The sequence below is a fragment of the Paraburkholderia sp. SIMBA_053 genome (genome assembly GCF_046534895.1).
GTDB lineage: Bacteria > Pseudomonadota > Gammaproteobacteria > Burkholderiales > Burkholderiaceae > Paraburkholderia > Paraburkholderia caledonica.
Genome location: NZ_JAWRXU010000004.1, coordinates 345,364 through 400,676, shown reverse-complemented (window position 1 = coordinate 400,676; position 55,313 = coordinate 345,364). Strand labels below are relative to the sequence as shown.

General features: G+C 61.4%; 56 protein-coding genes (2 of these 56 only partly in view). 34 read left to right on the top strand and 22 right to left on the bottom strand.

Annotated features, from left to right (window positions below; genetic code table 11):
* Both SB753_RS16885 and SB753_RS16880 read right to left on the bottom strand, forming a co-directional pair.
* A protein-coding gene (locus tag SB753_RS16885) for a succinylglutamate desuccinylase/aspartoacylase family protein (RefSeq protein ID WP_410800868.1) crosses the window boundary here: on the bottom strand, window positions 1-997 show its 5' portion. 20 nt of this gene lie to the left of the window's left edge; 997 of the gene's 1,017 nt are visible here — the first part of the coding sequence; the start codon lies at window positions 995-997; its stop codon lies beyond the left edge, outside the window.
* A 111-nt stretch (window positions 998-1,108) separates the two neighbouring features.
* The gene (locus SB753_RS16880; protein WP_410800866.1) at window positions 1,109-1,996 is read right to left on the bottom strand and encodes a LysR family transcriptional regulator; all 888 of its coding nucleotides are present in this window, start codon (window positions 1,994-1,996) and stop codon (window positions 1,109-1,111) included.
* A gap of 214 nt (window positions 1,997-2,210) precedes the next feature.
* On the opposite strand from SB753_RS16880, the gene SB753_RS16875 reads away from it, so the two are divergent.
* Complete coding sequence (locus SB753_RS16875; protein ID WP_020068383.1) at window positions 2,211-3,509, top strand: MFS transporter; 1,299 nt, start codon at window positions 2,211-2,213, stop codon at window positions 3,507-3,509.
* A gap of 54 nt (window positions 3,510-3,563) precedes the next feature.
* Entirely contained in the window at window positions 3,564-4,346 is a 783-nt protein-coding gene (locus SB753_RS16870; RefSeq protein WP_087753769.1) for a substrate-binding domain-containing protein, read from the top strand.
* 40 nt (window positions 4,347-4,386) lie between these two features.
* Here the strand turns inward: SB753_RS16870 and dctA are convergent, their stop codons facing one another.
* Window positions 4,387-5,703 (bottom strand): C4-dicarboxylate transporter DctA, encoded by a 1,317-nt coding sequence (gene dctA / locus SB753_RS16865; protein WP_410800864.1) that lies wholly within the window; start codon window positions 5,701-5,703, stop codon window positions 4,387-4,389.
* A complete protein-coding gene (locus SB753_RS16860) occupies window positions 5,700-6,668 on the bottom strand; it encodes a LysR family transcriptional regulator (RefSeq protein WP_392394497.1) in 969 nt (322 codons plus the stop codon). Before SB753_RS16860 ends, dctA begins: the two co-directional genes overlap by 4 nt.
* Before the next feature lie 204 nt (window positions 6,669-6,872).
* On the opposite strand from SB753_RS16860, the gene SB753_RS16855 reads away from it, so the two are divergent.
* Both SB753_RS16855 and SB753_RS16850 read left to right on the top strand, forming a co-directional pair.
* Window positions 6,873-7,190, top strand: coding sequence for an ArsR/SmtB family transcription factor (locus SB753_RS16855; protein ID WP_027777718.1), 318 nt, complete (start codon window positions 6,873-6,875; stop codon window positions 7,188-7,190).
* A 93-nt stretch (window positions 7,191-7,283) separates the two neighbouring features.
* A complete protein-coding gene (locus SB753_RS16850; protein ID WP_410800862.1) occupies window positions 7,284-8,345 on the top strand; it encodes an alkene reductase in 1,062 nt (353 codons plus the stop codon).
* A gap of 173 nt (window positions 8,346-8,518) precedes the next feature.
* Here the strand turns inward: SB753_RS16850 and SB753_RS16845 are convergent, their stop codons facing one another.
* Entirely contained in the window at window positions 8,519-9,046 is a 528-nt protein-coding gene (locus SB753_RS16845; protein ID WP_020068377.1) for a GNAT family N-acetyltransferase, read from the bottom strand.
* Window positions 9,047-9,180: 134 nt separating this feature from the next.
* Between SB753_RS16845 and SB753_RS16840 the strand changes: the two genes are divergently transcribed.
* Complete coding sequence (locus SB753_RS16840; protein WP_410800860.1) at window positions 9,181-9,828, top strand: VTT domain-containing protein; 648 nt, start codon at window positions 9,181-9,183, stop codon at window positions 9,826-9,828.
* Window positions 9,829-9,914: 86 nt separating this feature from the next.
* On the opposite strand, the gene SB753_RS16835 is transcribed toward SB753_RS16840, so the two are convergent.
* Both SB753_RS16835 and SB753_RS16830 read right to left on the bottom strand, forming a co-directional pair.
* The gene (locus SB753_RS16835; protein WP_410800858.1) at window positions 9,915-10,376 is read right to left on the bottom strand and encodes a VOC family protein; all 462 of its coding nucleotides are present in this window, start codon (window positions 10,374-10,376) and stop codon (window positions 9,915-9,917) included.
* A gap of 78 nt (window positions 10,377-10,454) precedes the next feature.
* Window positions 10,455-10,712, bottom strand: coding sequence for a hypothetical protein (locus SB753_RS16830; RefSeq protein ID WP_310069396.1), 258 nt, complete (start codon window positions 10,710-10,712; stop codon window positions 10,455-10,457).
* A 198-nt stretch (window positions 10,713-10,910) separates the two neighbouring features.
* On the opposite strand from SB753_RS16830, the gene SB753_RS16825 reads away from it, so the two are divergent.
* On the top strand, window positions 10,911-11,330 hold the full coding sequence (locus SB753_RS16825) for a hypothetical protein (protein WP_020068373.1): 420 nt from the start codon (window positions 10,911-10,913) through the stop codon (window positions 11,328-11,330).
* 153 nt (window positions 11,331-11,483) lie between these two features.
* Here SB753_RS16825 and SB753_RS16820 read toward each other — a convergent pair whose 3' ends face one another.
* Entirely contained in the window at window positions 11,484-11,705 is a 222-nt protein-coding gene (locus tag SB753_RS16820) for a DUF2795 domain-containing protein (RefSeq protein WP_088173431.1), read from the bottom strand.
* Window positions 11,706-11,920: 215 nt separating this feature from the next.
* Between SB753_RS16820 and SB753_RS16815 the strand changes: the two genes are divergently transcribed.
* From SB753_RS16815 to SB753_RS16805, 3 genes are all read left to right on the top strand, one after another.
* A complete protein-coding gene (locus SB753_RS16815) occupies window positions 11,921-14,089 on the top strand; it encodes a response regulator (protein ID WP_410800855.1) in 2,169 nt (722 codons plus the stop codon).
* A gap of 63 nt (window positions 14,090-14,152) precedes the next feature.
* Window positions 14,153-14,368: an FmdB family zinc ribbon protein gene (locus SB753_RS16810; protein WP_410800853.1), complete on the top strand. Its 216-nt coding sequence runs from the start codon at window positions 14,153-14,155 to the stop codon at window positions 14,366-14,368.
* A 57-nt stretch (window positions 14,369-14,425) separates the two neighbouring features.
* Entirely contained in the window at window positions 14,426-14,953 is a 528-nt protein-coding gene (locus tag SB753_RS16805; protein WP_087753777.1) for a low affinity iron permease family protein, read from the top strand.
* Here SB753_RS16805 and SB753_RS16800 read toward each other — a convergent pair.
* The 5 genes from SB753_RS16800 to SB753_RS16780 all read right to left on the bottom strand — a co-directional run bounded on the left by SB753_RS16800 (window position 14,950) and on the right by SB753_RS16780 (window position 17,433).
* Window positions 14,950-15,585, bottom strand: coding sequence for a ParB-like protein (locus tag SB753_RS16800; RefSeq protein ID WP_410800851.1), 636 nt, complete (start codon window positions 15,583-15,585; stop codon window positions 14,950-14,952). The genes SB753_RS16805 and SB753_RS16800 overlap by 4 nt on opposite strands.
* A 54-nt stretch (window positions 15,586-15,639) precedes the next feature.
* A complete protein-coding gene (locus tag SB753_RS16795; RefSeq protein WP_020068367.1) occupies window positions 15,640-15,933 on the bottom strand; it encodes a DUF6723 family protein in 294 nt (97 codons plus the stop codon).
* 164 nt (window positions 15,934-16,097) lie between these two features.
* Window positions 16,098-16,223, bottom strand: a complete 126-nt coding sequence (locus SB753_RS16790; protein WP_006049380.1) for a hypothetical protein — start codon at window positions 16,221-16,223, stop codon at window positions 16,098-16,100.
* A gap of 58 nt (window positions 16,224-16,281) precedes the next feature.
* Window positions 16,282-16,710 (bottom strand): GFA family protein, encoded by a 429-nt coding sequence (locus SB753_RS16785; RefSeq protein WP_410800848.1) that lies wholly within the window; start codon window positions 16,708-16,710, stop codon window positions 16,282-16,284.
* A gap of 180 nt (window positions 16,711-16,890) precedes the next feature.
* A complete protein-coding gene (locus SB753_RS16780; protein WP_020068364.1) occupies window positions 16,891-17,433 on the bottom strand; it encodes a DUF4142 domain-containing protein in 543 nt (180 codons plus the stop codon).
* A gap of 128 nt (window positions 17,434-17,561) precedes the next feature.
* Here SB753_RS16780 and SB753_RS16775 point away from each other — a divergent pair, with 128 nt between their 5' ends.
* Window positions 17,562-17,903, top strand: a complete 342-nt coding sequence (locus tag SB753_RS16775) for a hypothetical protein (RefSeq protein ID WP_410801067.1) — start codon at window positions 17,562-17,564, stop codon at window positions 17,901-17,903.
* Between the two features lie 73 nt (window positions 17,904-17,976).
* Complete coding sequence (locus SB753_RS16770; protein WP_410800846.1) at window positions 17,977-19,068, top strand: glycosyltransferase family 4 protein; 1,092 nt, start codon at window positions 17,977-17,979, stop codon at window positions 19,066-19,068.
* Between the two features lie 57 nt (window positions 19,069-19,125).
* Here SB753_RS16770 and SB753_RS16765 read toward each other — a convergent pair whose 3' ends face one another.
* Both SB753_RS16765 and SB753_RS16760 read right to left on the bottom strand, forming a co-directional pair.
* Window positions 19,126-19,533, bottom strand: coding sequence for an Hsp20/alpha crystallin family protein (locus tag SB753_RS16765; protein ID WP_020068360.1), 408 nt, complete (start codon window positions 19,531-19,533; stop codon window positions 19,126-19,128).
* A gap of 22 nt (window positions 19,534-19,555) precedes the next feature.
* Window positions 19,556-19,996, bottom strand: coding sequence for an Hsp20/alpha crystallin family protein (locus SB753_RS16760; RefSeq protein ID WP_020068359.1), 441 nt, complete (start codon window positions 19,994-19,996; stop codon window positions 19,556-19,558).
* A 251-nt stretch (window positions 19,997-20,247) separates the two neighbouring features.
* Here SB753_RS16760 and SB753_RS16755 point away from each other — a divergent pair, with 251 nt between their 5' ends.
* Together SB753_RS16755 and SB753_RS16750 are read left to right on the top strand one after the other, a co-directional pair.
* Window positions 20,248-20,736: a hypothetical protein gene (locus SB753_RS16755; RefSeq protein WP_408199161.1), complete on the top strand. Its 489-nt coding sequence runs from the start codon at window positions 20,248-20,250 to the stop codon at window positions 20,734-20,736.
* A 133-nt stretch (window positions 20,737-20,869) separates the two neighbouring features.
* Window positions 20,870-21,148 carry a hypothetical protein gene (locus SB753_RS16750; protein ID WP_410800844.1) on the top strand — a complete coding sequence of 93 codons (279 nt, stop codon included), beginning with the start codon at window positions 20,870-20,872 and terminating at the stop codon, window positions 21,146-21,148.
* A 21-nt stretch (window positions 21,149-21,169) separates the two neighbouring features.
* Here the strand turns inward: SB753_RS16750 and SB753_RS16745 are convergent, their stop codons facing one another.
* Window positions 21,170-23,518 (bottom strand): PAS domain S-box protein, encoded by a 2,349-nt coding sequence (locus SB753_RS16745; RefSeq protein WP_410800842.1) that lies wholly within the window; start codon window positions 23,516-23,518, stop codon window positions 21,170-21,172.
* A 324-nt stretch (window positions 23,519-23,842) separates the two neighbouring features.
* On the opposite strand from SB753_RS16745, the gene coxB reads away from it, so the two are divergent.
* Genes coxB through SB753_RS16715 form a run of 6 tightly spaced genes read left to right on the top strand, consistent with a single transcriptional unit; the run spans window position 23,843 to window position 30,132 of the window.
* Window positions 23,843-24,952 carry a cytochrome c oxidase subunit II gene (gene coxB, locus SB753_RS16740; RefSeq protein ID WP_410800840.1) on the top strand — a complete coding sequence of 370 codons (1,110 nt, stop codon included), beginning with the start codon at window positions 23,843-23,845 and terminating at the stop codon, window positions 24,950-24,952.
* Window positions 24,949-26,898, top strand: coding sequence for a cytochrome c oxidase subunit I (ctaD, locus tag SB753_RS16735; RefSeq protein WP_410800838.1), 1,950 nt, complete (start codon window positions 24,949-24,951; stop codon window positions 26,896-26,898). Before coxB ends, ctaD begins: the two co-directional genes overlap by 4 nt.
* Window positions 26,895-27,545 carry a cytochrome c oxidase subunit 3 gene (locus tag SB753_RS16730; protein WP_410800836.1) on the top strand — a complete coding sequence of 217 codons (651 nt, stop codon included), beginning with the start codon at window positions 26,895-26,897 and terminating at the stop codon, window positions 27,543-27,545. Before ctaD ends, SB753_RS16730 begins: the two co-directional genes overlap by 4 nt.
* Before the next feature lie 12 nt (window positions 27,546-27,557).
* On the top strand, window positions 27,558-27,890 hold the full coding sequence (locus SB753_RS16725; protein ID WP_020068352.1) for a hypothetical protein: 333 nt from the start codon (window positions 27,558-27,560) through the stop codon (window positions 27,888-27,890).
* Window positions 27,863-28,831 carry a cytochrome c oxidase assembly protein gene (locus SB753_RS16720; protein ID WP_410800834.1) on the top strand — a complete coding sequence of 323 codons (969 nt, stop codon included), beginning with the start codon at window positions 27,863-27,865 and terminating at the stop codon, window positions 28,829-28,831. Before SB753_RS16725 ends, SB753_RS16720 begins: the two co-directional genes overlap by 28 nt.
* Window positions 28,828-30,132: a c-type cytochrome gene (locus SB753_RS16715; RefSeq protein ID WP_410800832.1), complete on the top strand. Its 1,305-nt coding sequence runs from the start codon at window positions 28,828-28,830 to the stop codon at window positions 30,130-30,132. Before SB753_RS16720 ends, SB753_RS16715 begins: the two co-directional genes overlap by 4 nt.
* Before the next feature lie 31 nt (window positions 30,133-30,163).
* On the opposite strand, the gene SB753_RS16710 is transcribed toward SB753_RS16715, so the two are convergent.
* A complete protein-coding gene (locus SB753_RS16710) occupies window positions 30,164-30,673 on the bottom strand; it encodes a GNAT family N-acetyltransferase (RefSeq protein WP_410800830.1) in 510 nt (169 codons plus the stop codon).
* Window positions 30,674-30,955: 282 nt separating this feature from the next.
* Here SB753_RS16710 and SB753_RS16705 point away from each other — a divergent pair, with 282 nt between their 5' ends.
* From SB753_RS16705 to SB753_RS16695, 3 genes are all read left to right on the top strand, one after another.
* Entirely contained in the window at window positions 30,956-31,489 is a 534-nt protein-coding gene (locus tag SB753_RS16705) for a CinA family protein (protein WP_410800828.1), read from the top strand.
* A 93-nt stretch (window positions 31,490-31,582) separates the two neighbouring features.
* Window positions 31,583-33,631, top strand: coding sequence for an NAD(+) synthase (locus SB753_RS16700; RefSeq protein WP_410800826.1), 2,049 nt, complete (start codon window positions 31,583-31,585; stop codon window positions 33,629-33,631).
* A 148-nt stretch (window positions 33,632-33,779) separates the two neighbouring features.
* The gene (locus tag SB753_RS16695; protein WP_410800824.1) at window positions 33,780-34,367 is read left to right on the top strand and encodes a hemerythrin domain-containing protein; all 588 of its coding nucleotides are present in this window, start codon (window positions 33,780-33,782) and stop codon (window positions 34,365-34,367) included.
* Window positions 34,368-34,421: 54 nt separating this feature from the next.
* On the opposite strand, the gene SB753_RS16690 is transcribed toward SB753_RS16695, so the two are convergent.
* Window positions 34,422-36,728 carry an FdhF/YdeP family oxidoreductase gene (locus SB753_RS16690; RefSeq protein WP_410800822.1) on the bottom strand — a complete coding sequence of 769 codons (2,307 nt, stop codon included), beginning with the start codon at window positions 36,726-36,728 and terminating at the stop codon, window positions 34,422-34,424.
* Window positions 36,729-36,978: 250 nt separating this feature from the next.
* Between SB753_RS16690 and SB753_RS16685 the strand changes: the two genes are divergently transcribed.
* Together SB753_RS16685 and cydB are read left to right on the top strand one after the other, a co-directional pair.
* The gene (locus tag SB753_RS16685) at window positions 36,979-38,427 is read left to right on the top strand and encodes a cytochrome ubiquinol oxidase subunit I (RefSeq protein WP_410800820.1); all 1,449 of its coding nucleotides are present in this window, start codon (window positions 36,979-36,981) and stop codon (window positions 38,425-38,427) included.
* On the top strand, window positions 38,411-39,424 hold the full coding sequence (gene cydB / locus SB753_RS16680) for a cytochrome d ubiquinol oxidase subunit II (RefSeq protein WP_410800818.1): 1,014 nt from the start codon (window positions 38,411-38,413) through the stop codon (window positions 39,422-39,424). The genes SB753_RS16685 and cydB overlap by 17 nt, the downstream gene beginning before the upstream one ends.
* 306 nt (window positions 39,425-39,730) lie before the next feature.
* On the opposite strand, the gene SB753_RS16675 is transcribed toward cydB, so the two are convergent.
* Window positions 39,731-42,370: a glucose/quinate/shikimate family membrane-bound PQQ-dependent dehydrogenase gene (locus SB753_RS16675; RefSeq protein WP_410800816.1), complete on the bottom strand. Its 2,640-nt coding sequence runs from the start codon at window positions 42,368-42,370 to the stop codon at window positions 39,731-39,733.
* 169 nt (window positions 42,371-42,539) lie between these two features.
* Between SB753_RS16675 and SB753_RS16670 the strand changes: the two genes are divergently transcribed.
* The 4 genes from SB753_RS16670 to SB753_RS16655 all read left to right on the top strand — a co-directional run bounded on the left by SB753_RS16670 (window position 42,540) and on the right by SB753_RS16655 (window position 44,438).
* Window positions 42,540-42,947 carry an NUDIX hydrolase gene (locus SB753_RS16670; protein WP_020068339.1) on the top strand — a complete coding sequence of 136 codons (408 nt, stop codon included), beginning with the start codon at window positions 42,540-42,542 and terminating at the stop codon, window positions 42,945-42,947.
* 81 nt (window positions 42,948-43,028) lie between these two features.
* Window positions 43,029-43,256 carry a hypothetical protein gene (locus SB753_RS16665; protein ID WP_020068338.1) on the top strand — a complete coding sequence of 76 codons (228 nt, stop codon included), beginning with the start codon at window positions 43,029-43,031 and terminating at the stop codon, window positions 43,254-43,256.
* Between the two features lie 48 nt (window positions 43,257-43,304).
* Complete coding sequence (locus tag SB753_RS16660) at window positions 43,305-43,847, top strand: hypothetical protein (protein ID WP_088173412.1); 543 nt, start codon at window positions 43,305-43,307, stop codon at window positions 43,845-43,847.
* 78 nt (window positions 43,848-43,925) lie between these two features.
* Window positions 43,926-44,438 carry a hemerythrin domain-containing protein gene (locus SB753_RS16655; RefSeq protein ID WP_020068336.1) on the top strand — a complete coding sequence of 171 codons (513 nt, stop codon included), beginning with the start codon at window positions 43,926-43,928 and terminating at the stop codon, window positions 44,436-44,438.
* A gap of 131 nt (window positions 44,439-44,569) precedes the next feature.
* Here SB753_RS16655 and SB753_RS16650 read toward each other — a convergent pair whose 3' ends face one another.
* Window positions 44,570-45,070 (bottom strand): ferritin-like domain-containing protein, encoded by a 501-nt coding sequence (locus tag SB753_RS16650; protein ID WP_020068335.1) that lies wholly within the window; start codon window positions 45,068-45,070, stop codon window positions 44,570-44,572.
* Between the two features lie 158 nt (window positions 45,071-45,228).
* On the opposite strand from SB753_RS16650, the gene SB753_RS16645 reads away from it, so the two are divergent.
* Entirely contained in the window at window positions 45,229-46,104 is an 876-nt protein-coding gene (locus SB753_RS16645) for a manganese catalase family protein (RefSeq protein ID WP_020068334.1), read from the top strand.
* A 124-nt stretch (window positions 46,105-46,228) separates the two neighbouring features.
* On the opposite strand, the gene SB753_RS16640 is transcribed toward SB753_RS16645, so the two are convergent.
* Window positions 46,229-47,473 carry a phosphatidylserine decarboxylase family protein gene (locus SB753_RS16640; protein WP_410800813.1) on the bottom strand — a complete coding sequence of 415 codons (1,245 nt, stop codon included), beginning with the start codon at window positions 47,471-47,473 and terminating at the stop codon, window positions 46,229-46,231.
* 142 nt (window positions 47,474-47,615) lie between these two features.
* Here SB753_RS16640 and SB753_RS16635 point away from each other — a divergent pair, with 142 nt between their 5' ends.
* Window positions 47,616-48,311, top strand: a complete 696-nt coding sequence (locus SB753_RS16635; protein WP_410800811.1) for a PIG-L deacetylase family protein — start codon at window positions 47,616-47,618, stop codon at window positions 48,309-48,311.
* 64 nt (window positions 48,312-48,375) lie between these two features.
* Window positions 48,376-49,323: a glycosyltransferase family 2 protein gene (locus SB753_RS16630; RefSeq protein WP_410800809.1), complete on the top strand. Its 948-nt coding sequence runs from the start codon at window positions 48,376-48,378 to the stop codon at window positions 49,321-49,323.
* Between the two features lie 56 nt (window positions 49,324-49,379).
* Here SB753_RS16630 and SB753_RS16625 read toward each other — a convergent pair whose 3' ends face one another.
* Window positions 49,380-52,067, bottom strand: coding sequence for an ATP-binding cassette domain-containing protein (locus SB753_RS16625; protein ID WP_410800807.1), 2,688 nt, complete (start codon window positions 52,065-52,067; stop codon window positions 49,380-49,382).
* A gap of 507 nt (window positions 52,068-52,574) precedes the next feature.
* Here SB753_RS16625 and SB753_RS16620 point away from each other — a divergent pair.
* From SB753_RS16620 to SB753_RS16610, 3 genes are all read left to right on the top strand, one after another.
* The gene (locus tag SB753_RS16620) at window positions 52,575-53,870 is read left to right on the top strand and encodes a glycosyltransferase family 4 protein (protein ID WP_410800805.1); all 1,296 of its coding nucleotides are present in this window, start codon (window positions 52,575-52,577) and stop codon (window positions 53,868-53,870) included.
* Between the two features lie 111 nt (window positions 53,871-53,981).
* Window positions 53,982-54,587: a D-glycero-alpha-D-manno-heptose-1,7-bisphosphate 7-phosphatase gene (locus SB753_RS16615; protein WP_410800803.1), complete on the top strand. Its 606-nt coding sequence runs from the start codon at window positions 53,982-53,984 to the stop codon at window positions 54,585-54,587.
* Window positions 54,584-55,313, top strand: the 5' portion of a protein-coding gene (locus SB753_RS16610) for a glycosyltransferase family 9 protein (protein ID WP_410800801.1). Its footprint extends 545 nt past the window's final position; 730 of the gene's 1,275 nt are visible here — the first part of the coding sequence; it begins with the start codon at window positions 54,584-54,586; its stop codon lies off the right edge, out of view. The genes SB753_RS16615 and SB753_RS16610 overlap by 4 nt, the downstream gene beginning before the upstream one ends.

Genomic DNA, 55,313 nt, shown 5'->3' with positions numbered 1-55,313 from the left:
CAGCGAGTAGCGCGATGCAGTCGCCGGGTTCCACCCGTGCAAAGGTCCGCATGCAAATGACCATGCCGTCGCTGCGGAACGCGATATCGGCCGGCGCCTGCCACGGGCGGTGCGGATCGTACAGGCGTCCTGCCAGCTGACCCTCGCGCACCTGATCGCCGAGTCTGAACGCGGGTTCGAATACACCCGCAAGCGGCGCATACACGTAAGCACGCGCGCCTTCTACGCGCAGAAAGCGCGTTTTGCCGGCCGGTGTCGGCTGCGTGTCGGACACCACGCCGAGCCGAACCAACACGCGCTGCAAGCCGCTTTCGACAATCGCCAGATTCACGGCGTCGCAGCCTGCATGTCCGCCGAACTCGCCGCACAGAAAAAGCTTGCCGTGCCGTTCGGCTGCGGCCGCGAACGTGCGGTCTTCGCCGAGCAGGTCCATGATCATCGTGTTCGGCGCGCCGAACTCGCGCACGAGGTCCATATACAACGCGTGCCGCTCGCCGTCGGCAGGCGGCGACGCGAGCAGCGTGGGTGCATGCTCGAACGACGCGCCGCCGGCATGCAGGTCGATCACGACATCGGCGCGTGGCAGGAGTTCGCTTTCGACGTAGTGCGCGATCATTTCCGTCGGCTGGCCATTTCGGGCGCCGGGAAAGAGGCGGTTCAGGTTGCCGCGGTCGATCGGCGACGTGCGCGTGCCGTTGACGAAGGCCGGAAAGTTCAGACCCGGTATCACGATCAGGCGACCGCGTATGGTCATCGACGGCATGCGCTGCATCAGCTTCATCAGCGCGACGGGTCCTTCGTATTCGTCGCCGTGATTGCCACCCGTCAGGAGAACGGTCGGGCCCGTACCAGCACCAGCGTTGAGCACGGCAAGCGGGATCGGCACGTGGCCGTATGCGGAGCGGTCGTGCGAATACGGCAGACGCAGTGTGCCGGTCTGGAAGCCGGAGCGTTCGAAGTCGATATCGGTAGCGATGAGCGAAGCAGAAGTGGACATGGCGCGAACAGTAAAGAGCTTGGGGTGCCTTTACTATCGGCGACGAAAAAACGTCCGGCCAATGCCGTTTTCTGCTCCTGGCGATGCCTTGCAGGCATCGCTTGCCGGTCGCTATGTCAGCAGGTCCAGAAAACGCTTCAGCGTGGGATTCGCTGCGTGCGCCGCCTCATGTGCGACGAAGCAGAATTCAAGCGGCAAGGAAATCTCCAGGTCCAGCAAATCGACGAAACGCACTCGTGCGGGCGGCCTGTCGCGATTCGCGGCATTGACGATGGCCGCGCCCATCCCTGCCGAAACCAGTGAAAGTATCGCGGTTTCCGTCGACGCCTCCTGTCTGATATCGAGCGTGAGCCCTCGTTCGGCGCAGGCGGACAGCAGACGATCGTAGTAAGCGGGATAGACGCGGCGCGGGAACGCGATGAACGGCCTGCCGGAGAGTTCATGTGCGCTGATCGCGCCTGCGCTGCCGTGCGGCCACGCTTGCGGCACGGCAAGCACCACGCCTTGATCGAGCACATGCAGGCTCGCGATGCCTTCCGGCAACGCGCCGAAGCGATAGCAGAAGCCGCCGTCGAGCCGTCCCGCGGCGAGCGCGTCGAGTTGCTCGGGCGTGTTCATCGGCGTGAGTTCGAGGGCGACGTTCGGTGCCGCCTGTTCGAAAGCGCTCAACGCGCTCGATACGGGGCCGCTCCACACGGCGTTTTCAACGAAACCGATGCGCAGGTGACCTTGCACGCCGGCTGCGATGCGCCGCGCCAGCCGGTTGGCGGCATCGACACGCGCAAGGATCTCGCGTGCTTCCGAGAGATACGCATCGCCGGCGGGCGTCAGCTTCAGCCCGCGCGGCGTGCGCTCGAACAGCGCGGCGCCGATGGCGTCTTCGAGATCCTGTATCTGGCGGGAAATTGCAGGTTGCGTGACGTGCAGCTGCTCGGACGCCGCCCGTACGCTGCGCAATTCCGCAACAGCAATGAAATAGCGAAGATGCCGAAGTTCCATGCTCATTCCAGCAGTTCAGATTGTCAGCAATGATCGCAGAATTGCGCCGCGACCACGCAGCTCGGCCAGGCAGAGTCGACACAGCGCCGATTGATAACCAATGAACATCAATCATTAAAAAGATTGCACTTATCCTTTTGCCGGGCAAGGGCCAATATTCGCGAATCCACAAAGAGCGGAACCACAGCATCTTTCGGGATTTCAGGAGACAACGATGCACCCCTCGCCCTCTACCCTTTCGTCGGGCCGTTCAAAGGCCGCGGCGGTTTTCCGCGTAACGGCCGGAAACTTTCTCGAGCAGTTCGACTTCTTCCTGTTTGGCTTCTATGCCACCCAGATCGCCAAGGTCTTCTTCCCGGCTGACAGCGAATTCGCCTCATTAATGATGACGTTCGCGGTCTTCGGCGCCGGTTTCCTGATGCGACCGCTGGGCGCAATCGTGCTGGGCGCGTACATCGACGACGTCGGTCGCCGCAAAGGTCTTATCGTCACGCTCTCCATCATGGCGAGCGGCACCATCCTGATCGCGTTCGTGCCGGGCTACGCAACGCTTGGCCTGCTGGCGCCGGCGCTCGTCTTGATCGGGAGGCTGCTGCAAGGTTTCTCGGCGGGCGCGGAACTGGGCGGCGTCTCGGTGTATCTCGCCGAAATGGCCACGCCGGGCCGCAAGGGCTTCTTCACGAGCTGGCAGTCCGCGAGCCAGCAGGTCGCGATTGTCGTGGCCGCAGCCCTCGGCTTCGCGCTCAACCAGTCGATGAGCGCCGCTACCATTGCGTCCTGGGGATGGCGCGTTCCGTTCTTCGTCGGCTGCATGATCGTGCCGTTCATCTTCATGCTGCGTCGTAACCTGCAGGAAACCGAGGAGTTCAAGGCACGCCAGCATCGTCCGAGCATGAAGGAAGTGTTCCGCACGCTGGTCCAGAACTGGACCGTAGTGATTGCAGGCATGATGCTGGTGGCGATGACCACCGCGAGCTTCTATCTGATCACCGTCTACGCACCGACTTTCGGCAAGACCGTTCTGCACCTGAGCACCGCCGACAGTCTGCTCGTCACGCTGTGTGTCGCCGTGTCGAATTTCGTGTGGCTGCCGATCGGCGGCGCTCTGTCCGACAAGCTCGGCCGCCGGCCGCTCCTCGTCGCAATGACGGTGCTCGCCATCGCGACTGCCTACCCGGCGCTGTCGCTCCTCGCCCACGCGCCGAGCTTCCTCAACATGCTGCTCGCGCTTCTTTGGCTCTCGTTCATGTACGGCATCTATAACGGCGCGATGGTCGTCGCACTGACCGAAGTGATGCCGGCACAAGTACGCGTCGCAGGCTTCTCGCTCGCCTATAGCCTCGCGACGGCGGTGTTCGGCGGTTTCACGCCGGCGATCTCCACGGCGCTCATCCACATGACGGGCGACAAGGCCGCACCAGGCTACTGGATGAGCTTTGCCGCTGCATGCGCGCTGATGGCAACGTTCGCACTGTATCGCCGCCGCGCAACGACGCTGACTCCGGCTCACTGATCCGCTTCCGCGCTCCGCATCCAGAAACACCCATATTCCGACAACACTACGATCATGAGAAACCTGATTCGAAAACTGTGCGCCGCAGCACTGGTTGCAACCTCGGCCGCCGCGGCGAACGTGCACGCCGCCGATCTGCACGTCATGAGTTCTGGCGGCTTCACTGCGGCGTACAAAGTGCTCGGCCCGAAATTCTCGGCGGAGACGGGCAACGCGCTCGACACCGCGCTCGGTCCGTCGATGGGCAAATCGCCCGAAGCGATTCCCAACCGGCTGGAGCGTGGCGAGCCGGCGGACGCCGTCATCATGGTCGGATACGCGCTCGACGATCTGATCCAGAAAGGCAAGGTCGTCCCCGGATCGCGGGTCGAACTGGCCGATTCGCGTATCGGCATGGTCGTTCGCGAAGGTGCGGCGAAGCCCGATATCAGTTCCGTAGACGGGCTCCGGCAGACGCTGCTGCATGCGAAGTCGATCGCCTATTCGGACAGCGCCAGCGGTGTTTATATCGAGCGGGAATTGTTCAAGAAGCTTGGCATCGAGGATCAGGTCAAAGCGAAGGCGAAGATGATTCCGCGCATTCCAGTGGCCTCGGTCGTGGCGAACGGCGACTACGAAATCGGCTTCCAGCAGGTGAGCGAGTTGCTGCCTGTCAAGGGCGCGACCTTCGTCGGCAAGATTCCCGAATCGCTGCAGTCAGTCACGCGTTTCGCGGCCGGCATTCCGGTCAGTGCACAGCATCCGAAAGAAGCAAAAGCTCTGCTCGACTATCTCGCTTCGCCCGGCGTCCAGCCAGAAGTGAAGTCGACCGGACTCGATACCGTTTCCGCTCATTGACGCAAACCCGAAGGAAGGCTTGCCTGCTGCGGCCTTCCTGTCACATTCCCGGGGTACGTCTCGCCGAGTCCTCCGCACCGTCCGCGTCGCCTGCAGATGCCGCTGCCGCCCCCAGCATCTGAGCGAGACGCGCACGGTCGCACGCCCCTTCCCACATGGAAACGAAGATCACAGCGCAAGCGTTGCTGATCACGCTCGTCAGCGCGCGCGCCTCGGACATGAAGCGGTCGATGCCCACCAGCAGCGCCACACCCGCTACCGGCAGATCCGGGATCACCGTCAGCGTCGCGACGAGCGCGACGAGTCCGCTACCCGACACGCCGGCAGCCCCCTTTGACGTGAGCAGCATGACCGCGAGCATCATCGCGACTTGAGATGCGGAAAGCGGCACGTCGCACGCCTGCGCGATGAACATCGAAGCGAGCGTCAGATAGATCGCGGTGCCGTCGAGATTGAACGAATATCCGGCGGGCAGCACGAGCCCCACGACCCCTTTGTCGCAACCGAGCGCCTCGAGCTTGACGATCAGGCGCGGCAGTACCGGCTCCGTGGAAGATGTCGCGAGAACAATGAGCAACTCCTCCCGCATGTAGCGCAAGAGCCGCCAAAGCGCGAAACCATGCAGCCGCGCGAGCGGAGCTAGCACCAGCGCAATGAACAGCACGCATGCCACGTAGAAGCACACCATCAACATGCCGAGGGAGCCGACCGAGCGGATGCCGAAGCGGCCCACCGTGAACGCCATCGCACCGAATGCGCCGAGCGGGGCAAGCCGCATGATCATCGCGAGGATCCGGAACAGGACGTGCGCGACGCCGTCGATTAGTGCGAGCACCGGCCGGCCCGCCTTCGGGCAGGAGTTCAGCGAGAAGCCGAAGAGTAGCGAGAGCAGCAGTACGGGCAGTACGTCACCCTTCTCGAAGGCGCCGAGCATCGTCTCGGGGATGACACTCAGCGTGAACGCGACCAGGCCGCCCGGCTGTGCGTGCTTCACATATTGCGCGAGGATGCTCGTGTCCAGACCGTGCGCGTCGATGTGCATACCCGCGCCGGGTCGCAGAACGATCGCGGTGACGAGCCCGAAAGCTAGCGCCACGACGGTGAGCAAGTAGAAGAGCGCCAGCGCCTTGAAGATCGTGCGCCCGATCGCCTTGCCGCTCGCAAGCGACGTGATCCCTGAGACGATCGTACAGAAGACGATTGGCGCAATCATCATCCTTACGAGGCCGACGAATGCATCGCTGAAAGGCTTGAGCAGCGCGCCCGCTTGCGGCAGGAAATGACCGACTGCGACGCCGAGCACCATGCCCAGCAGGACCTGCACATAAAGCGAACGAAGCGGTCTTGCCGACCTCACGATGCGGTCTTCCGGACTGGCCGTTCTTTCGCAGACGTGTTGACGTCAGAACCATCGCTGCCTTCGGCGCCGCCCTGCCTCATCTCGACAATCGTTCTGTGAAACTCCTGCGCGGCCGGAGTAAGCGGACGCCCCCGGCGCCTCACGATTCCCACGCGCCGCTTCACTACCGGTTCAACGAGCGGCACACTCGTGAGGATCGGATGATCGCGGCCGGGCATGGCCATCGACGGCACGGCGGCGACACCGAGCCCCGCTTCGACGAGGCCGAGCATGGTTGTGACGTGACGGGTCTCGCAGACGCTCGGCGCGCGCGGCGCCACTGCCGAGAGTGCCTGATCGAGCAGCAGACGGTTTCCGGAAGTCTTGTCCACTGACACGTACTCATGCTCGTAAAGCTCGTTCCAGGTGACGCGCTTCTTGCGTGCGAGCGGATGATCGCGACGGCAAGCGGCAACGAAGCGCTCCTGCAGCAGCACCTTGAACTCGACCTCGGACTCCTGGCTACCCATGAAACTCACGCCAAAATCAGCCTCACCGCTGATCACAGCGCCAAGCACCTCATTCGCGCTCGAATCCAGCAGTTTCACCCTGATGCGCGGAAAGCGGCGATGGTAGCTTGCGACGACGTTGGGCAGAAAGTAATACGCCACCGACGGCACGCAGGCAATGGTCACATGACCCAGCCGGCTTGAAGAGACATCGCGGATGCCGAGCAACGCGACGTCGAGATCGTCGAGCAGTTGTTCGGCGCTCGGGGCGAACACGCGCCCGACGGTCGTGAGCGTGACGCTGCGCGTGGTGCGCTCGAAGAGACGCACGCCGAGCGCTTCCTCGAGTTTCTCAATGCGACGGCTCAAGGCCGGTTGGGAGATGCTGACAGCCTCGGCGGCCTTGCGAAAGCTCCCCAGTTCCACCACCGCGCGAAACGCCTGCAAGTCGTTCAAATCGAAATTGACGCCCACGAGTCACTCTCCACATCCTAGATGTGCTCATTTTGCATGACGCGGCTGGATTTTTTGGCATAGCCACGAGTCTTTTCCCTACCGCCGGTAGTGCCTCCAAGCATATCGTGAAATTCCGATATATACTTCGTTCTGTAGCGATGCAAACCTGTGGGCGGCAATTTGCCCACGCCTGACCATTAAAGCAGCTCTGGTAGTTGACGAATGAAACGAACTCCCATCGCGCCTGACATGGACGCGATCCACAAGGCGCTCGCCAATCCGGTGCGTCGAGAGATTCTTGGCTGGCTGCGCGAGCCGCATGCGCACTTCGCCGATCAGGAACTCCCGCTCGACCATGGCGTATGTGCCGGCAAGATCGACGCGCGCTGCGGACTCTCGCAGTCCACGGTGTCGGCCCACCTCGCGGCGTTGCAGCGCGCGGGGCTCGTCACGTCGAAACGCGTGGGGCAATGGGTGTTCTTCAAACGCAACGAGCCCGTGATTCAGGCTTTTCTCGAGCATATGAACTCGAAGCTCTGACCGGTCTTGCATCGCCGCTTCTTTCACTCTTTCGTTGCAATGCAACTATCTCTCGGCTCAAGGCGTCCTCGCCCCAGCCAAAGGTGAACATTTATGCCGACTCTTTTCGATCCGCTGCAAATTGGCGACCTGACGTTGTCCAACCGCATCATCATGGCGCCGCTGACGCGTCAGCGCGCCGAGGAAATCCGCGTGCCGAACGCGCTGATGGCGAAGTACTACGCTGAACGCGCCACGGCGGGCCTCATCATTAGCGAAGCCACCTCGGTCACGCCGCAGGGCGTCGGTTATGCCGAGACGCCGGGCATCTGGTCGCAGGATCAGGTGGAAGGCTGGAAGCTCGTTACCAACGCAGTGCATGCAGCCGGCGGGAAGATTTTCCTGCAACTGTGGCACGTGGGCCGCATTTCCGATCCGCTGTTCCTCAATGGCGAATTGCCGGTCGCGCCGAGCGCGCTCGCCGCGAAAGGCCACGTGAGCCTCGTGCGTCCGGAGCGCCCGTATGTCACGCCTCGCGCACTCGAACTCGACGAAATCGCGGGCGTTGTGCAGGCATTCCGCAAAGGTGCCGAAAACGCGAAAGCAGCAGGCTTCGACGGCGTTGAAGTGCACGGCGCAAACGGCTATCTGATCGACCAGTTCCTGCAGGACAGCACCAACAAGCGCACCGACGCGTATGGTGGCCCGATCGAAAATCGCGCGCGTTTGCTGCTCGAAATCACCGACGCATGTATCGACGTGTGGGGCGCGAATCGCGTCGGCGTACATCTCGCGCCGCGCCGCGACTCGCACGACATGGGCGACTCGGATCCGGCCGCGACCTTCGGCTATGTGGCTCGCGAACTCGGCAAGCGCAAGATCGCGTTCATCGCCGCGCGCGAAGCGTTGGGTGAGGACCGTCTCGGCCCGCAGCTGAAGAAAGAGTTCGGTGGCCCGTACATCGCGAACGAGAAGTTCACGAAGGAAACCGCGCAGCAAGTACTCGACGCAGGCGAAGCGGACGCGGTGGCGTGGGGCCAGTTGTTCATCGCGAATCCGGACCTCGTGCGCCGCTTTGCGACCAATGCACCGTTGAACAAGCCGAATCCGTCCACGTACTACGCACGTGGTGAGACGGGTTACATCGACTACCCTACGCTTGAAACGGTGGAGTAAGCGCAAACGCGTGATCGTGAATGAGCCGTAATGTGGCTGTAAAAGCAGCGGCTGTAACGAGCAGCGAAAAGACGCGCAGCGAAAAGCGGCGGGCGTCATCGGAGAGTGAATCTCCGGCGGCGCCCGCCGCTTTTTTCCGTCTGCGGCGACGCTCGTCTCTGTAACGCAAACCGTTAGTCAAGATCGCGCCGCATGAAGATGCGTTTTGACTCGTCGAGGCCTCGTGCGATATGTGCATCGCGCCGTGCGCGTAGAGCCACGTCGAGTTCGGCTTCGTCTATGTCGCGGAAACCGAGTCGCCGGTAATACGGTGCATTCCACGGCACTTCGCGATACGTCGACAGGACCAGTTGCATGATCTGCCGCGAGCGCGCGAGTTGCGCAACCTGCTCGATCAGCGCCGCGCCGATGCGTCGACCGGCATGCGATGTCAGTACATCGAGCTCCTGGATGTAGATACGCGCGGGCTGCGGCTCGAACATCACGAATCCGACGCATGTTCCCTCGGCATTCACCGCCACGATCAGCTCCTGCGCCGCGATCTTCCGCTCCACGAAAGCGAGACTCATTGGCGGTGCATCGGCAATGCCCGACATGCCGACGCTGACAAACCGCAAGCTTGCCTCGAATTCGATTGTGCGAACCGTTTCGGCATCGCCGGGCGCGGCAAGACGGAAAGTCACATCGGCTAACTGTTGCATGGTGTTTTTTGACGGTTGATGTTCGGCCCGTTCACGGATGCGACACGCGATATTGACATCCACGCGGCCAAATACACAAGTATCCGCGCGGCCGCCGGACTACACTGCTGAACATCCGACAACCTGGGGCCAGCATGCAACTTATGCAAATGCTGCAGATCGCTCTGCACTTCGATCAGCACCTGAGCAGCCTGATCGTCCAATACGGTACAGCCGTGTACGCGATGCTGTTTATTATCGTGTTCGTTGAAATCGGCTTTCTGCCGTTATTTTTCCTGCCGGGCGATCCGCTCATTTTCATTTGCGGCGGGCTGTCAGCCACCGGTGCGTTGAACGTCTGGCTCGTGATATCAGTGCTATTCGCGGCCACTGTGGCGGGAAGCATCGTCGACTATGCAATTGGGCGCGCGATCGGCGGGAAAGTTTATACGGCCGATTACCGCTGGCTCGACAAGAATGCGCTGCGCCGCGCGCATGCGTTCTACGAAGCTCGCGGCGGATTAACCTTTCTGTTATCGCCATTCATTGCCGTAGTGCGCACTTTCGCGCCGTTCGCGGCCGGCGTTTCGCGCATGACGTTTGCGCGATTCGTGTCGTTCGTGACCGCGGGCGCCGCACTGTGGATCGGCTCTCTCGTCGCGGCCGGCTATCTGTTCGGCAATGTGCCGCTCGTGCGCGATCACATGAGTTCCATCGTGCTGCTAGGCGTCGCGCTCGGCGTGGGATCGTTGATCGCAAGCGCGTTGTGGCGACTCGTCAACAGCCGCTCGCGCATTCATTGATCGAGTGCTTTCAGCTTACTTTCTGTGCGTTCCTCTGCGCGAATCGCGCGGGGCTGCCGCCCTGCGTTTGCTCCCCGCATGCACCGCTAGATCCAGCCTTCGATATTCAGCCCGCTCGCGCGTTCAGCCTCTTCCCGCGATACAGCGCGCACGGTCTGCCCGAAACTCCAGATATGCCCCTCCGGGTCACGCGCCGCATAAACGCGGTCGCCGTAAAACTGATCCGCGGGCTCGCGGGTAATGACCGCGCCCGCCGCACGCGCGCGAGCGCAATGTTGGTCGATACCGTCGCTCAGTTGCACATGCACTGACTGTGTATTTTTCCCGCTCACAGTAACCCGGCTCACGGAGTCTGCCGACCATTCACGGCTGATCATCACGTAGCTGTCGCCGTAACGCATTTCGGAGTGTGCGAGTTGCCCGGCGTCGTCGGTAATCACGAGTTGCCGGGTGAAGCCGAAAGCCCGTTCGAGCCACTCAAGAGCGGCCAACGGATCTTTGTAATAGAGAGCCGCGCCGAATGACGGTCGATGCAAAGATTCGCTCATGACATCCCCTTGCAGGCTCAGCAAACGCAACTTGAATGACCGCGGATCGAACCGCGCATCCACTCAGCCGCGCGCATACTATTGGCTGGCGGACGAAGCAGGCGCCGCGCTGCTGGGTTGACTCGTGCCGCCCGCAGCCGCGCTCTCGCTCGCGCGCTTCGCGGCGTCGCTTTGGCCACTGGTTCCGTTCGCGCCCGCCGAATTGCTCATCACGCCGCTGCTTGCGGAACTCATCGTGTCCTTGCTGGTGTTGTCCTCTTTCTTGCAGCCAGACGCACCTACGGCCAGCGCCGCAATGGATATGGCGAGTAACGCGCTCTTCGGATTGCAATGCATGGTGGCACCCGTTCGGTTTCGATTCGTCGTTGCGCGAAGCGCGGCATGACTCCTCGATAGCAGAACGGCGGAGCATCGACTGTGCCTGGTGAAACTAATAAATCATTCCACGCAAGGCGGCAAGCGGTTTGCTGCAACTCCCGTTACATGGACCACATATCGCACACTGCACTCCGTCAAACACAGGAGAACCGGATCATGCTGCTTAGCGACGAAGAACTTGCGCGCCTTGACGGCGTCGCGCCGTTTCTCGAGAGCGAGGCGAAGACATCGCTCAACTTCGCACCGAATTATGAAGTCACCGCCGAATTCGAGACGCATCTGCAACCGGGACTGCGCATCCGTGCCCCAGCATCGGACGCGGCATCGGAGGACCCAGAAGCGCCGCCGTATCCATTGAACCTCTTCGTCGGATTGCCGCTCGATGAGTTACGCAACCTCGCCTACGCAGACGATATGGCGCGCGAGGCGATGATTGGACGCTTCGGCGCATCGTTTACCCCGCGCCTGCTGCGCGCAATCGAAAAAGAAACGCCAGGGGCGATCAATCTCGATGCAGGGATCCAGAACGATTCGGGCACGCTGTCGGTGATGCTCGACGAGCCAGAGCAACGGTGATCACCACACGTCTGGAACGCCCGTCGGAGATTCCATGTCAATGCCTTAACAAGGACGCGCGAGCCACGTGTATTTACTTCCCGGACGCTTGCACATTTGACAGCGGAGACAGCGGCCTCCGCGCGTCGCGCGCCCGGGTTGGTCTTCCGGGCGCTATTCGTCGCCCACTCCTTTCGATACCTCGGCGGGGCTGCCGTACTCCTGATCCGGCAAGCGTTCGAGTGCATCGAGCACCTCGTCGTCGGCGCCGTTGCCCTTTGCGGTGTCCAGCAGGCTTGCTTTGTCGGCGGGATACGAAGCACCCTTCAGCGCCTTCTGGACATCGATGAATTTGCGGATGGGACCGCCGTTCGAACCTGAATTAGACGTCGCCATGTGCCTCTCCTTGGTTGGCATGCGGTCCCGCTAATTCAGCATCGCGCGTTCCTCGCGGGCGCCCGGTCCTTTACGCGTGTTCTGCCGCCGCAATGCACAACGTAGCTTGTGTCTCGGCATAGCAGGAATGAATCTGGCTCGATAGTTTCATTCAAAGAGCCTCCGTTAGTTGGGATGGCTCACTTTCTTCACTATTGCAAGCAGGGGATCTTGCCGTGAGCACAGCGGACCGCGAAGCCATTCTCTTCAACCAGCAAGCGATTCTGGCGGAATTCGGCGAGCTTGCGCTTCGCTCCGACGACCTCGACGAAATATTGTGCGAAGCATGCCGTCTCGTCGCTCAAGCGCTGCAAGCCGACATGGCCAAAGTCATGGAATTGCAGGCCGATCGAATTACGCTTCTCGTGCGCGCCGGCGTGGGCTGGCCGCCGGGCGTGGTGGGCCATGCCACGGCGCGAGCCGAGCGCGGCTCGTCGGAAGGTTATGCGCTGCAAACGGGCAAGCCCGCAATTTCGCCCGACATCGCTGCTGAAAAGCGCTTTCGCTATTCGCAGTTCATCGTCGACGCGGGCGTGAAGGCGCTCATCAACGTCGTGATTCTCGGCGGAAAAGAACGGCCTGCATACGGCGTGTTGCAAGTCGACAGTCGCACGCCGCGCGACTTCAACGACCTCGACACTGAATTCCTGCGCTCGTATGCGAACCTGCTCGCCGCCGCGGTCGAACGGCTTCGGATTGCGGCCGAGACGCGCAAACATGCCGTCTCGCTGCACGAGAGCGAAGAGCGCTACCGCATGCTTGCGACGCAGATACCGCAACTGGTGTTCACCTGCCTCATTAGCGGCGAGCGCACGTGGGGCAGTCCTCAGTGGATCGAATATAGCGGCATTTCGGAGCAGGACAGCCTCGGCTTCGGATGGCTGGATGCAGTGCATCCCGGCGATCGCGAGGCAACCATGGCGGCGTGGAGCGTGTGCGGTGTGAAAGGAGAATATGCGGTCGAGCACCGCATTCGCCGCGCGTCCGACGGCACGTACCGCTGGTTCCAGACCCGCGCGAAGCCGTTGCGTGCAGAAGGCGGAATCGCGGCATGGCTCGGCACATCGACCGATATCGAAGATCAGGTTCGCGCACGCGAAGCGCTCGAACGCGGCAGCGAGGAACTCGAAAGACGTGTATCCGAGCGCACCGCGGAATTGCAGCGGGCGGTGGATACGCTTCATCGTGAAAGCCGCGAACGCTCGCGCGCCGAAGAACGTTTGCGCCACAGCGAGAAACTCAAGGCCATTGGCCAACTTACCGGCGGCATCGCCCACGACTTCAACAACATGCTGCAGGCCATCATGAGTTGCCTGAGTCTGATCCGGGTGCGCATGCAGCAGGGCCGGCCAACCGACGTCGTCACGCTGGTCGAGCGGGCGGAAAAAGGCGCAAACCGTGCGGCGACATTGACACACAGGTTGCTCGCGTTCGGACGCCAACAAACGCTCGAGCCGCGTCTCGTGAGCCTGGATGCGATTGCGCACGACATGGAAGACATGATTCGCCGCGTTGTCGGATCGGGCATTAACCTGGAACTCAAACTCGGTGACGGGACGTGGCTGGTTTTGTGCGACCCGAACCAGATGGAAAGCGCACTCGTCAATCTGTGCGTGAATGCTCGCGACGCGATGCCGGACGGCGGGTGGCTCACCATCAGCACGAGCGAAGTGATATTGACCGACGCAGAAGTCGCCGGATTCGACGACGCCCAACCTGGACGTTACTGCTGCATTGCTGTGTCGGACACGGGCACAGGCATGTCGCCGAAAATCATGGAACACGCGTTCGAGCCGTTCTTCACGACAAAACCGTCGGGCCAGGGCGTCGGTCTTGGACTCAGCCAGATCTACGGCTTCGTCAGGCAATCCGGCGGAATCGTGCAGATGGAAACCGCTCTAGGCAAAGGAACGACCGTACGCCTATGCTTGCCCGCCTCCGTGCAAAAGGAAGATATGCAGGACGAGTACAAGGATCCGGCAAAAACCATCGTCCTTGTCGAGGACGAAGAAATCGTGCGCGAAGTCACCGCGGAGCAATTGAGGGAACAGGGCTACCGCGTACTGGAAGCGGACAGCGGCGCGGCGGCATTGCGGCTGCTGCATGCAGGCGCGCGTTTCGATCTGCTGATCAGCGACGTCGCTTTGCCCGGCACGATCAACGGCCGGCAGATCGCCGAGGCCGTGAGGCAACGGTATCCGTCGATGCCGGTCATTCTTGTCACCGGCTATGCGCCAGGCGATGCGCTCTCCGACATGGAAGTCATCCGCAAACCTTTCGCTCCCGAAGTACTCGCCGACCGCGTGCGCGCAAAGCTCGAACAATTGCGTACCGATGCAGACTAGACTGTTTACTTAACCCGCCGTCAGTAGACTCGAGTGGCTACTGACCTAACAGAGCCACACGCCATGCCAGTTTATGACTATGAGTGCGTCGAATGCGGCGCTTTCGAAACGGTGCGCCGCATTGCGGAGCGTGACGAACCTGTGGCGTGCCCTCAGTGCGGGGCCACCGCTGCACGGGTAGTAATCGGCGCGCCCTCGCTCGGTGGCGGCTCGCCCGACGCCCGCGAAGAAGCCGGAGGCTATGGGATGCGGCATTTTGGTGGATGCTCCTGCTGCTGAGATGTCGGCACGCAATGTGCTATCTCCCGGTCATGAGCCAACATCCCGGAGAAAGAAATGCGACCAGGAGAATCCCGCTCAAGCGCGGATAGCATCGACACCGTTCCGCAGACGTCCAGCCCTGCCTACGCAGCGCGCAATCCCGTCACGCGCGCGTTCGACAACTTCGCGAGTTCGGTAACGCGCCTTGCCGGATCGCCGATTGCGTTTGGTATCGCCGTCATCACGGTGATCGTTTGGGCCGTCACGGGACCCTTCTTCCACTATTCCGACGCTTGGCAACTCGTCATTAATACCGGCACGACCATCATCACTTTTCTGATGGTCTTCATGATCCAGCAAAGTCAGAACAAGGACAGTGTTGCGATGCATCTGAAGCTCAACGAATTGCTGGCTTCGCATCGCGCGGCAAACAATCAGTTAATCGGCATTGAAGACGCATCCGAGGACGATCTTCGCCGTCTGGCCGAAGCGTATTTGCGGTTGGCGAGCAAGGTCGGCACGCAAGGCAAGCACACTGTCGACGTGGATGCTTGCGTGGAAAAAACCGGCGCCGGAAAGGGCAAAGAGCACGAACGCGCTTAATTCTGTGCATCGCCCGAATCCGCCGACGCGCCTTGTACACCAGCGTCGGACTCGACATAGCCAGGCAGGCCAAGCGCAGCCTGGCTCTTCGCCAGTTCAACCGCTCGTTGCACCAGTGCAGCGTATTCCGATGGGTCTGCGGGAAGCGGGAGCCTGTGGCGAAAGAAATCCGCCCAGCGGAATTCCGCCAAAGGCACACTCGTTCTCTGATAACCACCGGCATCGCGCACCGAAGCGGCGAGGCTGCGGAATTCGTCGTCTATCATTTCCCAGACGTGCAGCGGCATATCGGCAAAGGACACCCGCTGGCCACGCTGATCGTATGGAAATGTCCAACGATTGTTTTCGAGCGTGAGCCAGAATTCGGCCGGCGAAGACGTGGACAGATCCCGGATCAGCACGACAGGTACCGACGTTATATCGGCCTGCCAAAGAGCCGCGGCCACGTGGTGATGGTCGATCACGTACGGCTCTTCCTGGGGTCCAAGGACGATCGGGACGGGTTTCTCCGCAATGGCCATGTCAAGGTCATGACCGGACAGCGACTGATAGAAGCGCGTTTTTTCCTCTACCTCGCGCAATCCGTGCGTGACTTGCGTGGGGCGCAAACGATCGATGTCCAGTGACTTCATTGACGTCTCCATTGTTATTAGCGCAATGCGATGGTTCCCCACCGATCAGGCGGATCAGTACTCCGGGTTCAGCAGGTCCGCCGCGACAACTTCGGCGCCTTTACGCGCTGCGGCCTCACGTGCTTCAAGCGCGGTTTCGAACGGACCTATCATCGGCGCGCCGTCGTACGGAAATATCAGCCGGTCGTCTGTTATGCGTACGACCTTCAGGTCGCCGGTAAACGTGCCGGTCACAGTACGCCGATACGTCGGGTAGATTCTGTAATCGCTGGCGGTAATGGTTATACCGTCGGGCGATGCCGGATGCCGCAGCGAACTATTGTGAAAGTGCAACTTCCTTCTCACCATCTCGATTCCTGCAATTGCGAGTCGACTGTTTCAGGGGCCAGGAAAAACGCGCATCGATCCGTCAAACGCAGGCGCGGCGCACATCGAATGCGCGCCGCGCCCTCTCCCGCGGAACGGGACATCAGCGCCGGAATTACGGCGCCGGTGAAACGTTCAGCGGCCGATCAGGGCTGACGTTGGCCGCCCTGGTGCTGCGGCGTCTTCTGCTGATTCTGCTGTTGCTGCCCGCTCTGCTTGCCCGCGTTCTTCGGATTACCCGGTTGTGTATTGGATTGCTTTGGATCGCTCATTTTCCAGCTCCTTCATTTACGAAGTAGTTCGTCGAAGTACTGCGCACTGCTTGCACCACTAATGGGGACTTTCTTCTTCGTATTCGGTACGAACGCCCTGCGGGAGCCAGGGCTCTTTATGGCAGCACCATAATTCGTAAGTCGGCTCGTAAAGCCCGACGCTATCGAACGCACCTAGCGGTATGTCGAGTTCATCGCTGTCCACGTACTCCATGAACGCAACCGATCCGCAGGTCTGGCAGAAATATCGCCTGCCTTCCGCCGAGCTTTGCCACATCTGGACCGGCCCGGACAACTGGACCGCGTCGCGCGCGAACATCGCATATGCGCCGAACGCGCTGCCATGCACGCGGCGGCAGGTCATGCAATGGCACAGAGAGACGCGCCTCGGCGCTGCACTCACCTCAAACCGCACGGCTCCGCATGCGCACCCACCGGTCTGCGCCGTCTGGCCGACTGCCGAGCGCGGGGCGTCCTCAGTGTGCATATCGCTCTCCCAATACGATGTTGCGGTACAGACTCGCGAGCCCGAATCAACGCAATGCCCGCCGCCCGCCGAAGAGCGCAGCAGGCCGCGTGCCACGAGGCGCGCCACCCGCCACGCGCATGCCATTTCGTGTGCGATTCGAGCACTGACGTCGAGCCCGAATCGCAGACAACAACAGTACTACTGGGTCACGCCCTTCTTCGCCGCAAGTTGTTGAGCCCGCTGGTAATGCTCCTTGATTGTCGGCAACGCCTTTTGCGCGGCCTTCTTCAGGTCGGCGTTCTGCCCTTCAGCAATTTCCTTTTCGAAGGCGGCAATGGCTTGCTTGTGGCCTTCAAGACCGACCTTCTGGATATACGCCTGATCGAATTCCTTGCCCTTCAGCGGCTTCAATGCGTCGAGCACACTCGGGTCCGAATTGTCTTTCGGTACTTCCACGCCATGCGGCGCGGCCATTTTCAGCTGGACGGTCAGCTTCGTGTGATCGAGCATCATGTGATGCGCAAAGGATTTCACGTCTTTATCACTGGAATTGCTAGTCGCGAGTTTTGCCGCGTCGATCTCCGTCGACGAAGACATTGAAGCGGCCTGAACAAAGTCTTTGTCCACCTGTGCGAGCGGATTGGCGGCGGTAGTGGAAGCGGCTTGTGTCTGTGCATTCGCGGCGACCGGAAGCAGGCTGAAACAACCGCACGCTACTGCAATTACTGTCATCTTTTTCATGCGTTTCCTCACTGATTTTCTAACGGGTAGCTCAAAGCGGCGCAATGTTCGTTGCGACATGAGAGACGCAGCAACCGCCATGCCGCCTCTGCGGCCGTGATGCGCATTACGTTGATTTGGCCCGACGCGTGTTTGTGATCGCAGCATTCTCCAAGCAGAAATTGCGCGGTTTTATCGCAACGATTACAAGCATCCTGGACGAGAATCGGCGTCGCTTGAAGACGTCTTGGGATTCTAGCCGGGAGCGTCCCTTGCTCGACTCCCGTTGCCTTCCAACCAACCCACGGGAGAATGAAATGGCGACGAAACCGAATGACCAGGACGACACCGCGCAAAGCACGGGTAACGACCAATCTGGAGAAGGAACATTTGAAACCGATGTCTCCGAAACCGACGACGAGGGCACCACAGTCCGGCAAGCGGAAGTAAAAGAGGACGATCTGTCGGAAGTGAAGAAAGACAACTCCTGAAGCCTGCGACGATGGCCGCGTTCGTAAGTCCCGCGCACGCGGCTGCAACCCAACCTCAAGACACGACTGCCCCGTGAGAATCGCTCAAGTCGCCCCTCTCTACGAATGCGTCCCCCCCTTCGCTTACGGCGCCACCGAGCGCGTCGTGTCCTACCTCACCGAAGAACTCGTTCGACGTGGCCACGATGTCACGCTGTTCGCTACCGCCGACTCCACCACGGCTGCACGTCTTGTACCGATCTGCGAGCGCGGACTATGGCGCGATACGACCGTGTGGGACACGCTCACGCACCACGTGAGGCAGCTGGCACGCGTCGCAGATCTGGCGAACGAGTTCGAGTTCGACGTCGTGCATTTTCATGGCGATCCGCTGCACTTTCCGCTGGCACGAGCGTTACCGTGCAAGTCGCTCACCACGCTTCATGGGCAATTGCTGCCTGTGGATCACGGGCCGCTTTTTCGCGAATTCTCGTCAGCGCCGCTCGTGTCGATTTCCAACGATCAGCGCAAGCCGGTGCCATCCGCCAACTGGCAAGCAACCATCTATCACGGTCTGCCACTCGACGAATTCGAGTTTCAGCCGGATCCTGCGTCGTATCTGCTCTTTCTCGGCCGCTTGATGCCCGGCAAGCGGCCCGACCTCGCCGTTGAAATCGCAAGGCGCGCCGGACTGACGTTGAAAATGGCCGGCAAAATCCATCCCGGCGAGCGGGAGTACTTCGCACAGCAAATCGAACCGCTGCTGGAAGATTCGCGCGACTTCACCGACTACCTCGGCGAAGTCGGCGGTGACCTACGCAGGCAACTCATCGCGAATGCGCGAGCGCTGCTGTTTCCAGTGGAATGGGCGGAGCCGTTCGGGATGGTGATGATCGAGGCAATGGCATGCGGCACGCCGGTCGTTGCATTTGGACGCGGCGCGGTGCCCGAAGTGCTGACGCATGGCGTGAACGGGTTCATCGTCGATAACGTCGAACAGGCTGTCAGCGCGGTCGCGCGCATCGGCGAAATAGATCGCGCGCATTGTCGCCGCTCGTTCGAGCAGCGCTTCACGGCTGCACGCATGGCGGGCGACTATCTGCGCGTGTATGAAAATCTTCTCGCGGGAACACCCGCACCGGTGCCGGCATCCGACACCGGCGCGGGCGCACGACTTTTCGGCTAGCAATCCGCCGGGCCGAATCAATCCGCCACGGCCCGCGGCGGGCCGTGGCAAACAGCATTAGCCGACGTTCACTTCAATGCGGCGTGGCCGCGCTTCTTCGCGGCGCGGAATGACGAGCTTCAGCACACCATCCTGAAGGTTCGCCTCGATTTTCGAAGTATCGAATTCCGCACCCAGCGTGAACGAACGCGAGAAATGCGGCGCGCGGATTTCCGCGTGTTGCAGACGCAAGCCGGCGCGCGTCGGCACGCTCGCTTCGGCCTCGATGTGCAGATTGCCGTCGTGCACGCGCACCTCCAGCTTCTCTTTCGACACACCCGGCAGATCTGCCCACAGCGTGACGCCGTGCGCGTTTTCGATCACGTCGACGGGCGGCGTCAGCGTCGCGCGCTGCTCAGCCGGCTCGCGCTCGCCGCGCGCCACGGGTTGCTGCTCCTTTTGAACAACTTCGGTCGTATCGCTCATGATTCGCTCCATCATCGTGAGGTCATTGAATGGTGATTGCACGCGGTTTGGACGACTCGCGCTTGCCGACGCTAATCGACAGACAGCCGTTCGTGTAGCGCGCCTCGACCTTGTCGGGGTCGGCCTGCTGCGGCAGTTCGATTACGCGGCGGAAAGAGCCTGTAAAACGCTCCTGCGCATATTGGCGCGTGGACTCGTCCGCCTCCGGCGCGACGCGCTTGCGCTCGCCGGCAATCGTCAGCAAGCCTTTGTCGATGGATACGTCGAGTTGCGACGCATCGATACCGGGCGCAAACGCGACGATCTCGATCGAGTCGTCGGTGGTGCCGATATTGATTTGCGGAAAGGCCGACAGACGGCCAGAGCGGATGCTCGAAGGGAAACCGCCGAACACCGCCGACATCTGCTGCTGCAAACGGTCGAGCTGGCTGAACAGGTCGGTCGCGAAGTAAAGGTCACTCATGATCGTTTCCTCCTCGGTAGTACCGGGGCAAGGAGACGGACGGGCCTACGCGCTCCAGTCCGCCCGCCCGCACCCGCTGACAGACAAATCGAAACACGCAGCGCGCCGCCGGAACGGCGCGTCTGCCTGAGCGGAATCTAAAATAGATTCGGCCACGACGATTTCAAGACCCTTCTGCGCAAATTTTTGGCCTTGAAAAATACAACGGAAACCACATAGTCGTGCGAGATCAAAGTGTCGGAGAAACAGGCATGGAATTCGATTCGGACTGGCTGACTCTTGGACGGCATCGGGTCTACCTGCGCTCGCCAGGAGGCTTTCCAACGGAAGCAATGCGAACCGCCGTGGACGTCATACGCATTGCGATAGAAAACAATATGAGTGCGCGCGCAAGGCTCGTGGACGTCACGGTGCGAGAGGAAAAATCGTACGACGTATCGGTCGGAACGACCTTCGCCGAAGACCGGCTTTGCGCCCCGCAACTCGAAGCGGCAATTGCCACGGTTCTCGGTTTGATGCCCTCGCAAGTGCGGATCTTCGTGACAGTCGTCACGCAGGAAGAAGTGGACTTGCACTTCGGCGTGTACGAACGGATGCTGGCCGAGAAGATCAGTGGACTGGCGCCGATCAGGCGCATTGAGCAGGATAGCGCGCGCCTTTGCGCACAGACAGCGGCGCAAGACACCTTGGGCACGTTGGAGTTTTCCGACACCGTTGACGCTCTGCGCAGCAAAAGCTGAGCATGTTGACCGCAAAAGCCCTGCCTTAAGATTTCCTTCAGAATTGCGCGATAAATTTAATGAAAGCCTTTTGCCACGCGACACTGGCGAGCAACGCTCGCCAGACATCAAATAAAAATACGAGAGAACCCCTATGCCGAAGGGACCTTCAGCCGCCGCCACCGCGACTGCCCGTGTTACTTACGCGGTTGAACTCGCGCGGGGTGCCTCGCACATCAGCAGTACATTAAGTCCGGAAACCGAAAGGCGCGCAATCGTCGAGACGGTCGGCGAGTTTTGCGACCTGTACGGCGAAGCGAAGCTGCCCCTGTTCCAGAAGCTCCTCGCAGAAGAATTGCGACAACGCGGCAAGAAGGAAGCCGCGCTTGCGGTCGATCAATTCAAGTTCGCTTGCCATTGCACCGGGCGCTGACGCGCGGGGAGCCTACCCGGACTACTTGTCGAAACCGCGCAGCATCGCGCCCAATTCGTCCATGCTATAGGGCTTGCGCAGCGCTCCCCAGCGAAACGGCAGTTTGTCCACCGACGGCATCTCGTGACCCGAAGCAAAAATCACACGTAACGTGGGCCGAATCTGCGTAGCCCGCTGCGCGAGCTCCAGACCGGACATGACCGGCATGGACAGATCGGTGATCAACACGTCGAACGGTTGCTCCGCGAGGAGCTGCAGCGCTTCTTGCGGCGAGCCGGTGACAGCGGGGTCGTGGCCCAGCAGTTTCAGCAACTCGCCGATGGCCTCGGACGTATCGAGATCGTCGTCGACCAGCAGCAAGCGCATGCCCTTGTCAGCCGCTCCCCCCTGATTTTCGCCGGTGTCATCGTTACGCGCGAGCGGAGCGACGCCGAGTATCTGCCGGATCTTGTACGCCAATTGTTCGCGGCTGTACGGTTTGCTCAGCAATTCAACGCCGGGATCAAGCCGACCGCCATGCACGATCGCGTTCTGCGTGTAGCCGGACGTGAACAGCACCTTCATGCGCGGCAACAACTGCACCGCCTGGGCGACCATCGCGGGGCTGCGCAGCGGGCCGGGCATCACCACGTCTGTAAAGAGAAGGTCAATGTGCACGCCGCTGCGAACCACCGCAAGCGCCTGCTCGGCGTCGTTGGCCTTCAGCACGCTATAGCCGAGACCCGACAGCGTGTCGACCACCGTCGATTGCACCTCCTGGTCGTCTTCCACCACCAGGATCGTTTCTGTCCCGCCGAGCAGCGTCAGCGTGACCGGCGGCGAGGTCGGCGCCTCGACCGCTTCTTCCATCGAGCGCGGCAGATAGATCTTCACGGTCGTGCCGTGTCCGACTTCGCTGTAGATCCTGATGTGGCCGCCGCTCTGCTTGACGAAGCCATACGCCATGCTCAGGCCAAGGCCGGTGCCCTCGCCTTCGGGCTTGGTCGTGAAAAACGGATCGAACGCCCGCTGCACGATATCGGGCGCCATGCCCGTACCAGTGTCGGTTACGGCGAGCATCACGTACTGGCCGGAGGGCACGTCCGGGAAGCCCGCGACGTACTGATCGTCGAGCATGGCGTTCGACACTTCCATCGTGAGCTTGCCGCCCTCCTTCATCGCGTCGCGGGCATTGATCGCGAGATTGAGGATCACGTTTTCCATCTGGTGTACGTCGACGAGGGTATTCCACAATCCACCCGACACGACGGTCTCGATCTCGACGGTTTCACCGAGCGCGCGGCGCAGCAGGTCGTCCATGCCCCGAATCGCGGCCGCAAGATTGATGACGATAGGCCGCAACGGCTGCTGGCGCCCGAACGCGAGCAATTGCGACGCGAGCTTCGCGCCGCGCTCCACCGCGTCGATCGCCTTGTCGAGGCGCTCGCGCGTCCAGCCGTCGCGTTTATGCCGGCTTTCCAGCAACTCGAGGTTGCCGCGCAAAATCTGCATGACGTTGTTGAAATCGTGCGCGACGCCGCCCGTCAGCTTGCCGATGGCTTCCATTTTCTGCGACTGCACGAGCGCGATGCGCGTCTCTTCCAGCAGACGATTCGCTTCCATGCGCTCGGTGACATCGCGCGTGATCTTCGCAAACCCGACCAGCGCGCCGCCGTCGCGGATCGCGTCGATCACGACGTGCGCCCAGAAACGCGAGCCGTCCTTGCGCACGCGCCAGCCTTCTGCTTCGAAACGGCCGTCGCGTGCAGCGGCGGCGAGCCCGCGCTGCGGCAGTCCGCTGCCGGCGTCTTCAGGCGTATAGAAGCGGGAAAAATGCGAGCCGATGATTTCACCGGCCGTATAGCCCTTGATACGGCGCGCGCCCGAATTCCAGTTGGTCACCATGCCTTCCGGCGACAGCATGAAAATCGCGTAATCGGTCACGCCGTCCACCAGCAGGCGGAAACGGCGCTCGCTTTCGAGCACCGCGTCGTGCACCGTCTTTTTGTCGGTCATGTCGCGCACGATCTCGCCATAGCCGAGAAGCGTGCCGTCCTGCGAGCGCAGCGCCGTGAGCACGACGCTCGCCCAGAATGCTTTACCGTCCTTGCGCAGGCGCCACCCTTCGCTCTCGAAGCGCCCTTCGCTACGCGCCGTGTCGAGCGCCCTTTGCGGCGAGCCCTTCGCGCGCTCTTCAGCCGTGTAGAAGATATCTAGCGGCTTGCCGACGACCTCGTCCTCGCGAAAGCCGTGAATGGCTTCACCGCCCGCATTCCACGAGCGGATGCGGCCGTCTTCGGACAAACCGATCACCGCGTAGTCGCGCAGGGATTGAACCCAGATGTTGGCCCAGTTCTGAACGATGTCATCGGGCTCGTATGCATGCGCCATTAACCTGCTCCATCGAGAATAGGCTGTGGACCTAATCTGCTTCTGGCGCGCCGCTGACGGCGCACCGCATGTTGTTTTCTACTGTTCTCTGTTGTTTTGCACGTAAAGCCCCAGGCAAGCCGGTCCTTTTGCGGCTTTATGCGCATCTGACATTTTATTAGCGAACGCCTGCGATATGAAGAGTGTTTCCGTAAGACCGGCACGACGGGCGTAAGCGAGTGTAAGCGGCCTGAGCCGCTCATGGTACGCCCCAACGCCTGACCCGGCCCGGTACAGGGATTGCTAAGCCACTCACAAACGCCCCACGAGCCAATGCGCCCAAGCATGAAAACCGGCCAAGCACCCCGAACCGATCTGCAGAGCGTTGCAGGCAGGCCGCCGCGCGGCGCGATTGCGCTCAGGGCCGCAGCTGCTTTCGCAGTCGCTGTGGCGGCGGCTCTATCCGGCGGCCTTGCGTTCGAAGCGCAGGCCGCTCCGGCTCATGATGCGCTGCGCCCAGCAGGCGTGCAGGCCGCGCACATCTTCTCACTCTGGACCGTTACGCTGACCGTCTGCTCGCTCGTGTTCGCGGCGGTGCTGATCGCGCTGCTCTTCGCCGTGGCGCGGGCGCCGCGTGTCAGCCGCGATGCGAGCCCGGATCTGGGCTCGCTCGAGCGCCCAGAGAGACGCGTGGGGCGCGTGGTGAGCGGGGCGTCGATTGCGTCGGTAGTGTTGCTCTTCGGGCTGCTGCTCGCCGATATCATGACCGATCGCGCGCTCTCCCGACTGCCCGTCGCCGACGCGGTTCATCTGGAGATGACCGGGCATCAATGGTGGTGGGAAGCGCGCTACACGGACGACACGCCCGGCAGCGGATTCGCCGTCGCGAACGAACTGCACGTGCCAGTCGGGCGCCCCGTCGTCATTTCGCTCAAAGCCGACGATGTGATTCATACGTTCTGGGTGCCGAATCTGCACGGCAAGAAGGACATGATTCCAGGCCGCGAATCGACAATCGAATTCCGTGCCGACCGTGCCGGCACGTATCGCGGGCAATGTGCCGAATTCTGCGGCCTCGAACACGCGCTGATGGCGTTCACGGTGGTCGCCGAGCCTCCCGCCCAGTACGACGCGTGGGTCGCGCGCCAGCGGACGCCTGCGCCGCAGCCGGTCGACGCGCTACAGGCGCAAGGCGAGCGGCTCTTCACGACCGGCAACTGCGCCGGCTGCCATACCGTGCGGGGCACCTCCGCAAACGGGGTGATCGGCCCGGACCTCACCCACGTGATGAGCCGTCCGATGCTGGCCGCCGAAACATTCGAAAACACGCCTGCCAACCTCGAGTCCTGGATCAAGGCGCCCGGCAGCATGAAGCCCGGCACCACGATGCCGGCAAGCCAGCTGTCGGCGCAGGATCTGAATGCCCTTATCGCATGGATCAGAACTCTCCAATGAGCGAACGTCAATCTGCGCCGGGGCGGCCGGCCGTGCATCTGGTGGACGGCCCCGCTGCCGGCCAGCAGGTCGCCGAAGCGCTTGCGCGCACATGGAGCGATTCCCCGGGCTGGCTGGGCCGGCTCTCCGCTGTCAACCACAAGACCGTGGCGCGGCGCTTCGTGATCACCACGTTCGTTTTCTTCCTGTTGGGCGGCCTCCTCGCGCTCGCCATGCGACTGCAGCTCGCGCGGCCCGGCAATCGCCTCGTCGGTCCCGAGCTATACAACCAGCTTTTCACGATTCACGGCACGACGATGATGTTCCTGTTCGCCGTGCCGGTCATGCAGGCCGTCGCCACCTGGCTCGTGCCGCTGATGATCGGCGCGCGCAGCGTCGCCTTCCCGCGGATGAATGCCTACGCCTACTGGGTCTTCCTGTTCGGCGGCGTGACGCTTTACGTGGCGTTCGTGCTCGGCGCCGGTCCGGACGCTGGCTGGTTCAGTTACGTGCCGCTCGCCGGGCCTGATTACTCGACGGGCAAGGGCGTCGACATCTGGGCGCAGATGATCACCTTCACCGAACTCGCCTCGCTGCTCGAAGCGGTCGTGCTCATTACGACGATCTTCAAGATGCGCGCGCCCGGCATGTCGCTCAACCGCATGCCCTTGTTCGTGTGGGCCACGCTGATCACGCAATTCATGGTGCTGTTCGCGATGCCGGCGGTGATGCTCGGCAGCACCGCGCTGATTCTCGACCGTCTGGTCGGAACGCATTTCTACAACGCGGCGCGCGGCGGCGACGTATTGTTGTGGCAGCACCTGTTCTGGTTCTTCGGGCATCCCGAGGTGTACCTGATCTTCATTCCGCCGCTCGGCTTTCTTTCTTCGATCATTCCAACCTTCGCGCGCCGCCCGATTTTCGGCTACCCGGTCATGGTGCTCGCGCTGATCATGACGGCCTTTCTCGCGTTCGGTCTCTGGGTGCATCACATGTTCGCGACGAGCATTCCGGCGCTCGGCAAGAGCTTTTTTACAGCCGCCAGTCTGATGATCGCCATCCCGTCAGGCGTGCAGATCTTCTGCTGGATCGCGACGCTGTGGACCGGACGTCTCAATCTGAAGACGCCGCTATGGTTTGCGCTCGGCTTCTTCTTCATTCTCGTGCTGGGCGGCATGACCGGGGTGATGCTCGGATCGGTGGCGCTCGACTTGCAGGTACACGACACCTATTTCGTGGTCGCGCATCTGCATTACGTCTTGCTCGGCGGCGCGGTGTTTCCGCTATTCGGCGCGTTCTACTACTGGTATCCAAAAGCAACTGGCCGGCTAATGAACGAGACGCTGGGGCGCCTGCAATTCTGGCTGTTCTTTATCGGCTTTAACGTCGCGTTCTTTCCGATGCACGTGCTCGGTCTGCACGGCATGCCGCGCCGCGTGTGGACCTACCCACACGGCATGGGCTGGGACGGCATGAACCTGGCTGCCACGATAGGCGCGCTAACGATAGGCGTCAGCGTGCTGCTGTTTATAGTCAACGCGATGCACAGCTACCGGCATGGCGAAGTGGCGGGCGCCGATCCGTGGGGCGCGGGCACGCTCGAGTGGAGCACCACGAGTCCGCCGCCGCCGCACAACTTCGACGCGCTGCCCGTGGTTCACGGACGCGACCCGTTGTGGGAGCCGTCCGCGCAGCCTGCCTATGTCAGCGGCCTTGCTGCCGAAGCGCGTGAAGTGTTGTCTACTACTGCGCTCGACGCGTTGCCCGATTTGCGTCTGCTGTTTCCGGCGCCTTCCATCTGGCCGTTTATCAGTGCGGTGGCGACCACCGTGCTGTTTATCGGCTCGATCTTTTCGCCGTGGGCTGTCGTGTGGGGCTCGGTGCCGGTCACGATCGCGTTGATAGGCTGGTTCTGGCCAAATCGCGGCCAGAACCAGCAAGCGGTCCAACTGGAGCAGCGGCCATGACGGAACTGCGCAAAGCGCCGGTAGACGCGATGCCAAACGATGCGGGCGCCACTCCCGTGCTGATGCTGGACGTGCGCCATCTGCCGAGCTTCGGCTTCGGGCATCGCAGCCTGATGTGGTGGAGCACCATCTGCCTGATGCTGATCGAGGGGACCGTTTTTGCCATCGCGGCAATGACGTACTTCTATCTGCGCGGGCTCACCGCAAAGTGGCCGCTCAACGCTGCGCCGCCCGATCTTCTGTGGGGCACCGCAAACACCGCGATTCTGCTCGTGAGCATGTGGCCAAACCAGCTTGCAAAGCGCGCGGCGGACCGCCAGCAGCGCGCCCGCGCGCGTCTGTGGCTCTGCGTATGCCTGGTTTTCTCTGTGGGCTTTCTGGTGGTGCGCGGCGTAGAGTTCGTCGCACTGAACGTGAGCTGGTACACGAACGCCTACGGCTCGGTCGTGTGGCTGCTGCTCGGCCTGCACACAACGCACCTCATTACGGACACACTGGACACCGCGGTGCTCGCCGTGCTGCTGTTCACCGGTCCGTTCGAAGGGAAACGTTTCGTCGACGTGAGCGAGAACGCGCTGTACTGGTACTTCGTCGTACTCAGCTGGTTGCCGATCTATGCGGTGATCTACCTCGCTCCCCGCTTGTGATGGAGGTTTGCCATGCGAACCTGGCTCGCGCTCCTCGGTGCGCCTTCCGCGGTACTGGCCGCGCTGAGCGCTGACTATGCGCTCGTCACGCCCTCCTGTGCGTGGCGAACGGTCCTGCCTCTGGGCAGTGTGACCGGCACTGCGCTGCTGTTTTCAATGGTCGCGACGCTGCTCGCGTGGCGCCGCTGGCGCGAGGCCGGCATGATCGCCCCCGCGACAGCGACTGCGCTCCCCGCGCGTCCCGCAATGCTTGCGTGCGCGGCCACGTGGGTCGGCATGCTCTCGACGCTCGCACTCGTCGCAATGTGGATACCGCAATGGCTTATTTCCCCCTGCGTGCAATGAACAAATCAATGCGCCGCGCACTCGCGTTCGCCGCGTTGTGTATTCCGCCAGGCGTACACGCACATGTGTTGACTGCCGCGGAGAGAAGCGCGCCGCCCGTGCTGCGCTGGACTTTCGAACCATGGGTCGTCGCACTGCTGGTCGTGAGCCTCGGCCTCTATGCAGCCGGCTACCGGCGCCTGCGCGCGCGCAGCCGACGCGGGCGCGGCATTCGCACGCGTCAGCTATGCGCATTCGTAGCCGGATGGCTCGCGCTGGTCGCCGCGCTCAATTCGCCACTCGACGCATTGAGTGCGGCGCTCTTTTCCGCGCATATGGTTCAACATGAACTGATGATGATCGTGGCCGCTCCGCTGCTCGTGCTCGGCCGACCGCTCGCGGTATGGCTGTGGGCCTTTCCTCCGGCGGCACGGCACGCGATAGCCGCCGCCGTCCGCACGCCGGTGCTGTACGGACTGTGGCGCGCGCTGTGTGCGCCGACCGTCGCATGGCTGCTGCACGCCGCCGCGTTATGGGCGTGGCATATGCCGCGCTTTTTTGAAGCGGCGCTCGCGTCGCCCGGTATTCATACGCTTCAGCACGCGAGCTTCCTGCTAAGCGCGCTCCTGTTCTGGTGGGTCGTTTTCGGCGAGGGTGCGCGGCGCGATCAAAGCGGCTATGCGATGTTGTCGCTCTTCACGACGATGGTTCACACCGGCGCGCTGGGCGCATTACTGACGCTCGCGCCGGGGCTCTGGTACCCGGCGTACATCGAGTCAACCTCGGCGCTCGGCTTCGATCCGTTGCAGGACCAACAACTCGGCGGCCTCGTGATGTGGGTGCCTGGCGGTCTGGCGTATCTGATCGCAGCGCTTCTGACGGGCGCGCGCTGGCTGATGCATCGTGCGCCAGTGACGCTCATGCATAACACGCTGGCCGCGCGGCGGGATACCACCTCATGATGCGGCGCTTCAAACTGATCGTGCTGGCCGGCACGGCGATGCTCGGCGTGTTCACGGCTCCGCGCGTCACAGCCGAGGCTGCCGGCGCATCGGACCCGGCGCTCGCGGCCCTCGTAGCGCGTGGAGAATATCTCGCCAAAGCGTCGGACTGCGCGGGTTGCCACACGGCCGTCGGCGGACAGGCTTATGGCGGCGGCTTGGGACTCACATCGCCATTCGGCACGATCATGAGCAGCAACATCACGCCGGACCGCCGATACGGCATTGGCGCCTACAGTTACGTAGATTTTGCACGCTCTGTGCGGGAGGGCGTGTCGCCGGGTAACAAGCGGCTTTATCCGGCGATGCCGTATGCGTCCTTTTCAAAAATGTCCGACGACGACATGCGCGCGCTTTACGCGTATTTCATGCACGGAGTAAAACCGGCGCCCGAACCGGCTCCGCCCACCAAGCTGGCGTTCCCCTTCAATCAGCGCTGGGTGCTCTATTTCTGGCAACTCGCGTTCGCACCAACAGAACCCTATCGGCCGAAGGCCGGACGTGACGCGCAGTGGAATCGCGGGGCATTTCTCGTGCAAGGTCCGGGGCATTGCGGCGCATGTCACACACCTCGCGGGCCAGGCTTTCAGGAACGCGGCTACGACGAGTCGTCGCCCATGTATTTGACGGGTGGAGTCAATGACAACTGGTTCGGGCCGAATCTGACCGGCGATCCGGGCTCGGGACTCGGACGTATCGGCGAAAAAGATCTTGCCGCATTTCTGAAGACGGGACACGGTGCGGGTCTCGTCGCATTCGGTTCTATGGTCGAGCAAGTGGAAGACAGCACTCAATATCTGACCGACGAAGATGCGCTCGCCATGGCGCACTATCTCAAGTCACTGCCGGCGCAAAAGCCGTCCGGGAGCTATGAGCCGCATGCCCAGCCCGACTTGCCGACGCGCAACGGCAATCGGGTCGATGCGCCTCAATCGGTCGGCGCGCGGGTCTATATCTCGTTCTGCGCGCGCTGCCACGGTGTGCAAGGTGCGGGCGTGCCCAATGTATTTCCGCGGCTAGCAGGCAACCCGTCAGTGATCACCGAAGATACGACTTCGCTGATTCGCTTAATGGTGGAAGGCGGCAACAGTCCCGCGACTATCAGTGGACCGCCGCGTCAAGCAATGCCGGGCTTCGCTCAAACGCTCACCAATGCGCAAATGGCGAACGTGCTTTCATGGATCCGCACCTCATGGGGCAATGACGCGCGACCTGTAACGGCCAACGACATTCAGTCGTTGCGCGAGAAAATCCACAAGTAGCGCGGCTCGCAGCCCGCGCGATCCGATTGCATTACGCCCCGCGCGTGGTGGCTTTGCGCTGGTTGTCGGGCGCCTGTCCGTCGAGGCGCTTTTCGAAGCAGCACGAATCGTCTTTACCCACATACGGCCCATACGGTTCGATGCGATGGAAACCGTGTCGCTCGTAGAACTCGATCGCGCGACGATTGTTCACGTGCATGCCGAGCCATAACGCCTGATAGCCTAGCTCTGCTGCTTCTTTCTCGAGGCGCGCGAGAATGGCACCGCCTGCGCCCTCCGCGCCGGGGCGCGCATAGAGGCGCTTGATCTCGGCGATGTGCTCGCCTAACGGACGAAACGCGCCACAGCCGAGCGGCGTCGAAAAACCGGTCCTCGCAACGAGAAAGCGCGAGCGCTCAAGCGCGACGTCGTGAATGGAAAAGCGGCTCTGTCCGCCGTCGCCGGTAAACACGGCCAGCGTCGCGCTCAGTTCGTCGAGTAGCGTCTGCGCGTCGGTCGAGGACGGATCCTCGCGATTGATAACGATTGTTGGAAACATCATGTACGTCGCCTCCTTTGCCGTCGCATGCGAAGCAAAAAGAGCAAGCGCTGTACCGACGGTAAAGCCGCGCGCAAACATTGAACATGGGCCGAAAAAAAAGTGGCTCGCCGTGTGGCGAGCCTAACCGAACAAACAACCATGGCGTCCCGGTGAAGGGACACGTTTGTCGAGCAATCGCCGTGCCGCTGGATGAAGACGAATGCGCAACGGGTATTGCACTTGCTCGCTGACAACTGACTGGCTTATCGTGACAAACGAGCCCGGATAAACGAGGACGCAAAAATGAACATTCCCCGCAGCGTGGTTGGGTTTCTCTCGTCGCGCGGTCTTGTGATCGCCACCGCCGAATCGTGTACCGGCGGTCTCATTGCATCCCTGCTGGCAGACGTGCCGGGCAGCGGCGCATGCCTCGACGTGGGCCTCGTCGTTTACTCGCCGACGGGTAAATGCGGTGTACTGAACGTGCGGTCGCAGACGATCGAAAAACATGGCCTGACGAGCGAGGCAGTCGCCCGGGAGATGGCCACAGGTGTACTCGCCCTCGAAGGGTGCTCGGCCAATATCGCAGTCTCGAATACGGGGCTCGCAGGTCCGCCGCCGGAAGGCACGGATCTGCCGGCAGGCACCCAATGCTTTGCGTGGCGTTACAAGCGCCGGGACGGTGAATTCATGTTTGCCGAAACGCGAGTGTTCGACGGAGACCGCACCACTATCCGGCGAAACGCAGCGCTTTACGCGCTTTCGCGAGTCGAGTATTACTTCAATCAGTTGCCGAACGTACGATACGCTCGACCCGGTTCGCCGCACTCCGCCTGAACGCGTCGCGAACGCCGCATCGGGCTGTGTTCAACACTGGTTGGAGCGGATAAGCTGCCGCTTCCGACCGGCTATTCATAGGCGCCGCACATCATGACGCAATCATTCTTCAACTTGTACAGTCACGAGTTTGCACGTGTCGCGGTTGCCGTTCCGGTGTGCCGCGTGGCCGATCCGCAATTCAACGCGCAGCAGACGCTGCAACTGGCCCGCGAGGCCGCACAAAAGGGCGCGCTGCTTGTCGTGTTTCCCGAACTCGGCATATCGGCCTATACGTGCGACGACCTCTTCCATCAGCGAGCACTGCTCGATGCGTGCGAATCGGCAATCGGTGAGATCGTTGCGGCCTCTACGAGTATTCCTGCGGTACTGGTCATCGGCGCGCCACTGAAGATCGAGCATAAGTTGTTCAATTGCGCATTGGTGATTTCGAACGGCAAGCTGTGCGGTGTGGTGCCCAAAAGCTACCTGCCCAACTATGGCGAGTTTTACGAAGCCCGCCAGTTCAGTGCGGCGGAGAACGCGTCGAGCTCCGAAGTGACGTTATGCGGACAGCATGCGCCCTTTGGCGCGTCATTGCTGTTCGACGTCCCGCACGCGCCGCTCTTTCGCTTCCACGTGGAAATATGCGAGGACGTATGGGTTCCCGTGCCGCCGTCGTCATTTGCGGCGCTCGCGGGTGCAACGGTGCTCGTCAATCTTTCGGCATCCAACATCGTGATCGGCAAGTCCGGTTATCGGCACCAACTGGTCGGGCAGCAATCCGCGCGATGCCTGTCCGCGTATCTATATTCGTCCGCGGGCCGCGGCGAATCTACAACCGACCTCGCATGGGACGGCCAGGCGCTGATCTACGAAAACGGCGAACTGCTCGCCGAATCGGAGCGTTTCGTCGACACGTCCCATGTGATTTACGGCGACGTCGACCTCGAACGGCTGTCGCGCGAACGGATGAGGCAAACCACTTTCGGCCAGTCCACGCGCCGCCACGCAAGCGAGGTCGGCAAATTCCAGGTGATCAGCGTGCCGGCTTCGCTTCCCGATGCGGAGCATTTGCCGCTCATGCGTTCAATCAACCGTTTCCCCTATGTGCCGTCAAATCCTGCGACACGCGATGAACGCTGCGCCGAGGTCTACAACATTCAGGTGCAGGGGCTGCTGCAAAGACTCGGCGCGGCCGGAATCTCGAAAGTGGTTATTGGTGTCTCGGGCGGCCTCGATTCCACGCAGGCGCTGCTCGTATGCGCAAAAGCCATGGACCGGTTGAAGCTGCCGCGCTCGAATATTCTCGGTTACACGATGCCGGGCTTCGCGACCAGCAGCCGCACACTCCAGCAGGCGAAAGATCTGATGCAAGCCGTGGGCTGCTCGATGGAGGAAATCGACATACGCCCGAGCTGCATGCAAATGCTTCACGACTTGCACCATCCGTTTGCGTCGGGCGAAAAGCAATACGACGTCACGTTCGAAAACGTTCAGGCAGGCGAGCGCACCAGCCACCTTTTCAGGCTCGCCAATTTCCATCAGGCAATTGTGATCGGCACAGGCGACCTGAGCGAACTGGCGCTCGGGTGGTGCACCTATGGCGTGGGCGATCACATGTCGCATTACAGCGTCAATGCGAGCGTGCCGAAGACGCTGATCACGCATCTGGTGCGCTGGGTCGCCGAGTCGGGCCAAGTCGGCGACGCGGGCTCGCATGTGCTGGAGCAGATCCTGGCGACCGAGATCAGCCCGGAACTGGTGCCCGGCAAGGTCGACAAAGTCATCGACCAGAAGACCGAAAGCATTATCGGTCCGTATGAGTTGCAGGACTTCAACCTCTATTACCTGTTGCGCTTCGGCTTTTCACCGTCGAAGGTCGCGTTCCTCGCGCATTGCGCATGGGCCGACCGCGAGCGCGGCGTCTGGCCTGCAGGTCCACATGTGGCGCGCAACGAATACACGCTCGGCGACATCAAGCGCAATCTGGCGATCTTCGCCGAGCGCTTTTTTCACACCAGCCAGTTCAAGCGCTCCTGCATTCCGAATGCACCCAAGGTGGGATCGGGCGGCTCCTTGTCGCCGCGCGGCGACTGGCGTGCACCGAGCGACAGCGAGGCAACGGTCTGGCTGCGAGACATCGAAAGGATTCCCGGCTAGCGGGGCGTTGCAGGTATGGCGAATGCGGTGTGTGGCGCATCCGCGAGCGCCCGCATGCCGGATTCGCGTGCTCATGTGCATGTCGACTTCGCGTGCAGACAATCCCCACAAACCGACGCGCGGCGCCGCGTCATTCTGGAGAACTGCCATGCCCGATACCAATTCGTCGATGTCTCCCACCATTACCGCGATGATCCGGCTCGATCATATGCATGTACTTGCCGCGTTTCATCGTTATCACACAGACACGCCGTGGTGGCGCAAGCGCGCAATCGTCAATTCGGTCTGTGCGGCACTCGAAATTCACGCACAACTGGAAGAAGAAATCTTCTACCCGGCGTTGGCCGGTGTAATGAGCGAGGATAAAACGCTCGAAAAGAGTCAGCCCGAACACGACGAAATGCGCGCCACCATCGCAAAGCTACGCGCAAGCGGACCCGAGGATGCTGCATACGACGGTCTTTTTCAGCAACTGATGCGCGAGGTCATGCATCACGTGGCCGACGAAGAAACCGTACTGCTGCCTGCCGCTGAGCGGGCACTGAAAGGCGAGCTGCGTTCGCTCGGCTCGAAAATGACGCGCCGTAGAATGCAGCTTCTTGGTGAGCGTCCGCGGGAAATTGCAGTGAATACCGCAGGTACATTCCCGTTTGCGACTTTCCTGCTCGGGTCTCTGCTCGTGATTGGCGCGACGCAATGCTTGCCGAAGTCGCGCAGATCGCGCTACGCCGATTGACCGCGCTGAAAGCGGATCGCGAATCCGCCGGGCAATCGTCGCCCGGCGGGTCTGTCATGCACCAGATGTAGCAACCGGCTTTTCGACAATCCGCACCGGAATGGACTTGGCGCCGGGCACTTTACTTTCTTCGGCGTAATGCCAGAGCGGCAGCAGCGGATTGCATTCCGGGTAGTAGCCGGCAATGCAGCCACGCGGAATGTCGTAAGCCTTGACGGTGAGTCCGCTTACGCGCCGGTCGAAGCCGTCGTCGGAAATGGTCTGCAAGCCGATCTTGTCGCCTTCGGTCAGACCGCTCGCCGCCATATCGTCTTCATTCATCAGCACAATCATGCGGTTACCCTTCACGCCGCGAAAGCGATCGTCCAGCGAGTAGATCGTCGTATTAAACTGGCTGTCGGAGCGCAGTGTCATCAGTCTGAGCGCGTCCGTCTCGCGCTCGGGCATGTCGGGATCTTCGCCGAGTGCCTTCGGCACCTGGAACTCCGCCTTCCCGCTTTTCGTCTTCCATTGCCGCTCGCGCGCGGGGAGAGGTTTGTGAAATCCGCCCGGGGTCCACATGCGCTGATTGAAGTCGTGGAATATCTCCGGATAAGTCTTTTCTATTTCATTGCGCACGATCGAGTAATCATCTCGCCACGCATCCCAGTCAACGTTGAAGCGAGTGCCCAGTGTCGCTTTCGCGATTCCCGCGACGATATAGGGCTCCGAGCGAATGTTGTCGCTGGCCGGTTCCGCCACGCCGCGCGAACCGTGCATGCACGCGGTGCTGTCTTCCATCGAGACAGCCTGGTCGCCGCTCGCCTGCCGGTCGATTTCGATGCGGCTCAAGCACGGCAAAATGTAGGAGATATCACCGTGTACGAGGTGACTGCGATTGAGCTTGGTCGCAACGTTCACATTAAGGCGCAAACCTCGCCACGCAGGTTCTATCCGCAAGCGGTCCGGCACGGAACGCACGAGATTGCCGCCGAGGTTGAATACGCCCTTCACCTCTCCTTTGAGCATGGCTTCAAACGCTTCGACGGTATTCATGCCTTTCTTGCGGGGCGGCTCGAACGAGAACTGGCTTGCCAGCTTATCGAGCGGCGCCAGTTCGGGCTTTTCCGTAATGCCGACCGTGCGCTGCCCCTGCACGTTGGAATGACCACGCACAGGTGACGGCCCAGCGCCGGGCTTGCCCACGTTGCCCCGCAGGAAGAGCAGATTGCACACCATGCGGACGTTTTGCACGCCGAGCCGGTGTTGCGTCAGTCCCATTCCGTAGTGGACGATCACTGCATTCGCCTTCATGTATTCGTCTGCGGCCGCCTGTATCGCGTCGCGAGTCAGACCGCTGACCTTTTCTATGTCCGCCCACGAAGCCTCGCGTGCATAGTTCGCGAATGCTTCGTAACCGGTCGTGTGATCGCGGATGAAATCCGCATCGACGACACGCGGCGCACCTTGCTGGATGGCGAGATCGTCCGCGGCAATCACCGCCTTGCAGATGCCGAGAATTGCAGCGGTATCGCCGCCGGTCTTGAGTTGATGATATTGCGTGCTGATCTGCGTGTTGTCGGGCGTGAGCATTTGCACCGGCGATTGCGGATTCGCAAAACGCACGAGCCCCGGCTCGCGAAGCGGATTGAACGTGATGATCGGCACCCCGCGTTTGCGCGCGTCCTGCAATTGATGAAGCATGCGCGGGCTATTGGTACCCACATTCTGGCCAAAGAAGAACATCAGATCTGTCTTCTCGAAGTCGTCGAGCGTAATGGTGCCGACGCCCACCCCGATCGCTTCCTTCAGCCCGACGCTGGTGCTTTCGTGACACATGTTCGAACTGTCGGGCAGATTGTTCGTCCCGTACATGCGCGCTAAAAGCTGGTACATGTACGACGTTTCGAGCGACGCGCGGCCCGACGCATAGAACACCACACTGTCCGGCTCGAGCTTGCTGAGCTCGCGACCGATTTCATCGAACGCCTGTTGCCATTCCACTTGCACGTATTTGTCGGTGGCTGGATCGTAGCGCATCGGCGCGGTGAGCCGCCCCGCTTCTTCCAGGTCATGGTCGTGCCATGACAGCAGTTCGGTCACGGTATGCAGCTGAAAGAACTCAGGCGTCATTCGCTTGGACGTCAGGTCCCAGGCAGTAGCCTTCGCGCCGCTCTCACAGAACTCGAATACGTGCGGGTCGGCCGGCTTGGCCCACGAACAGCTCACGCACATGAAGCCGTCCGGCTTGTTCTGCTTCGCGAGCACAGCACTGTCTTTCAGGCCGACATGTTCCTGCGCGAGGATTGTGGTGACTGCCTTCAGCGATCCCCATCCGCCCGATGCGTAGGGGTAATCTCGTGTCGTGTCCTTTTCTTTCATCACGGTCTCCGCGCGAACGTCAGTACAGAACGAGAGCAAAGTGTGTACCTGTTGGCGAAAAGAGTGCATGCTCCTGACAATAGGTTTACACGCCTTTCGCATGGTTTTGCGCGGGTGCCCGCACTATGCCGGCAGACACAGTCAGGCCACGCATTTGCATTTACATTGCTTATATTCAGAAGCATGCGCTGCGGCGCAAAATTGCGAATCGGTCCATCAGGTCAGCCACGTCCTTATTCGAGGTACCGTAATGCCACCCTCGGTCGACGCACTGTTTCTCGCCCGAACGCAGTTCGGTTTCACCATCGCCTTTCACATTATTTTCCCGGCAATGTCCATCGGGCTCGCCAGCTATCTTGCAGTGCTCGAGGGCGCATGGCTCTTCACCGGCAAGCCGGTATACCTGGCCGTATTCCGCTACTGGCTGACGATTTTCGCAGTGGTATTCGGCGTCGGCGTGGTGTCTGGCCTTGTCATGTCGTATGAGTTCGGCACCAATTGGGCGGGCTTTGCCTATCGGGCGGGACCTGTTGTCGGTCCGCTTATGGGTTACGAAGTACTAACCGCGTTCTTCCTCGAATCGGGCTTTCTTGGTGTGATGCTGTTTGGCATGACCCGTGTCGGCCCCAAGCTGCATTTTCTTGCCACAGTGCTCGTCGCTATCGGCACTTTGCTAAGCGCCTTCTGGATTCTCGCGGCAAATTCATGGATGCAAACGCCGCAAGGATTCGAGATGGTCGACGGCCGCTTTGTGCCCACCGACTGGCTCAGTATCATCTTCAACCCTTCGTTTCCCTACCGGCTCGTGCATATGGTGCTCGCGGCCTATCTGAGCGTGGCGTTCATCGTCGGCGCGGTGGGTGCGTGGCACTTGCTGCGCGATCCCGGTAACGAGCCCGCGCGGCTCATGGCTTCCATGGCGCTATGGATGGCGTGCATCGTCGCGCCGATCCAGATTCTCGCCGGCGACGCGCACGGTGTGAACACGCTCAAGCATCAGCCCGCAAAGATCGCCGCACTCGAAGGCGACTGGGAGTCCAAACCGGGCCAACCGCTGATTTTGTTCGGCATGCCAAACATGAAGACCGAGACTACCGACTACGCAGTCGAGATCCCGCATCTGGGCGCGCTGATCCTCACACATACATGGAACGGCGCTATTAGAGGACTCAAGGAATTCGCGCGAGAAGACCGCCCCTTTTCGCCGCTTATTTTTTGGGCTTTTCGCATCATGGTCGGCCTTGGCGTGCTGATGGCGCTGACCGGTTTCGCGAGTCTGGCACTTCGGGCGCGTCATTCGCTTTATCGCGCGCGCTGGCTGCACCGGATGATGGTCGCAATGGGACCGTCCGGCCTCATCGCCCTGTTATGCGGCTGGACCGTGACCGAAGTGGGCCGTCAGCCTTACACCGTATATGGCCATTTGCGCACCGCCGACAGCGTGTCGCCCATCGCCGCGCCCGGCGTCGCGACATCGCTTGCGGCTTTCGGCGTCGTGTATCTGATCGTATTCGGCGCGGCAATGGTATTTGTACTGCGTCTCATGGCGAGGCCGCCATCGCTCGCGACAGAAGGGCCCGCCAAGGACAAGCCGCATCGCAGCGCGGGCATCACGCCCGGACCGGCGCAACGGCAGCACGCATCGACCACCACTGGCAACACTTCTGCACGGGACGATCGCCATGACCGCCACGATTGATCTGCCGCTCGTCTGGGCGGCCATCCTGGCGTTTGCCGTGCTTGCCTACGTGCTGCTCGACGGATTCGATCTCGGCGTGGGCATCCTGTTCGCCGTCGAGCGCAGCCGGGATGATCGCGACCTGATGGTGAACACCATCGCGCCCGTATGGGACGGCAATGAAACATGGCTCGTGCTCGGCGGCGGCGGACTTTTCGCCGTGTTTCCCCTCGCCTATTCGATCATCCTTCCAGCGCTCTATCCGCCGATCATCGCGATGCTGCTCGCACTCGTGTTTCGCGGCGTGGCCTTTGAATTCCGTTTTCGCGCGACGGGTTCTGGCCGCGCGTGGTGGGACGTCGCTTTCTTTTCGGGTTCCACCATGGCCGCGTTGTGCCAGGGACTCGTGCTGGGCGGACTGCTTCAGGGCATCCACGTGAAGGGAGTGTCGTATTCCGGCGGCTGGTGGGACTGGCTTACCGGCTTCACCGTGCTGTGCGGGCTCGCCGTGGTCGTCGGCTATACATTGCTTGGATCGTGCTGGCTGATCTGGCGCACCGAAGGACCGCTGCACGAGCGGTGCCGGCGTTATGCGCGCACCATGGCGGTGGCGGTGCTTGCGCTGATTGTCGTGGTCACGCTGTGGACGCCGATGCTGCAAGGCTCGCTCGCTGCGCGCTGGTTCCGCTGGCCGGACATTGCATTCACCGCCGCCGTGCCGGTACTGCTGATTCTTCTCGCGGCCGGCTTCTGGCGCAGCCTTTCGGCGCGGCGCCAGGCGCTGCCTCTACTCTTCGCCTATGGCATTTTCGTTCTTTGCTATGCAGGTCTTCTGATCAGTCTGTATCCGTATCTCGTGCCACCTGCCATTTCCTTCCGCGATGCCGCCGCGCCCCACGCAAGCCTCTTATTTCTGCTGGTGGGCGCAGCGATTACCGTTCCGATGATTCTCGGCTACACGGTGTATGCCTATTCGGTTTTCAAAGGCAAAATGCGTCCCGGCGAGGGATATCACTAACATGTGGCGACGATTCGCATGGTTTGTCGGCCTGTGGTTGCTGGGCGTTGCAACCGTCGCCCTCGTGGCAGGCATATTGAAAGCTTTATTACACGCCGCTACGCATTAAGCGATCTTCGAACGTTCTGCACGCGTCACGGCGGCTGGAATGTTTGCGCGTTGACGCGTAACGTTTTCAACCGGATGCACATTAGAGTGCATTCGCTTACTTGACGCAGAAACTCGCGCGCCTGTCGCAAGCGCGCGGCGGGCCTTAACCGCGACGCTCCTGCGGCGCCCGCTCGCGCGCGATCCTCAAACGCTCTTTCAGGGCAGCGTGTACGCGATCACGTAATCACCTTGCTTCGTGCCGAGCGAGCCGTGCCCGCCCGCGGTGACCAGCACATACTGCTTGCCGTTGCTGTCGGCGTAGGTCATTGGCGTTGCCTGCCCGCCTGCGGGCAAGCGGGCTTGCCACAGCCGGTCGCCAGTCCGTACATCGTAAGCGCGCAGATAGTAATCAAGCGTACCGGAGAGGAATGCCACACCGCCAGCAGTCGTGATCATGCCACCCAGACTCGGCACGCCGAGCGGCATGGGAATGGGCAGCGGCGCGCTATCGCGGATGGTGCCGTTCTTGTGTTCCCACACAATGTGGTTCGTGCGCAGATCGACGCCCGCGACATATCCCCACGGCGGCGCCTGGCACGGAATGCCGAGCGGCGAAAGGAACGCATTGAGCTCGAATCCATAAGGCGTGCCGCGAGCGAGCTTGATGCCGCTTGTTTCACTGCCCTTCTTCTCTCCGTTATCGGACGGAATCTGCGAGCGCGGCACCAGCTTTGAAGTGAAAGCCATGTAACTCGGGTTCGCGATCAGTATTTGCCGAACCGGGTCCACTGCAATGCCGCCCCAATCGAACACCCCGAAATTGCCCGGAAATACGAGCGATCCCTGCTCGGACGGCGGCGTGAACATGCCGTCATATCGCAGCGATTTGAACTTGACGCGGCACCACAGCTGATCGAAAGGATTGGTGCCCCACATGTCGCGCTCGCGCACTTTCGGCGGTTTGAAGTTCAGTGCGGAGAACGGTTGAGTAGGCGAAGTGTGATCGCCGGTTCCCGCGCCCTGCGGTACGGGTTCTTCCGTGATCGGCACGATCGGCTTGCCGGTCTCGCGGTTCAGCACGTACAAACTGCCCTGTTTCGTCGATGCGATCAGCGCAGGTTGCACGCCACTGGGTGTCTGCAGATCGATCAGCGAAGGTTGGCCGCCTACGTCCATGTCCCATAGATCGTGATGAGTGAACTGGTAATTCCAGCGCATCTTGCCGGTTGCGAGATCCAGTGCAACGACGCCCGCCGCCACCTTCTCCGAGGCCGGCGTGCGCAGGCCGCCCCACTGGTCGGGTGTCTGATTGCCGAGCGGCAAATACACCATGCCGAGTTTTTCATCCACGCTGAAGACCGACCACATGTTCGGCGAATTGCGAACGTACGTCTGATTGCCTGTAATCGGCTGGGTCTCGTCTGGGTTACCCGCATCCCAGTTCCACACGAGATGACCGTCGTGCACGTCGAACGCGCGGGTGACCCCCGAGGGCTCGTTGGTCGACTCGTTATCGGTGACGTGGCCGCTGATAATGACCAGATCGCGAGTTACCGCGGGCGGCGACGTCGAGTAATAACCGCCAGGGGTAAAGGGACCGATATTCGTGCGCAGGTCGATTTGACCGTTATTGCCAAAATGCGTGCATGGCTGACCCGTGTCGGCATTGAGCGCAATCAGTCGTGCATCGGCGGTCGGCAGGAAAATGCGGCGCGGACATTCGGCGCTCACGGCAGCGGCGGCCGTCTGTTGGGTCGCAGCCGATGTATCGCTGGCGGCCGTGGCTGCGGATGCCGATTGCTCTGCGCCCGCCGATGCGGATGCACCGTTGGCCGCGTCAGTGGTCGCTGATGCGCCATCCGCTGCAGGCGCCGAAGCCGATGCTTGGGGATTCGAAGCGGCAGCGCTCGCATCAGTGCTCGCAGCCGCGCCTTCAGTCGGCGCTGAAGCCGCTGATGAAGCCGCCGCATTATCCGCCGCTGCTACCGCGGCGTTTGCCGGATACATCGCGTCGTCGTGATATGACACGCCGCGGCAAGTCATATGCTCCCAGTGCTTGAAGCCAACGGGACTCTGAATATGCGGATCATATCGCCAGAGTTCCTTGCCCGACGCCGGATCGAGCGCGATCACGATACTGTGCGGCGTGCAAAGGAAGAGCTTGTTGCCGACCTTGATCGGCGTGTTCTCATCGGTAGTTTCGGTGGGGTCGCCCGGGCCCGGCTTGTCGCCTGTTTCGAATTGCCAGGCCACTTTCAGTTGCCCCGCATTTTCCGGCGTGATTTGCGTAAGCGACGAATAGCGCTGACCGAGCGGCGAGCCGCCGTAGTCGGTCCAGTCGGCCGCCTGCCGGTTCGCGTCACCGGCAATGGATGTAGTGGGCGGAGCGGCAGTGGAAGCCAGGGTGCCCGCGCGATCATACGGATGATTGAACGCTGTGACGAGGCCGAGGAGTACGGTCAGGATCACGGCGGCAGTCAACGGCACGACGCCCTCGCGATGCGCGGCCGGTGGCCCGAACACCAGTTTGCGTGTGACGGGCGGCAGCAATAGCCACAGAGCGAGTACAAGCCACACCCACAAGCGCGGCAACAATTGCCAGAAGTCGAAGCGCGCTTCCACCACGGCCCAGATCGTCGAACCGAACAGAATCAGCGCGAATAACCATAGCGCCGAACGTCGGCGAATGCTGAGCAGCACGCCGGTCAGCGCAATCGCGATCCCAGTCACCACGTAATACCACGAACCACCCAGCGCGACGAGCGGGACTCCGCCCCCAGCTAGCGCCAGGCCAATGATGATAAAGACGACAGCGGGGACGGCAAGTGCGGGAGGAAACCGATGTGGCTTCGACATATTCACCACCTCTACAGACAATGATTCGAATTGGATTACACAAGAAAAACCGACCGTTTGGCCGAAAGCGCCGTTTGTGCAAGTAGCATTTACAGTTCCCGGTGGACTCATCGGCAAGGCATGCAACATGCAACGTGCGCCAACGTCGCACTGATTACCCCGAAATGTCATGAAGCATCGAGCCACCGTCCTTTGCCTGCGCGCTAATCACATCCTGCTGGTCGCGAGATCCAACGGACGGTGGGCGCTGCCCGGCGGTCGATGCAAAATCGGTGAGCCCGCGTTCGACGCGGCCGCTCGCGAGCTTCTTGAAGAGACTCAAATGAGCGGCATCCCGCTCCAGTATATTTTCGAGTTCTGGGGCGCCCGCACTCGACACTATGTATTTGCCGCGCGTATTCCCGAGCACGTCGAGCCGATACCGAGCAATGAAATCAGCCGATGCCGCTGGGTCAGCGTGAAAGACGTTCGTTCGGCATGGGTCAGCGTGTCGACTCGCGGCATCGTTCAGATACTTCTGGAAGAGAGCAGTCCCATGGGGCCCGCAAGGAGATCTAGTCCATTGCGGGCGTTCTGAGCGCACCGGGAAGCGTGGCACGAGCGTGGCACGAGCGTTGCATGACGAAGCTTGTCGCTTACTTACCCACGGAGTTTCACAATGGCAGGAGATAACTCGTTCAAGCCCGGCGAAATCGTCAAGACCTCCGGCATCTATTCAGTCGTTCACGACGACGGCAAAGACACCTTCGAAGTAACGTGCGTAGAGGGAGAACATTTTCCGCCTACGCGCAGCGGCAAAGGTGCGCACTTCGAGCTCAAATATGCGGCCACGCACGCGCATCGGCACGGTGAGCTGAAGGGAAGCGAAGCAAGGCAAAACGCCTAACCGGCGACAGATCGTCGAAACAGCGCGCCCGGCGAAGAGCACAAAACGATGCCTAAAACTTCCGCTTCGCCGTTCGCTCTTGCCGAGCGCGCAATCATCAGCCTGTACGACGGCGGCGTGCTATCGCCCGCTGTCCTCGAACGGCTATTGGCCGTTTTCGCACAAGAGAACACGGACTGGGACACGAAACCGTCTCAACGCACCGTTGACGGACGCTCGCTTCACGAAGTGGTCGTTCTCACCATGCTGCCAGGCGAATCTTTACGTTCGGCGAGCAAATCCTTCCTGTCGGTAATCGAGCACATAGGCGGCGTATCGCGAACTAAAAATCCTGCGAGCGCGGCGGAGGACGTAGACGAGCACGAAGAAGAATCCGCGGACCAGGACGACGACAGCGCAGAACTGGCGCAGCAATTGTCCGGGAGTGCTCGCGCTCCGCGGCGCGGCCGTGCCGCGAACGTGAAAGACAAAGCGAAAGACACCGCCAAAAACAAAGAGAGAGACTCCGACTCGCCCACGCGGCAGCCCAAGAGAACAGCAGCGTTCAATCCGCTGCTGAACGCTGCAGCGCCGCGCAAGAGCAAAAACTAAACTGCGGCGCATGGGCACAGTGCTTGCGTTACCCCGTTCAAACCTGCCGCCAGGCGGCGTTTCAACACGGAGAGCGACATGCCCGAAAAACAACCGAACCCCAATACAGACGATGCACTCGAACTGCTGATCGCGGATCATCGCGCCGTCGAGCGGCTATTCACCGCGTTCAAAGAAGCTAAAGAAGACGATCTGGAAGCGAAAGCCACGCTGGCACAGCGCGCGTGCGAAGAGCTCACCATTCACACCATCATCGAAGAAGAACTGCTCTACCCCGCTGCGGCTGAAGCGCTGCCGTCAGGCGATGTGGTCGACGTGGAGGAAGCGTACGTCGAGCACTTTCTCGTGAAAACACTGATCAGCAAATTCGAAACGCTCAAGGCGGGCGATAAAGGCTTCGACGCGACGTTCAAAGTGATGAGCGAAATGGTGCAACATCACGTGGAAGAAGAAGAGAACGAACTGTTTCCGGAATTGCGAAAGGCCAATCTCAATGTAAAGGGACTGGGTCAGAAAATCGCACAGCGCAAGATGGAACTGCAGGGCAAGCTCGACGCAGTCGGCAGCCGTGCGGTCGGCGACAAGACCTGACGCGCGAAGTTGTCGCGGGTCATGCGGCGCGCGTGGCTCGCAAAAAAACCGGCCCTTGAATGGGCCGGATCGCACGATCAAAACCGCTCTCTCAGTCCCGCGTCGCTTTTCAGCCGGCAGGACTTCCCCACTTACTTCTGCTGCTTCGCCTTTTCGTTGCCGGCTCGCTCCGCGAATTCGGTCAGCTTCAAATCCGTCGCCTTCTCTTCTTCCAGCGTTTCCTTCAGCAGATTGACGGCATCGGTGAAACCCAACTGCTTTCCGATCGCGCAAAGGCTGCCGTATGCGGCGATTTCGTAGTGTTCCACCTTTTGCGCGGCAGCGACCAGGCCGGCATCGAGCACTGCGCCTTTCTCCATTTCGTCGATTAGCTCCTGCCCTTCCTCGATCAAGCCTTCCATCGCGACGCACTTCATTCTTTTCAACTTCACGCCACTCGTTTCTACAACCTTATCGATTCTTTCCACCTGTCCTTGCGTTTCCTCCAGGTGCATTTTGAACGCCTCGCTCAATTGCGGATCGGACGCAGCACGCGAGAGTTTCGCCAATGCCTTGGTCAACTGCTTCTCGGCGCTGTAGATATCCGACAGCATGTGAACGAACAGATCGTCGATGGTCTTTCGCTGTGTCATGTGCAACTCCCAAGGTAGTGGTTAGGAGCCCTGCAATCCGCAACGCGTGTGCCAGAACATCGGCACGCGCGTTGTGACGATTTAATGGCTCAGGTATGCGGGATGCGCAAGGAAGCGTGCAGTCGAAAGTTTCCCAACCATACTCAGCGGAGAAACCAATGTTCGTCCACAACAAACGACTTCAATATACCGTGCGTGTCGCCGCCCCCAATCCGGGCCTCGCCAATCTGATGCTTGAGCAATTCGGCGGACCTCAAGGCGAGTTAGCGGCCGCGTGCCGGTACTTCACTCAGGCCGTCGCAGAAGACGACCCGGGCCGCAAGGATTTGCTGTTCGACATCGCTACTGAAGAACTGAGTCACCTTGAAGTAATCGGCTCCATCGTCGCTATGTTGAACAAGGGCGCGAAAGGCCAACTGGCCGAAGGCGTCGAGCAGGAAGCAGAGCTGTATCGCTCACTGACAGGCGGCGGCAACGACTCGCATACCACCGCGCTGCTGTATGGCGGCGGGCCTGCGCTCACGAACTCCGCGGGCGTACCGTGGACGGCTGCGTACATCGACACGATCGGCGAACCGACCGCCGACCTGCGTTCGAATATCGCTGCGGAAGCGCGCGCGAAGATCGTCTACGAGCGCCTGCTGAATGTCACGGACGACCCGGGCATCAAGGAAGCGCTTGGTTTCCTGATGACGCGCGAGATCGCTCACCAGAAGTCGTTCGAGAAAGCGCTGCACTCGATTCAGCCCAACTTCCCGCAAGGCAAGCTGCCGGGTGTTCCGGAATTTACAAACGTGTACTACAACATGTCGGCTGGCGAAGGCGACGCACGCGGTCCGTGGAACGAGGGCCCGGAATGGGAATTCGTCGAGGCGCCGCAGCCGGCAGTGGATGGTGGCGACGGTCTGCCATCGGTCAACGTGACGCAAGCCGATGTCGAAGTGCTAGGCGCGCTGGCCGAGAGGACCGCATCGGATACGGAATCGGATCCGATGACGGGCGCCGATCTTGGCTCGGGTAAGCAGCCGGGCTAAGCGTTTATCCGCGGCGGGCTGCCCCGCGATCAAGAAGAAAAAATGCCGCGAAGCGCATTGCGCTTCGCGGCATTCGAACATCAGTTCCACGCTCGTTGAAGATCAGAGTTGACCGCAGCGAGGATTACCTCGCGGTCGCGATGTGCGTATTTACGTTGACTGGCGGCGGGTGGTCGAAAGGTGGTTGCGGCACGAAACTGCTGATGACACCCGGCTCGAAGACGAGACAGCAGGTCGAGCCGCCGTACTGGAAAAAACCTATTTCATCGCCCTTGGCGACGCGCTGGCCAGGCAACGCCTCTATCATGCACGACGACACGTCGGCCATGCCGACGAAAAGACAGCCGACCTGACCGATCGCAGGATCGTCGCTTTCGATAACGATCACGGCGCGGGCCGCCACCGCGGTAATGTAGCCTTGCGAATCGTTCAGACCGCCGGCGTCGCGACCTTCCGAATCGGCGTCGGAATAATAGGTGCCGTCCAGCGCGTACGCTTTCTTGATGACGCCACTTATCGGCGCATGCCACCGGTGATAATTGAATGCACTGAGAAAGGACTGATAGATCGAGCCGCCGACAAAACGCTGTGCAACTTCGCGCTGGCTCGCGGAAAACATATCCAGTAGTGAATAAGGCTGTGCCTTGATCCAGAAGGTATCGGTCAGCTTGACATCTGTCTGGATGTTATACGGAGCCGCCTCGCAGGCGCTGACAATGATCTTGTCGTTATCCGGCTGATCGACTGGCCGTACGCCCTCGCGGAACCGGCGCGTGAAGAAGTCGTTCCATGACGAAAAGCCCCAATACGGCTTGTCGGTATCGCAGACGAACTGCGACATGCCGATTTTCTCATCGGCCTCGGGCGAAAACCATCCATTCGGCGCCGACGTATTCAGGTGTTCCCGCGAATGCGGCCCGCTCAGGAACCCGCACCAGCAATTGAGCACGCGTTTAAGCCGCTGGTTCAATGCCGGGTCGCGGAACAGCGCGTAGCCGGACGGCATGCACATTGGCCAGTCCAGCACCGCATTCAATGGGCAGTGAATCAGACTGGTCTCGCTGAACGGCGGCGCATAAGTCATTACGTAATCGATGATCACCATCAACTCGTCTATTGACGAATAGCCGAGCACATAACCCGCGTCGCGGGCCTGATCGATAGCACGCGTCATATCCATGCGAAGAACTGGGTCGCCGCTCAGAAGCGCGGCCAGATCTTCTACCGCCGACGTTCGCGGCGCATGCATCGCGCGAGCGCGGGCTTTCTCCGCGAGGTCGGTGCGATATCGCGCGAGATGCTCTTCCTTCGATGGCAGCCAGCCGCCGAGCCTGCGCCGCTCGGTGGCGGTTTTGTCGTTGTCTGTCATGCTGATCCTTTCGGCTCATCGGAAACAATACTCCCACCGGTTTGCAAAGGTCATTCCTGTTAGCTTCAGGTCATGTTTCAGAACCAGGCCCGCTATTTGCAAGCCAGCTGTTCCTGTCGTCTTTAAGCAAGTCCATCACAAAATGATGCAATCGCGCGCACGTCTGCTCGTCGTTTCTCCACATCTCGACGACGCCGTTCTGAGTTGCGGGCTGCTTCTCGCAGCTAATCCATCGGCCATTGTTTGCACGGTGTTCACCGCGCCGCCGCCGGAGAACATGTCCACTGACTGGGATCGGCAATCCGGTTTCACTGATGCGTTTGAGGCAATGCAGACGCGCAAGCAGGAGGACATTCGGGCGTTGCAAAAGCTCGGCGCACAGCCGGTACATCTGTCCTTCTGCGATGCGCAATACCTGTTGACACCGAGCCCCGATGATCTGACCGGAGCGCTTCGCCGCACGCTCAACGAGCACAGTCCAGAGAACGTGTTCTTCCCGCTGGGCATCTTCCATTCCGACCACACTTTAGTGTCGGACGCATGTCTCGCGCTGATCGACGTCATGGCCGACACCGCATTTCACGGCTACGAAGACGTGCCGTATAGGCAGAGGCAAGAAGCGGTATTGGAGCGCATTGAAGAACTGACCAAAAGCGGCTACGCGCTGTCGCCCACCACCGACATGGGCGCGCCGGTCAATGCATTCAGCGCGCATGAGCAGATCAAGCGAGAAGCCATTGCCGCCTACGCGAGCCAGTTGCGCGCGTTCGGCCCACAGGGGCAAAGCTCGCTTTATTCGACCGAAAAGTATTGGCGGCTGCAAAGAGCCTCAAGCTAGTTGAAAGCGGACGGCACACCGATTGCTTGAACGGGGCATCGCCTCGTCAAGAATAAAGAACCGCATGGAAAAAAAATCGCTTTCCCGGCGCATTTCGGTCGTCGTTCTGACGTACAACCGCGCCGATGAGCTTGTGGCCACTCTCGAGCGCCTACTCGCCCTTCCCGAAAACCCGCCCATTTTTGTCGCGGACAACGGCTCTAGCGATAACACCGTCGCGCTCGTGAAGGCGCTGTTTCCGACTGTATGCATCGTCGAATGCGGGGCGAATCTCGGCGCGGCCGGACGTAATCGCGCCGCCGCGTACGTCGGCACGGACTACGTGGCCTTCTGCGACGACGACACGTGGTGGGAGCCGGGCTCCCTCGATCGCGCGGTGCAACTGCTCGATGCGTGGCCGAACGCGGGCGTACTGAGCGCGCGCGTGGTGGTCGGCGAGGATAACCTCACGGACCCGACCTGCTCGGTCATGCGTGCAAGTCCGCTTGGCAGCGAAGGTCTGCCGGGCCCCTCGTTGATCGGCTATATGGCAGGCGCATGCGTTTTTCGCACGTCGCTGTTTCGCCAACTGGGCGGCTACGAGCCGCGCCTTTTTATCGGCGGCGAAGAAGAACTCGTCGCGCTGGACGTGCTGGCAGCCGGACACGCGATTGTCTATTGCGATCAATTGACCGTGCACCATCATCCGTCGCCGTCACGCGATAGCGGCTTGCGGCGCCGCACACTCGCGCGTAATGCCGCGTGGATCGCGTGCTTGCGCCTGCCCTGGCCCGAGGCGAGCCGCGCGACCATGCATGCGCTCGCGACGTTCTCACGTGAAGGCACCCTCGCGCGCGACGCCGTTCCGCTGTTGCGCGGGCTCGCATGGGCATTGAGACACCGCAAGCCAGTGCCGGCTCAGGTGCTAAGCCTGCGCGAACGGGTACGCACGGGCGAGCGTCAAATGGCGGCGCCGGTGCCGGCCACTGCCCGCGCAAAACCAACGGTAAGCAAGGTCGACGCGCGTACCTGAGCCGCAGGACGTGGAGAGGCGCACATGCGCGCGACGAACGCGCACCGCCTCCCGCTTCATACGCCCGTGCGTGCGGACGCCATCGCTAGATTGCGAATTTCGCCTATCAGCTTTTCAGGTGCAACCGGCTTCGAAAGATGCGCCTGGAAACCGGCCATCTGCGCTCTCATACGGTCTTCCCCCTCCGCGTAGCCGGTGATTGCGATCGCCGGCACGCGGTCCTGCAGCGGCAGTTGCCGATCGGCTTCAAGGCGTCGCAAACGGCGCAGTACGTCATAACCGTCTTCGTCCGCGAGCACGATGTCGCATAGCAACGCATGCGGCCATTGTGTGGTCGGTGTGGCGGCGAACCAGTCCAGGGCCTCCTTGCCCGACGACGCGGTTCGCACGCGCGCGCCACTCGACACAAGCACCGCTTCTAATGCGTCGAGCGCATCTTCCTGGTCGTCGATAGCCATGACAAAGAGACCTTCTAGCGGCGCCGCGCCGTCCACTTCCGAGGTCAACGGCATTGCTGCCGAACCGGCAGGTGAATCAGCGTCGGCCACCGGACGCAAAGGCAGCATGGCGACATAGGCGAGCCGCCCGTTGAGCGTCATTAGCGTGAAGCTGCCGCCCGCCGCAGCCAGCGCTTCCTCCATATAACGAGCAGCCGCTTGCGACAGTTCAGCGGGCTTTTCGCCCATGCCGAGTACCGTGACCCAGACCTGATTGTTATGCCGCTCGACGCGAAGCTCGATGCGCTGCCCCGGCCTAGCGTGCACGATCTCGTTGCGGCACAGCTCGGCGATCAGCGGTTGCAGCACGCTCGGGTCGCCGGTCACACGCAGATCGTTGTCGCTGATCTGCGGATACAGCGTCACCCGTTGCGCGGCAATTTCGTCGTGCAACGCGTCGATCACACCGGCCATCAGCGCCGCGAGGCTGACCGACTGCGCGGTGAGCTTGCGTTGCGCGTGCTCGAGTTCGCCCTGCTGCCATTGCAGGGACCACATCTTCGCGTAGACGCCTTCACGCGTGAGCAACTCGCGGTGCGTGCCCTGCTCGACCACGCGGCCATGCTCCATCACCAGAATCCAGTCGGCGTCGACCACGGTCGATAGCCGGTGCGCGATCACGATCGACGTGCGGCCTTGCGCGAGCCGCGTCAATTCAGTCTGGATCGCCCGTTCCGAACGCGTGTCGAGCGCGGAGGTGGCCTCGTCGAATACGATGATGCGCGGGTCCTTCAGAATGGCGCGTGCAATGGCAATGCGTTGGCGCTCGCCGCCCGAGAGCCGCACACCGCGCTCGCCGACGCGGGTGTCGTAATGATCGGGCAGACGTTCGATAAATTCGTCGAGTTGCGCCGCGCGCGCCGCCCGCACCACATCCGCACGCGTTGCCGAAGGCCTGCCGTACGCGATGTTATAGGCAATGGTTTCGTTAAACAGCACCGTGTCTTGCGGCACGATGCCGATTGCTTCGCGCAGGCTCTTTTGCGTAACGTGACCGATGTCCTGTCCGTCTATAAGAATCCTGCCGCTGTTTGGCTGATAAAGACGAAAGAGCAGCTTCACGAGTGTCGACTTGCCCGACCCGCTGCCGCCGACAATCGCCAGCGTCTTGCCAGGGTAGGCATGAAAGTCCACGTCGCGCAGAATCTGCCGAGCCGGGTCGTAGCCGAAGTCCACGTGCTCGAATGAGATTTGCCCTGCGCTCACCACCAACGGTTTCGCGGCCGGTTCGTCGATATCCTCGCCAACGCGCCCACGCGCGGCGAGTATTTCGAACATGCGCTCGACGTTGACCATCGCGTCGTTCGTCTCACGAAATACGAAGCCGAGTGTATTCAGCGGCATGCAGATCTGGATGATGTACGCATTGACCAGAATCAGATCGCCGACAGTCATGCTTCCGGCCACCACGTGCTGCGCCGCGAGCAGCATGATTGCGCCAATGCCGAACGCGATCACCGCACTCTGCCCTACGTGCAGCGCCGTCAGCGCGCGCTGATTCGCCGTTCTGGCGTGCACCCACTTGTCGAGCACGACCGACAACCGCTTCGTTTCCGTGTCTTCGGTGGCGAAGTATTTGACCGTGTCGTAGTTAAGCAGACTGTCCACGAGCCGGCCATCCGATTGCGCCTCCAGAGCATTCACCGCGCGCTGGAACGCAACGCGCCGCCGGGTGAACACGAATGTATATGCCGCATAGCAAACGAAGGTTGCCGCAATCGCGATCATGAATTCGCGCGCGTAATTGTGGACCATGATCGCGACGATGGTCGCAATCTCGAACGCGGTCGGCACGATCGTAAATAGCGCGACGCCGAGCAGAAAGCCGATGCCGTCGGCGCCCTTTTGCACGTCGCGAACTATTGCGCCGGTCTCGCGTTTCGTGTGAAAGCGCGCACTCATGCGATGCAGATGCGCGAAAGTCCGCTCGGTAAATGCAGCGACGGTGCGCTGCGTGACGATACTGAACACCACGTCGCGCGCTTCGTTCAATGCGTCGCCGAGAAAACGCAGTAATGCATAAGCCAACACGAGGAACACCGGGAACAGCGCCTGCGCGACCGGGTGCCCCAGTTCGTCCACCACATGCTTGAGCACGAGCGGGATCAGAACAGTGGAGAGCTTCGCGGCAACCATCAGCAGCAAGGCAGCGACGGTCTGATTGCGATAACGCCAGACTGCGCGCATCAGGTCGGCGGCAATGCGGCGGGTCAACTGGGAACGGGGCAGCGTTGCGGAGTTCGGCATGGTGTCCTGAGAAGGCCGCGGCAGCGCGTGAACTGCAACCCGGCATTAGATTCCACGAAGCGGATTCGCAAAGCGGCGCGACGAGTGGCATGCATGTCGAGCACGTGCGCTTGGGGCAGTAATGCCCACACTGCGGAGCACACCTCGCAGCAAACCCTGCGCCCGCCGCCGGACAAAACTTAGCATAGACGACACATCAGCGGCACGCGATGTAAGCAGCACGTTGAAGCAAATATTTTCGTCTACGTTGGTGACGGTGATCGAACTTACATGGCCGCTTGTAGAAAAAGGGAACGCCACACCGTTTCCTTAAGCGAAAAAAGGGAACGCTACAGCGCTTCTCCGCACCCAACGCCGCATTGCGCTTCGCGCGTCACCCGCAGCGCATAGGCACAGCGCATGCTCATGCCGGATAACAGCGTTGTATTGCGTGAAATTGCATAAGAGTGCTCAGCAAAACGCGCCATGGACACCCCCGCTAATGCCAATCTCCGCGAAGGAATCTCAATGAAGATCGCCCTCATCAGTGAACACGCCTCGCCCCTCGCCGTCGCCGGAGGCGTCGACAGCGGAGGACAAAACATCTATGTCGCGAATGTTGCGCGTGAACTGACAGAGATGGGCCATCAAGTGGATGTGTTCACGCGGCGCGACCGCGCGTTGCTACCGCTCATATCCGACATGGAGGGCGTCCGCGTGATCCACGTCCCCGCAGGGCCGCCTATGCAGTTGCCGAAAGAACTGCTGCTGCCCTTCATGGATGAGTTCGCCGCGTTCCTGATTGAGTTCTTCCGCCGCGAGAAAACGCCATACGACGTGATGCACGCGAACTTCTTCATGTCGGGGCTCGCAGCATTGAAGGTCAAAGCGGCGCTCGGCGTGCCGCTCGTCACGACGTTTCACGCGCTCGGCCGCGTTCGGCGGATACACCAGGGCGCGAGCGACGGCTTTCCTGACGAGCGCTTTGCAATCGAGGACGACCTCGTCGCGCAGTCCGACGTGGTGGTCGCGGAATGCCCGCAGGATGAAGCAGACCTGATCGAGCTTTACCACGCCGACCCGGCGCGCATCGAGATCGTGCCGTGCGGTTTCGACGCCGACGAGTTTCACCCCATGGACCGTGCAGCCGCTCGCGACGCACTCGGCTGGCAGCAAAACCAGTTCACCGTGCTTCAGCTCGGGCGGCTCGTGCAGCGTAAGGGTATCGACAACGTGGTTCGCGGCGTGGGTGTACTGAAGAAAGCCTTCCGGACCTCTGCGCAACTCTACGTGGTGGGCGGCAACTCCGACGCGCCGAATGAAAAGGCCACGCCGGAAATCGCGCGCCTTCGCGGCATCGCGCGCGAATGCGGCGTAGCCGAACAAACCATTTTCGTGGGACGGCGCGGGCGCGCGCAATTGCGCTACTACTACAGCGCCGCAGACGTGTTCGTGACGACGCCCTGGTACGAGCCGTTCGGTATCACACCGGTCGAGGCGATGGCTTGCGGCACGCCGGTGATCGGCGCCGATGTCGGCGGCATCCGCTATTCGGTTGCAGACGGCATCACCGGCTTTCTCGTGCCGCCGCGCGATCCGGCCGCGCTCGCCGCGCGCCTGAACCAGTTGCGGCGCGACCCCGCGCTCGCTCGCAGGATGGGCGAAGCAGGCGTCGAACGCGCGCGCAAGGAGTTCACATGGCGCGGTGTGGGCGAAGCGCTCGCGCAGATCTATATGCGCACCGCGCGGCTCGTGCCCGCCAAAGCCACGGAAGACCGCGCGGAAGTTCCGCTGCGAGCAGCGGCCGGCGCATCGTTCCGTTAGGCGCCGCGCAGCATTGCAGCGCTGATAGCGCAGCTAGTTATGTCGAGCCGGTGCGGACCTATGGTCCGCTCGCGGCGATTCCGGTCCACATTTTTCTACACCGCCTTTGTCATGCTGCGACCCGCTGTATTTCTCGACAAAGACGGCACGTTGCTCGAGGACGTGCCCTACAACATCGACCCTTCGCTGATGCGCCTCGCACCGGGCGCGCGCGAAGCGTTGAACCTGCTCGCGACCCAGCCTTTCGAGCTGTTCGTGATCAGCAATCAGTCAGGCGTCGCACTCGGGAAATTCCCGCGAGCGGCGTTAAAGAACGTGGAAGCCCAACTCACGCACATGTTCGCCGAATCCGGCGCGATGTTCTCCGGCGCGTACTGGTGCCCGCATCATCCGGACGGCACCGTTGCGCCTTATTCGACCGCCTGCGATTGCCGCAAGCCGGCGCCAGGCCTGTTGCTGCGCGCAGCCCGCGAGCATCGGCTGGACCTCGCGCGCAGCTGGTTCATCGGCGACATTCTCGACGATGTCGAAGCGGGCAATCGTGCCGGATGTCGCACGATTCTGCTCGACAACGGCCACGAGACCGAGTGGATAGAAGGACCTCAGCGCGTTCCTACCGCGCGCGCCGCGGATCTGCACGAGGCTGCCCGGATCATCGCAAACGCTATGGAAGCAGCGGCGCCGCCCGCGCCCGCCGGCGAGGAAACTGCTCAATGAATGCGCCGCTGCTGATCACCCAGCCGACACTCGCTCACGCTCGCGTGCCCGACAGCCCGCAGCTTGCGCATTGGGGCGAGGAGATCAAGCGCATTCTGTGCGTGCGGCTCGACAATCTCGGCGACGTGCTGATGACCACGCCCGCGCTGCACGCACTGCGCGAGTCCTCACCCGGCCGCCATATCACGCTGCTTGCGTCGCGCAGCGGCGTTGCACTCGCGCCGTTTCTCGACGATGTCGATGACGTGATCGAATACGAAGCGCCGTGGGTTGCGAATCCCCCGACGAGCGCGCGCTCGCTTGCCGACGATCAGCGCATGCAGGAACGATTGCGTCGCGGCGGCTTCGATGCCGCCGTGATCTTCACGGTCTATAGCCAGAGCCCGTTGCCCGCGGCGATGCTGTGCCATCTGTCGGGCATTCCACGGCGCCTCGCGCATTGCCGTGAGAATCCGTATGAGTTGCTGACAGACTGGCTGCGTGAACCGGAGCCGCAGCAGCGCACCCGTCATGAGGTGGAACGGCAACTGGACCTCGTGCGCCAGGTCGGCGCAGAAGCCCCCGACACGCGTATGCGCTTCACGGTGCATGAGTCGGACCGGCGAACGCTTGCAGAGCAGTTGACCGCGAGAGGCATGCACGGCGGCGCAACAACCGGCACGCCGCGCATCGTATTGCACCCCGGTGCAACCGCCGCATCGCGGCGCTATCCGCCCGAGCGCTTCG

Excerpts from the sequence above, each read along its gene's own strand:
- SB753_RS16880 (WP_410800866.1), bottom strand. The coding sequence starts at position 1,996 with ATGGAACTTCGGCATCTTCGCTATTTCATTGCTGTTGCGGAATTGCGC.
- SB753_RS16875 (WP_020068383.1), top strand. The coding sequence starts at position 2,211 with ATGCACCCCTCGCCCTCTACCCTTTCGTCGGGCCGTTCAAAGGCCGCG.
- SB753_RS16870 (WP_087753769.1), top strand. The coding sequence starts at position 3,564 with ATGAGAAACCTGATTCGAAAACTGTGCGCCGCAGCACTGGTTGCAACC.
- SB753_RS16855 (WP_027777718.1), top strand. The coding sequence starts at position 6,873 with ATGAAACGAACTCCCATCGCGCCTGACATGGACGCGATCCACAAGGCG.
- SB753_RS16850 (WP_410800862.1), top strand. The coding sequence starts at position 7,284 with ATGCCGACTCTTTTCGATCCGCTGCAAATTGGCGACCTGACGTTGTCC.
- SB753_RS16845 (WP_020068377.1), bottom strand. The coding sequence starts at position 9,046 with ATGCAACAGTTAGCCGATGTGACTTTCCGTCTTGCCGCGCCCGGCGAT.
- SB753_RS16840 (WP_410800860.1), top strand. The coding sequence starts at position 9,181 with ATGCAACTTATGCAAATGCTGCAGATCGCTCTGCACTTCGATCAGCAC.
- SB753_RS16835 (WP_410800858.1), bottom strand. The coding sequence starts at position 10,376 with ATGAGCGAATCTTTGCATCGACCGTCATTCGGCGCGGCTCTCTATTAC.
- SB753_RS16830 (WP_310069396.1), bottom strand. The coding sequence starts at position 10,712 with ATGCATTGCAATCCGAAGAGCGCGTTACTCGCCATATCCATTGCGGCG.
- SB753_RS16825 (WP_020068373.1), top strand. The coding sequence starts at position 10,911 with ATGCTGCTTAGCGACGAAGAACTTGCGCGCCTTGACGGCGTCGCGCCG.
- SB753_RS16820 (WP_088173431.1), bottom strand. The coding sequence starts at position 11,705 with ATGGCGACGTCTAATTCAGGTTCGAACGGCGGTCCCATCCGCAAATTC.
- SB753_RS16810 (WP_410800853.1), top strand. The coding sequence starts at position 14,153 with ATGCCAGTTTATGACTATGAGTGCGTCGAATGCGGCGCTTTCGAAACG.
- SB753_RS16805 (WP_087753777.1), top strand. The coding sequence starts at position 14,426 with ATGCGACCAGGAGAATCCCGCTCAAGCGCGGATAGCATCGACACCGTT.
- SB753_RS16800 (WP_410800851.1), bottom strand. The coding sequence starts at position 15,585 with ATGAAGTCACTGGACATCGATCGTTTGCGCCCCACGCAAGTCACGCAC.
- SB753_RS16795 (WP_020068367.1), bottom strand. The coding sequence starts at position 15,933 with ATGGTGAGAAGGAAGTTGCACTTTCACAATAGTTCGCTGCGGCATCCG.
- SB753_RS16790 (WP_006049380.1), bottom strand. The coding sequence starts at position 16,223 with ATGAGCGATCCAAAGCAATCCAATACACAACCGGGTAATCCGAAGAAC.
- SB753_RS16785 (WP_410800848.1), bottom strand. The coding sequence starts at position 16,710 with ATGCACACTGAGGACGCCCCGCGCTCGGCAGTCGGCCAGACGGCGCAG.
- SB753_RS16780 (WP_020068364.1), bottom strand. The coding sequence starts at position 17,433 with ATGAAAAAGATGACAGTAATTGCAGTAGCGTGCGGTTGTTTCAGCCTG.
- SB753_RS16765 (WP_020068360.1), bottom strand. The coding sequence starts at position 19,533 with ATGAGCGATACGACCGAAGTTGTTCAAAAGGAGCAGCAACCCGTGGCG.
- SB753_RS16760 (WP_020068359.1), bottom strand. The coding sequence starts at position 19,996 with ATGAGTGACCTTTACTTCGCGACCGACCTGTTCAGCCAGCTCGACCGT.
- SB753_RS16755 (WP_408199161.1), top strand. The coding sequence starts at position 20,248 with ATGGAATTCGATTCGGACTGGCTGACTCTTGGACGGCATCGGGTCTAC.
- SB753_RS16750 (WP_410800844.1), top strand. The coding sequence starts at position 20,870 with ATGCCGAAGGGACCTTCAGCCGCCGCCACCGCGACTGCCCGTGTTACT.
- SB753_RS16745 (WP_410800842.1), bottom strand. The coding sequence starts at position 23,518 with ATGGCGCATGCATACGAGCCCGATGACATCGTTCAGAACTGGGCCAAC.
- coxB (WP_410800840.1), top strand. The coding sequence starts at position 23,843 with ATGAAAACCGGCCAAGCACCCCGAACCGATCTGCAGAGCGTTGCAGGC.
- ctaD (WP_410800838.1), top strand. The coding sequence starts at position 24,949 with ATGAGCGAACGTCAATCTGCGCCGGGGCGGCCGGCCGTGCATCTGGTG.
- SB753_RS16730 (WP_410800836.1), top strand. The coding sequence starts at position 26,895 with ATGACGGAACTGCGCAAAGCGCCGGTAGACGCGATGCCAAACGATGCG.
- SB753_RS16725 (WP_020068352.1), top strand. The coding sequence starts at position 27,558 with ATGCGAACCTGGCTCGCGCTCCTCGGTGCGCCTTCCGCGGTACTGGCC.
- SB753_RS16720 (WP_410800834.1), top strand. The coding sequence starts at position 27,863 with ATGGCTTATTTCCCCCTGCGTGCAATGAACAAATCAATGCGCCGCGCA.
- SB753_RS16715 (WP_410800832.1), top strand. The coding sequence starts at position 28,828 with ATGATGCGGCGCTTCAAACTGATCGTGCTGGCCGGCACGGCGATGCTC.
- SB753_RS16710 (WP_410800830.1), bottom strand. The coding sequence starts at position 30,673 with ATGATGTTTCCAACAATCGTTATCAATCGCGAGGATCCGTCCTCGACC.
- SB753_RS16705 (WP_410800828.1), top strand. The coding sequence starts at position 30,956 with ATGAACATTCCCCGCAGCGTGGTTGGGTTTCTCTCGTCGCGCGGTCTT.
- SB753_RS16700 (WP_410800826.1), top strand. The coding sequence starts at position 31,583 with ATGACGCAATCATTCTTCAACTTGTACAGTCACGAGTTTGCACGTGTC.
- SB753_RS16695 (WP_410800824.1), top strand. The coding sequence starts at position 33,780 with ATGCCCGATACCAATTCGTCGATGTCTCCCACCATTACCGCGATGATC.
- SB753_RS16690 (WP_410800822.1), bottom strand. The coding sequence starts at position 36,728 with ATGAAAGAAAAGGACACGACACGAGATTACCCCTACGCATCGGGCGGA.
- SB753_RS16685 (WP_410800820.1), top strand. The coding sequence starts at position 36,979 with ATGCCACCCTCGGTCGACGCACTGTTTCTCGCCCGAACGCAGTTCGGT.
- cydB (WP_410800818.1), top strand. The coding sequence starts at position 38,411 with ATGACCGCCACGATTGATCTGCCGCTCGTCTGGGCGGCCATCCTGGCG.
- SB753_RS16675 (WP_410800816.1), bottom strand. The coding sequence starts at position 42,370 with ATGTCGAAGCCACATCGGTTTCCTCCCGCACTTGCCGTCCCCGCTGTC.
- SB753_RS16670 (WP_020068339.1), top strand. The coding sequence starts at position 42,540 with ATGAAGCATCGAGCCACCGTCCTTTGCCTGCGCGCTAATCACATCCTG.
- SB753_RS16665 (WP_020068338.1), top strand. The coding sequence starts at position 43,029 with ATGGCAGGAGATAACTCGTTCAAGCCCGGCGAAATCGTCAAGACCTCC.
- SB753_RS16660 (WP_088173412.1), top strand. The coding sequence starts at position 43,305 with ATGCCTAAAACTTCCGCTTCGCCGTTCGCTCTTGCCGAGCGCGCAATC.
- SB753_RS16655 (WP_020068336.1), top strand. The coding sequence starts at position 43,926 with ATGCCCGAAAAACAACCGAACCCCAATACAGACGATGCACTCGAACTG.
- SB753_RS16650 (WP_020068335.1), bottom strand. The coding sequence starts at position 45,070 with ATGACACAGCGAAAGACCATCGACGATCTGTTCGTTCACATGCTGTCG.
- SB753_RS16645 (WP_020068334.1), top strand. The coding sequence starts at position 45,229 with ATGTTCGTCCACAACAAACGACTTCAATATACCGTGCGTGTCGCCGCC.
- SB753_RS16640 (WP_410800813.1), bottom strand. The coding sequence starts at position 47,473 with ATGACAGACAACGACAAAACCGCCACCGAGCGGCGCAGGCTCGGCGGC.
- SB753_RS16635 (WP_410800811.1), top strand. The coding sequence starts at position 47,616 with ATGATGCAATCGCGCGCACGTCTGCTCGTCGTTTCTCCACATCTCGAC.
- SB753_RS16630 (WP_410800809.1), top strand. The coding sequence starts at position 48,376 with ATGGAAAAAAAATCGCTTTCCCGGCGCATTTCGGTCGTCGTTCTGACG.
- SB753_RS16625 (WP_410800807.1), bottom strand. The coding sequence starts at position 52,067 with ATGCCGAACTCCGCAACGCTGCCCCGTTCCCAGTTGACCCGCCGCATT.
- SB753_RS16620 (WP_410800805.1), top strand. The coding sequence starts at position 52,575 with ATGAAGATCGCCCTCATCAGTGAACACGCCTCGCCCCTCGCCGTCGCC.
- SB753_RS16615 (WP_410800803.1), top strand. The coding sequence starts at position 53,982 with ATGCTGCGACCCGCTGTATTTCTCGACAAAGACGGCACGTTGCTCGAG.